The sequence below is a fragment of the Pediococcus parvulus genome, from assembly GCF_964063155.1.
Classification (GTDB): domain Bacteria; phylum Bacillota; class Bacilli; order Lactobacillales; family Lactobacillaceae; genus Pediococcus; species Pediococcus parvulus.
Map to the genome: position 1 here is coordinate 749731 of NZ_OZ061292.1, position 57671 is coordinate 807401.

Genomic DNA, 57671 nt, shown 5'->3' on the forward strand with positions numbered 1-57671 from the left:
AATATCGTCGACATGATGATCGCTAATTAAAATGGTCGCGTCTTCTGGTTTCCACTGAAGAATGCTGGCTATGATTTTTTTACGACTCATACTGTCAATGCCGTCAAAAGGTTCATCTAGTAAATATAATTTAACTTGGCGTGATAAGGTAATTGCTATGATAAACTTCATTTGATTTCCTTTGGACAAATCGTTTAAGTGTCACGACAAATCAAGATTTAGAAACTCAGATAAACGCTGGAATTTATTTGTTGAGAAATCAGGGTAGACAGCTTCATAAAAATGCGCGATTTTTTCTAAGCGATCAGATCTATTAACATCATCTACTTGGTGACTAAAGCTTACCAACTGCTTGCGATCACTGGGGCTTGTTTCTGAGGAGACTTTAATTTCACCACGATAGTGATTTGCGGCTCCACTAATCAAGCGCATCAAAGTCGTTTTGCCGGCGCCATTTTCTCCTAAAAGCCCCACAATGCTGCCAGTTGGTAAGGAACAATTTAGTTGATTCAAAATGTTGGTTAAATTTCTTTTATAGGATAGATTTTTAATAGTTAAAATGTCAGTCATGATTTGCTTCCTTTCGCGAATTAATATAATTTTCTAAATAAGTCAACATTTTATCTGGCGAAATCCGCAAAGCCGTCAGATTATCATATAGATTGCTGACTTGTTCTTCTACAGTGCGTTTTTTTAAATTTTTCAAGACCTCTGTGTCTTCGGTCACAAAATTTCCTTTACCGCGTTTTGAAACGAGAACGTCTTCATCAATAAGCTCACTCAAGGCGCGTTGGATGGTATTGACGTTAACAGTCAAAGTAACTGCAAGTTGACGAACGGCAGGTATTTGTTGGCCTGGTTTGAGATGTTCAATAATGATTTCACGATATATATATTGCTTAATCTGATAGTAAATAGGAACCTTATCATCAAACTTCATATTGTTCCTCCGTAATAGTGTAATAGTTATCTAGTACACTGTAAGTCACAAAACTAAATATTACAAGCCTTTAGCGTTAAATCTTTCGTTTTAGAACGGATAGGGATGTAATTTTAAGTAAAAGTTCTGTATTCTAAAGGATAGATAATATAAAAATATTTATTTCAAGGAGAAACAGATGCGAAGGAGTTTTAGATTGCTTTTAAAAATGATAGTTATCCTCTTTTTATTAGGCGTCGTTGTCCACTACGTAATTAATAGAAATGAAATAGCGGATATTCAGAGGGTCGTTCAGGTTTATGATCAGAACATGCAGTCACAAAATTTTGTGGACATTTTATCACATGATGGGACTAAAAATATGACGTTGGAAGAAACGGCACAAAAATATTTTCAGATTTTTAATGCCATGGGAGCAAAAGATATTCATTTAAAGAATTTACAGCTTGACCGAGTTCAAAATCATTATCAATTTTCATATCAACTGGCTATGAAATCAAAAATTGGCAAAATTAGATTTAATCGAGTAACTGGAGAGATATGGAAGTTACATGGCAAATGGAAAATTTTAAATTCTGAAAAAATGATAATTCCTAACGTGACTGTTAAACATACTATTCTTCAAGTTAAAATCAATTATGCAACACGTGGGGAAATAAGATCGGTAGCGGGAAATGTGTTAGCTAAGGATGTTGTACATAAAATGGTCGGTATAGCTCCGGAAAAATTGAATGATTCGCCAAACAAAGAAGAGAATATTCACAAAATCGCTTCTCAGTTTAACTTATCAGAGAATGCCTTACGGACAAGACTAAATCAATTTATATTAGTTAATGAAGATAGTTTCTTGCCTTTAAAAGCAGCTGATAAGATTAAACAACCTGAAGTTCCAGGTTTGGTTGATCGATATGTAACCGACAGACAACATGGTCAAAATAGAAAAATAGGAACGGTAGGAATGGTAAGTGATGGGGAGATAAATGCAGATCCAACACTTAACGAACATGATCGGGTTGGGAGAACAGGCTGGGAAAGAAAATATAATTCAAAACTGCAAGGAAAGGATGGTGGAAAGTTCGTTTTTACTTCTTTAAATAAAAAAATTGTGTTGAGCATTCAAAATAAGGCTAAAAGTGGTCAGGTGGTTAAACTTCGGTAATTCTTAATGAGTGATAACAACAGTTATCAACTGACACAGGGTTTAAAATTCGATATAATCAAACTAAATATACGGAGGAACTGTCATGACCAATAAAGAAAGAATGTTAAGTAGTAAACTGTATGTCGCAAATGATCCGGAACTTCGAAAAGATTTCAAACATAGTCGGATTTTAACGCGCTTGTTTAACAATACCACAGAAGAACAGATGGATTATCGCAAAGAATTACTTGGTAAACTGTTCGGCAGTGTGGGGGACCACGTTTATATGGAGCCACCGTTTCATACAGATTATGGAATTAACACGACAATTGGCAAAAATTTCTATGCCAATTATGACTGTATTTTTATTGATGTTGGTCGCATAACAATCGGTGATAACGTAATGTTTGGTCCGCGGGTCGGGTTGTATACAGCTGGGCATCCGATTGACCCTACGGTACGGATCGAAGGCTATGAATATGGGTATCCCATCACAATTGGTGATAATGTCTGGATTGGCGGCAACGCTGTTATAAATCCAGGTGTCACAATCGGGAATAATGTGGTGATTGGATCTGGGTCAATCGTGACACATGATATTCCAGATAACGTGGTGGCGGTGGGAAATCCGTGTCACGTGTTACGAGAAATTAACGATGATGACAAACAAAAGTGGGAAGCCCAAAAGCAAGCTTACATCGCTGAAATGACTTCTAATTAAAAAAAGTTGCAATGACAATCGGATTTAAAAAGAAAAGAGGTAACGCAAATAAAATCGAAATCGCTTATTAATACAATGAAGGGCTTCCTGATTGGAATTGCCTTAGTAATTCCTGGGCTGTCTGGGAGCATGTTTGCTGTCGTGGTGGGGCTATATGAAAGAATGGTTGAGGCAATCTCATCTTTTCGAAAACAACCACTTAAAAATATCAAATTTTTACTACCCATCATGCTTGGGGCTGTGATCGGAATTCTAGCATCTACAAAGCTAGTGCTGTGGCTTTGCGAACAGTTTCCAGTAATGAGTTACGGATTCTTTATTGGCCTTGTAATTGGTGTTTTGCCATTTGTTTATAAAAAAGTGAGTTTTCAAAGGTTCAAATTGTTTGATGGTCTTTTAGCTATCTTAGGATTTGCATTCATCATGTTAGTTAGCCATCAAGGAAACGAAGGGATGAGTGATTTTGTAGCAATGAGTCACCTACAAAACTTAAATGATTGGGCAGTCATTGCGTTTGCGGGATTCTTTGCGATTTCTATGATGATGATTCCGGGGATTTCCGGTGCAGTTATGCTAATGATGGTGAACCAGTACGGTACCATTTATAACTCAGTTGCAAAACTTTTAGATACGGTGATGTTTATGCTGGTTGGAAAATTTGATCAAGCTCAGCAAGCTTTTTCATCGGTAGTGATCTTATTGCCCTTTATGATTGGTGCGTTTTTAGGTGTGATCCTCATGGCAAAGGTTTTAAACTTCCTATTACACAAGTATGCTCATCAGGTGTATTGCGCCGTGTTTGGTATCGTAGTAGCTGGTATTTGGATTCTGATGGAATTGGCGCTCAAAGGTGCTGTAGTAAGTGTGCAAGGTGGCGGATCGTGGTTTATGTTGATCGTGGCGTTAGTTGTTTTTATCATTATCGGCGTATTAGCCACAATATTTTTGGATAAACAAGACCCCACGGACACCTAATAGCAAAAAAAGCCGTTAGACATATGCTAACAGCTTTTTATTAAACAAGTTTTGTAAGCGCTTGCCAAAAAGTACAAAGCATGTTACTATATTCATGGATTTAAATATTTAAATGTATGGATAGAGGTGAGCCTATGGAAGAGGTAACCATGGAGCCGAAACAAAAGGCAGCTTTAGATGAGTTTATAAATGATTTAGATATTTTAAACGCACTAGCTGATAAGCATCGGCAGCAAATTATTATTTTATTGGGGTCGCGGTTGAAACAAGGCATGACGGTTGGTGATATCACGACCCAGTTAGATATTTCCCAACCTGCAGTTTCACATCATTTGAAGATTTTGCGATCAGTCAATATTGTAGATTCGACGCGAAACGGATTGGAAAATACTTATTATTTAACGTTGGACGACACATTAGAGCGTTTGGAGCGAATTGTGAAATTAATTCGGGAGTCAAATGCGTAAGTTATGAATAGTGTGTTTCGAAAAAATAAATTTTAACAATGAGGGGCGGATATAATGGCAAAAGCATATATGATCGGATCAGGAATTGGTAATCTGGCAGCTGGCATTTATTTAATACGTGACGGTGGCTGGAGTGGTGATCAAATTACCATGTTTGGTCTTGAAAAACACGGTGCCAATGATGGTGCTAAGGTAGCTGATTATGAGTCCGAATACGGTAACCCAGAATTAAGTAACAATAAAGGATTCTTGGCGAAGGGTGGCCGAATGCTGAACGAAGAAACTTATGAAAACTTATGGGATGTTTTACGTTCAGTACCATCGCTGGATAATCCAGGACAATCAGTTACGGACGATATTTTGAACTTTGACCATGCACATCCTACACATGATGTTGCGCGATTAATGGATCGGACGGATGGCATTCGTAATAAGGGTGATCAAAAAGATTATAATCATATGCAATTTAATAATCAGGATCGCTTCCTATTAACCAAGTTAATGATGATGCCTGAATCTAAGGAACCACAATTAAATGATGTCAGCATTGAACAGTGGTTTGCTAAGAGTCCTCATATTTTCACAACTAATTTCTGGTACATGTGGCAAACAACTTTCGCGTTTAAGAAAGAAAGCTCTGCAATGGAGCTACGGCGTTACATGAATCGAATGATCTTAGAATTCAGTCGAATCAATACTTTGGCCGGCGTGACGCGAACACCATATAATCAGTATGAAAGCATCATTTTACCAATGCGTAAATATTTGACGGATCATGGTGTGAACTTTGTAAATAATCGTAAAATCACTGAATTTGTATTTAAAGATACACCGTTACGCGATGACATCATTGTAACAGGCTTGAAGTATGAAGAAGTGGATAACGATAACAAACCCGGTGAGATTGAAATTGGCGAAAATGATTTTGTCTTTGATACGAACGGTGCAATTACGGATAGTTCTTCCATTGGCGATTTAAACACCCCAATTAAAGAAAACATGGAGTATGCGCCAAGTGCAGCTCTTTGGAAACAGGCAACGGAACACTTCTACAATTTGGGTAATCCAGACAAATTCTTTGCCGATCGTAAACAAAGTGAGTGGTTAAGTTTCACTGTGACAACCAATAATCATTTCTTATTAAATGAGATTTCTCGGATTACACAACAGGAGCCAGGAAATGCGCTGAATACTTGGGTTGACAGTAACAATTTGATGTCAATCGTTGTCCATCACCAACCTCATTTTCACGTTCAAAAGGAAAATGAAACTGTTTTCTGGGGCTACGTCATGTATCCACGTCGCAAAGGAGATTATGTTGACAAACCATTTATCGAAATGACTGGTAAAGAGATGTTAGAGGAGCTGTTAGGCCATCTAGCGGCTGTGGATCCAGCGCGTGACAACATTGCTGATCATACCGAAGAGATTATGGACAGCATTGTAAACGTCATTCCAGCCTACATGCCGTATGCTAGCGCGTTGTTTAATCGTCGTGCTGTGGGGGACCGTCCAGCTGTTGTGCCAAAGAACTCTAAGAATTTGGCTTTTATCAGTCAGTTTGCCGAAATGCCATTTGACATGGTCTTCACGGAACAATATTCATTTAGATGTGCCCAAGTGGCTGTATATCACTTCATGGGAATTCCTGATAGTGAGTTAACACCACTCCATCATTATGAAAAACAACCTAAAGTTTTGGCAAGAGCAACAAAGACAATGTTTAGATAATTAATGAAAGCACATTTTATCATGACTGCGAGCATGATTGGTGAATTTGCGTGATAAGGCAAAAAACGAGAGTGATGGTCTGTGGGTAAATCAGATCGTCACTCTCGTTTTATATTAGTCAATTTGTTTACCGTTTACGATTAACACATCGACGTGTTTTTCTTTTTGATCTCGTTCTGGGGGAAGCGTCATATAATCGTCGTACATGCGAGTTAGAATGCGATCGTAAGCTTCTGGAATCTTAACCTGAATATCTTCGAACGGATGGGTGATCAACTCAGAGATTTCGGCTTGATTTAAAACTTCTTTATCATAGGCATACTGAGACGCATAATTTTTGTAATGGTGAAATGGTTCCTTATTATAAAGACGCATAATATTTTCGCGTTTTTCTTTTAGTTTGGCAACTGACATATAGTGATTAAGGTCGTTAGTTTCCGGATCCTTACGAAACGGGGTTTTGATGATATTATAGCCTAAGCGTAAAAGGATTCGTGTATCAAAATAACGAAAACGACTGTAAACAGCTCGCCTAATTTCAGGTTGTCGTGGTACTTTATCAAACGGAAAAATATCAACGAAAACGCCTTTGCGCGCGTCATTGACATTATTTCGTTCTTCAATATAAGTGTCAGTATCAATCATTTTCATGTAGCTAAATGCAAAATTAGGATCTGTGTCCGCGGTTTGAATGAAGTAGTGTTCATTTTGCAAAAGGGCAGGGGCAATAGAAGAAAAACGATCATATTCATCACGTCGCATACCAATGTCCACATCGTCATCCCATGGAATAAAGCCGTTATGGCGAATTGCACCAAGCAGTGAACCACCAATTAGAAAGTATTTGATGTGATGTTTTTCGCAAATGTTAACGAACTTTTTTAAAGTGTTTAATTCAATTCGATGCAACTCGCTGATTTGCGACATAGAACAATGCTCCTCCGTTTTTTATTACCCTAAGTGTACCTGATTTTAGTTAAGATTTAAACATGTGCCACAGATTGATGGTGGCTTCCAGCAACATTCCGATTGCCATCATATACATCGCAATCATGTTTTGATGAACAAAAACAAAGTAAGTTAAAATCAAATAGAAAACGAAAAATAAAATTGCGGTTACTTTTGAATTACCAGTCATTAGGATACCTCCCAAGTTATCAATTTACCTTCATTTTAGTTTAAAATGATTCTAATTTCCACAATTTATTGAAAACGATGTCATTATATTTTTAGTTTTTAGTAAAATTGGAAAATAATTGGGGGTTTTACGGTTGACAATTATGATGGGAACCATTATTATTGGTACCTAAGATTAGGTTTTAAATGCGAAGAGTCACGGAGGATTGTACAATGAGAAAAACCAAAAATGCGTTGTTAGAATATTTATTAAAGAATGTCCAGAATGCGGATCTTGTCAACAAACTGTTGGTTACAATGGTTTCTCGCGGACAAATTGCCTTGATTCCTGCAACTAATTCTGGTTCACAGCAGCATAAGTAAGCGAGTTAATTGCTTTTGTAACTGGCTGTGATATAGTAATACTGTTGTTATGGGGTCGTTATGGATTCGACAGGTATAGGTTGAGCCCGGATTGCGTTTCGTAGTTTACGTCTACGTTAAAAACGTTCAGTTTAATTATAACTGCAAAAAATAATAACAATTCTTACGCTTTAGCTGCTTAATAACAGCTTAACGTAGATCTGCCTAGCATCGTCCATGTGTTGGATACAGGTCTTAAATTAAGTGGACTTACGCAAGTTGCTCACATCTGAAGTAGCTTGAAGAGACTAATCAGATTAGCTGATCAAGAGAACCCTGACATACGGTGTTTTGGTTAGTGAAATTTAAGTAGTATGCCTATGAACGTAGATATCTGGGTGGCAATATGCTTGGACGCGGGTTCGATCCCCGCCGACTCCATTTTATAGTTTCAGTACAGGTTAATAGTCTTCAGAATGCCGGTTTTATGCGGTTTATTCTGAAGACTATTTTCATTTCTATGCTGTACTTTTCAAGTCTCATTCAAATTGTATTGATAGAGATTTTTAACGGCACATTCACTACGGTAAATGTGCTTTTTTTGGTGCACCCGGCATTGACGTCAACTAGGCGGTGAAAGTACGCTATGGGACGTAGTAGACGGAACCATGAGTTGAGGGGAAGGGTGTCCGTAAATCTGAAGGAAGCCTAAAACAAAGTACCACACTGGCGAATAAAAGTGACTATACTGCATAAGGTTGGCACAAACATTTTACTCGAAGTCACAACAGTAAAGCCAACAGCGACACGGTATAAAAGCTGACGTACTTACTCGGGAAGACCTGTATGACAAGTTGCCGACAGGAAGAACGAAACGTTCCACAGGAAAAAGCATGTCAGTGATGGGATGTTGAGTCATACAGGATATTTAGGATTAGTTTCTAGAAATGGTATATAAAATTTTTTATTGGAATTAAACATATTTTATTCTTCTTATTCTTAAAATTAAAATGCTATTGCGATTTAATGAATAAAAAACTAAAATAGCATTATAGAACAATGAGAGAAGACGAATAAATGAATAAAATTGTCATTGATTGTAAGAATGTGTCTTTCAAATATAAAACTTACAAAAAGAGTCTAGGATTTAAAGGAGAATTTCTCGATTTTTTTAAACGTGAGACGGAATATGTACCGGCTTTAAAGAGTTTTGATCTAAGAATAGCGAAAGGGGAAATCGTAGGATTACTGGGTGCGAATGGAGCCGGAAAAACAACTTTGATAAAAATTCTATCTGGTGTAATTCCATCTAATTCCGGTAGTGTTATGGTGTTAGGATATAATCCTTATGAAAAAAAAGCACGATTTTTACACAAAATCGGTGTTTTATTTGGACAAAAGAGTCAATTGATATGGGATCTTCCTGCTGTTGATACGTTTTCTATGTTAAAAGAAATCTACCAGATTCCTACCACTGAGTTCCATGAACGCTTAAATTATTTAGCAACTGAGTTTGATATATCTGAAGTTATAAATAGACCTGTTAGAAATTTATCTTTAGGACAGCGCACAAAATGCGAATTAGTATGTTCGTTAATTACAAAACCCGAAATAGTATTTTTAGATGAACCCACTTTGGGAATTGATATAATTAGCCAAATGAAAATATATGCATTGCTAAAAAAATTTAATGAAACAAGTAACATGACTATTTTATTGACTAGTCACAATACTAAAGATATTGAAACTCTTGCGAAAAGAGTAGTGATCATTAATAAAGGAATCAAGGGATTCGATGACAGTTTAAAAAAATTGATGACCAATTTCTCGAACCGGTATTTTTTAGAAGTGACAACTGATAAAGAAATAGATAATGAAATTCTTGAAGGCATTACAAAACTAGGGCAAATGGATTATTTAGTGGATGCAAAAAAATTTCCTACACTACCGTTTGATACTAAACATATTCTAAAAGTTCAACGGAAAGACAGTAGTCTGGATCAAATTTTAGAAAGAATTTTTTTGAACAAGGAAAGTGATTGAACATGAAATATATTAGTAGTGGATTAATAGCTTTTTATACGAAATTATCTTATAGAGGAAATTTTGTTATAGCTCTGGTTACTAAGGGAATGCAACTGGCCCTGTCATCTTTCATGTGGATTGCTATTTATCACTATGGCGCAAATGAATCTATTAGAGGCTTTACTGTTGCACAAATGTTGGTGTACTTAGGTGTTATAAACTTGTTATCACTAGTGTTTGATTTTTCTCCGATTTTTCGTTTAGGAAATTTGCTCCTATGTCAATAAATGGCACATCTTTTTCTAAACACTTGTTCTAATTCTGTCGGAATTAAACCAACTGATGTAATTTGAGGTTCGGATTACCAAGTCCTCAAAATTGGAAAAAGTTGTTTGAAAGGCAAACTCTCTCTTCAACAATGAGTGAAAAGCTTCAATTGGCCCATTATCATAAGGATAACCTTGTTTTGAGTATGAGTGGCTAATCTGATGCCGTTCAAGTAAAGTTTCAACTTCGTTGCTGGTGTACTGTGAACCCATGTCAGAGTGAAAATATTGTGGCTTTTGATGACATTCAAGCGCCTGATTAATCGTTTCTACAACTAACGTCGCCTCCATCTGACGACCAATCTTGAAAGCAAGAACTTGATGAACCTTTGGTTCGTAAATAGAACTGAGATAAACCCAGGTTCCTGGACGTAATTCCAAATAAGTAATGTCAGCACGCCATATTCTTGCATTGGGCTGGTGCTTGATTAAATTGGGGCGTTGTGAATGATCCACATGAGTGCCAGGTTTTTTAAATCGCCGATTCATTAAAGAGTGAATCTCCATTTCCCTCATTAATCGTAAAATTCGTTTTGACCCAACACAGATGCCTGACTTGCGAAGCACCATCGTTATTCGTGGATAACCATAGGCACGATAATTATTTTCCCAAATCAATTTAATTTTTTCTTTGAGCTGATTATCAACACGTTCGTGTTGACTAGGTTGATATCTTTTCCAATGGTAATAGGTGCTGCGCGGTAATTTCAGTGCCGAAAGAATAATTGATAAGCGGTGTCGCAATAACTGATCTTCTATGAAGACAAGGCAATTAATTCGTCCTAATGCTTTCCCAGTAACACCGCCGCAGCTTTTAAAATTTCAAGTTCCTCCTTTAATCGCTGATTTTCCTTTTGAAGTTGTTTGAATTCTTTGGACGTTACTTCAGTACCGTCTTCTAGCTCAACTGATTTAGCGCCTTTAACCCAGTTATGAATTGCGGCTGGAGAAACACCGTATTCCTCGGAAAGCGAGCGAATAGATCTTTTCTCTTCACGATGCATCTTCACAATGCTGGCTTTAAAATCATCTTGATATCGTTTCATTGGAATGCTCCTATCTTGTTTTATTAATTATGGCACAACTGTTCAGAAATTTATGTACAAAATACTAGGATAGGAGCAATTTGATACATAATGGGCAGTTGACTACCTATCTAATCAGACCAATAAACATTTTTATTCAAGGACTTTTTCAATACATAGGAAATGAAGCGTTTTATATATTCGCGTTTTTGTGTATTAGCTTTTATTTTGTCAAAAGTGAATACAGTTCTTGGGCAAGTATTATATTGATTTTTATTTTTATAGTTTGTACCTATCTAATGTTTTACACTTGCATCAGTTGCATTGCGTTAACTAGTTTCTGGTTAGTACAAGTTTGGCCATTGAGACCTGTATTAACCGCGCTTTTCCTGTTACTAGGCGGACAATATTTTCCGTTAAAAGTGCTGCCCCTTGAATTATACAATGTAGTTCGTTGGAGTCCGTTTTCGTTGGCTGGTAATACACTGTCTACTATTTTACTTGGACATGTTGATGGAGTGGGAATCCTTGAAAACATTTTGGTCTCTTGGGGTTGGTTATTGTTTTTCATGATTGTTTATAAATTTGGATGGAAGTGTGGATTGAATAAATATATGGGGGTTGGCATCTAATGACTTGGAATTTGTACAAGTGTCTAATAAAACAAAGCTTAAAAGAAGTGTTTGCCTTTCGCATGACAACAGTGCTCATTGTTGTTTTTGGTGCCCTTTTTTATCTGATTGAAATTTTGACGGGTTTTGTTTATTTCAATTTCACACAAAATATAGCAGGATGGAGATTACTGGATTATTTTAATCTTATTACATCCGCAAATATCATTTCGTATGGTTATCAATTTCTATTTGTTTCAGCTCACGAGGAGTTAAGTGATCAAATAATTGAAGGACAGTTAGACTACACTTTGATCAGACCGGTTAACAGTTATCTTTATTACGCATTGAAGAGATTGGACTTTCCTTCCTTAATTAATTTCTGGTTGTCAATTTTTGTTGAAATATATATACAAATTCAGTACGGATTTTTAGGAGTTAGTACTTATATTTTGTATGTGGTTTCGGTGTTTGGCGGAATTTTCTTTGTTTTTTTGATTAATCAAATTATTGTAACTTTGAGTTTTTGGATAAATAATTTATCCGCATTAAATGGGGTCCCAGAATACTTAATGGATGCATCGAACAGACCTTATCAGATTTATCCAAAAATTTTTCAAATCTTCTTCATGTGGATAATCCCTTCATTATCTGCTACAAATTTGCCAGTTCTTTTAATGAAAGGGGGAGTGAAAGCTAGTTGGATGTTGGAAAACATACTTATATTAATAGTGTTGTCGTTATTTTCATACGTAGAGTGGAATTTAGGGTTAAAACACTATGTATCAGCTAATTAGTTTTTGAAAGGAGATCTTCTATTTGGGATCATGTCAAACAGGAATTCAAAATCACAAACTCTAGATTTTGCCTGTGAGACAAGAGTAAGGAAAATTTTATTCAATCATTGTCTCAGGCTAAAGAAAGATTGCAGAAGGCGATTCTTCAATCACTAAATAACATATTGGGTAGTCTAGTTATAGAGCTGTCTGGTAACGATAAGATCCCAAATTGGAAACCATATGAATTTATAGAAAAAGTTTAGGAAGGTGGTTTTTATGGAAAAAGCTTTAAATGATTTGATAAAAATTTCAAAAAAATATAAAAAGCAAAAAGATTTAGAACATCTTGAAGTTGAATATTTGTCGGTTTTTTACGAAGGTAAGGATTTTGGGAATTATTTGTATAAACATTTATCTCCATATTTTGTTTCAAACGGTTCAAGTATGGGAGAAAAAAATAAAGTTTATTGTTTTGTTTTGGAAAGTGTGGACGACTATGAAAAATATTTTGTTCATGCAAAAAAGATAAAACACTATTCTCCAAGCGAAAATCAAGTATTTCAAAAAGCAAAATATATCATTTCTACGGATGAAGACTTTGTTTATGATTCTCAAAATCATTGTATTATTTATACTAATCGAGATGAAACAATTATTTTTTCAAATCGGTTACATTACAATCAAGCCTGTAAAAGAGTGATCCGTGATGAACTGATTTATGGACTGGTACAATCCCAAGCTACACCATCCATAATGTTACATTCATCCTGTGCGTTAGATAATACTGGGAAAGCTATTTTAATTTGTGGAGATAAGGGAGCTGGCAAAACGACTACCTTAGTAAATCTTCTTGATCTTGGTTACGATTTGCTTAGTAATGATCTTACTTTTGTTAAGCAAGTTGATGGAAAAATATGGGTTAAGGGTACTCCAGAAAGCATAAATATTGGGTTAGGTACTGCTTCCAAATTTGAACAGTTACAGGATATTATACCTGAAAACATGAGAGAGTTGAGCGATCATGATCTGTGGAGTACGCATTTAAAACCAGAATTAAATTGGCAAAGTTTTGCTAACAAGTTTAACGTAAAATTAATCTCAGAGTGGACGGAATTAAGTACCATATTGTTCCCAAAAATAGGTGAAGGTTTAGTGCCTGAATGTAATAAAATTGAAAAAATACAACTAAAAAAGAACTTACAAAATAGTTTCCGCGGAATCAATGTTGGCCATAATATACCATGGTCAACATTAATTGAAAAACGGCACAAAGAAGTGCAGAGTAGCGAAATTAGTAAATTACTGGATGGATTACTAAATAAGTCGGCATATAAAATTCGGTATTCAGGTAAAAAAGATGAATTAAGTAGTCTAATTTATGAAAGTATTACAAAAAAGCTTTCGTAGTAAACTTGTTTTCTAAGGCGTTGAAAGTGGGTGTCAAAAATGACTAAGAAGTACCATCGAGCGTTTGGGGTATACGGAATTATTTTTATCGACGGAAAGTTAGTTGTTATTAAGAAAAATGGGGGACCATACATAAATCGGTTTGATTTACCTGGCGGCAGTTTAGAGGACGGTGAATCTTTGGATAAGGCAATTGTCCGCGAAATTGCGGAGGAAACTGGCCTTCAACCGTTGAAAATTAGGCAATTGGGGATAACGAGCTTTAAATATCCTTGGCACTACAAGAAATGGGAATATAACCAACACATCTGTGTATTTTATGATATTCAGCAGTGGCAGGGCGTTGCGGTCGATCATGTTGCTCAATTTATTGGACAAGATTCGCTGGGTGCAAAATTGGTGTCATTGGCAGATTTAAACGAAAAAAACACTTCTCCTTTAGTTTTAAAGGCAAAAGCGTTTTTGAAAAATAATGACAGGTTTGACTCTGCAGATCAAACATTTACAACTTGGAATGTTTTAAAAAAGCCAGTTTATTAGGAGATGTCTTGCCAATATTCTGGCTTTTTTGGCAACTCGTCATAAGTTTGAAATATATTTGGTTTGACATTTGTGTGTTTTAACTCAGAAAGAGATCGCCAAACTAGTGACCGTCCTTTATTTGTTTGTCAGTGACATTTAAGTAAATTCCTAACCCAACAATTCCTACCACGGCAATCCACAAAATCACCCACCAAAAAGTTAAAAATAGTGACATGACGGTGGCTAACAGTATCAACGGGGCCAGAAATTTTGTGAGGCCATATAATAGTTTTAACATGAAGAAAAACATCAGCATTATTAGTAATACCAGCATATTCTACCACGACCTTTCTTACTGGATATTATAGTACACGAAATCGGATTGAGGTACTCTAGATATAAGAAACGAGTGATTAATCATGAGTAACTAAAAGAGCCTACCGTGTATCATTTTGCGGCAGGCTCTGTATTTAAACTTATTTGTGGTCTAATTTTTCACTAAGATAGTCTCCATCTTCATGAACACTATCTTGTGACTCATCATAAAGTAAGTGATCCAAATGGTTTTCTTCTAAGTCGTTGTTTTCATTGGGATTAGGGATAGAATCCGGCGTTTGCTTTGGTGATTTTTCACCAGGTTCCATAGGATTATCGTTTTGTTCATCATAACTCATATTACTGTCAGGGGCGCCATTGCGCTTCTTATCCTGTTTAAAAGTTTCTTTAATATGTTCATCATCCATATTGGCCACTTCCTTAGCTAATTTTTGGGGACAACTTCGCTATATAAGTTTGAAAATAATGTGAGCGAGTTGTACTAAACGACTTGTTTTTGTCGTTTTAACTCGCTATACGGAATAATAAAGCTGGTTTCAGCAACATCTGTCAGGAAAACTTGCCAAGTACTTTCTTCATCTAGTAAACGAGTATCTACTTTTTTGACATAAGCGATTTGATTCTCATTTACATACAGAACTTCATCATCGGTGGTTTGAACTCTGAGTAACATTAAATATCTCCTCTCAAATAACCTTGACTGTCAACTATACGCAAAGTTTAACATGTCTTGAGGGAGTTTATAATTTTCGTGCTTATTGAAAAACTTTTATTTACGATTAATCTAAAAATGGTATGCTAGTTTGAAAATTAGGCAAAACACTTCTATGTTTAAATGAACGTTTGAATTATACTAGGATCATGGAGAAATTTGTAAAGAGGGGTACGTATGAAAATTTTAATGATTGAAGACAACAAATCGGTGTCCGAAATGATGGGCATGTTTTTTAAAAAAGAACAGTGGGATGCATCTTTTGCATATGATGGTAACGAAGCGGTTGAGATGTTTAAGAGTGCACCAAATGATTGGGACATGATTACACTTGATTTAAACTTACCTGGAAAAGACGGCATGGAAGTTAGTTCGGAGATTCGACAAATTTCAAAAACTGTGCCGATCATTATGCTGACGGCAAGGGATTCGGAAAGTGATCAAGTTCTTGGCCTTGAGATGGGCGCTGACGATTATGTCACTAAGCCGTTCAGTTCAATTACCTTAATTGCCAGAATCAAAGCTTTGCATCGGCGTGCACAAATGGGCACAACGAGCAGCACAGAAGAAACGGACAATCAACAAACCAATTACGATGTTGAGACAGGAAGCTTTAAGTTAAGTTCTTCAACTAGAGAGGCTTATTTAGATGATAAATTAATTCCTGATTTAACACCCAAAGAATTTGATTTGTTGAAAACCTTAGCGCAAAAGCCAAAACAAGTTTTTTCCCGGGAACAATTACTCCAATTAGTTTGGTATTATGAGTTTTATGGGGATGAAAGAACTGTTGATGCGCATATTAAAAAGTTACGGCAGAAAATTGAAAAAGTAGGACCACAGGTGATCCAAACAGTTTGGGGAGTCGGATATAAGTTCGATGATAGCAAAGCGGGGGATTAAACATGCGTTTGAAACTGCTATATCAACAGATGTTAGCTTTTTTTGCGGTAATTTTTACAACCGTAATTATATTTGGGTTGGCATTTATTCAGTTTTCCAATCGAATGGTTTATCAAGATACTTGGAAGCAGCTTGAAAGTTATGCCGATAGTGTTTTTCAACAATCAGTTGTGGTGAATTCTAGTGGCGAATTTGAAGGAATCCAACTGGGCGGCTTACAAAATAGTGAACGGTTGCTGGCAAACCAAGCAATTCATTTTTCAATTTATATCAAGAAAAATACGATTGCTTATCCGAAAAATGGTTTTTCCCCAGTTATCAATAAAAGCCAGTGGAAAAAGCTGAAAAGTGGTGAAACACTGACAACAAAATCTGCCCGGCGCTTTAATCGTACTGGAAAAAGCAAAACGCAATCGATGACGGACATCATCAAACCGTACAGAAATGAAAACGGTGAATTGATTGCGGTCGTTTTAGTGGGTTCGCCGGTTGCTAATATTCAGTCCAATATGCGAAAAATCCAACATAATTTATTAATAGCTTTTCTTATTTCTGGACTGGCAGCAATTTTTATTGCCTACGGGCTGGCCAAATATTCGGTTTCGCGGATTGACCGTATCCGAAAGGCGGCTCACAAAATTGGCGAAGGTAATTTTGATATTACGGTGCCAACAAAAGGTAATGATGAAATCGATGGTTTAGCATCAGACTTTAATCATATGACGAAATCACTTAAGGCGTCGAACGAAGAAATCAAGCGTCAGGAACAGCGACGGCGAGAATTTCTTGCGGACGCTGCGCATGAAATGCGAACCCCTCTGACGACAATTAATGGTCTTTTGGAAGGGTTAACCTATGATGCCATTCCAGAAGAAAGTCGTGAAGAGAGTCTACAATTGATGAGCAATGAAACCAAGCGCTTAATTCGATTGGTCAACGATAATTTGGATTACGAAAAAATTCGGACAAATCAAATCATTTTAAACCGTCATGAGATTCGGGTCCATGAGGTTGTGAATAATTTAGTTGAACAGTTACAAAAAAAGGCCCATGAGGCAAAAGATCAGTTTGTCACCCAGGTTGCTGACAATGTCACGGTTTATGCGGACTATGATAGATTTGTGCAAATAATGTTCAACATCATGCAAAACTCGATTCAGTTTACGAATGGCGGTATAATAACGATTACGGCTCATAATGATAAAGATAAAAATTGTGTCATTTCGATTAGCGATACGGGCATTGGCATGTCGGATGATCAAATGAAGAACATTTGGGAACGATATTACAAGGCTGATGCCTCTAGGAAAAACACCAAGTATGGGCAATCTGGTTTGGGCATGGCAATTGTGCATCAACTTGTTAAGGCTCATAAAGGGACAATCAATGTTTCTAGTGAATTAGGCAAAGGGACCACATTTACGCTTCAATTACCTTGTGAAGATAAAAAAACAGAAAGCTAAGAGGCTTAACTTTCTGTGACAAGCAATAAAAAAAGCAGGAATTCAATTGAATTCCTGCTTTTATATTAGCTAGATTATTTAGCAGCTGGAGTACCGAACCATTCGATACGGCTCTCAACTGTGTCTTTAATAGCTTTTGTACCAGGTGCAAGTAACTTACGAGGGTCATAACCTTTAATATCATTTTGGTCATGTCCTTCTTCAATATACTTACGAGTTGCAGCTGCGAAAGCCATCTGGCATTCAGTGTTAACGTTAACCTTTGCAACACCCATTGAAATAGCTTTTTGGATTTGTTCCTTAGGAATTCCTGAACCACCATGTAAAACAAGTGGAGTAGAAATTACGTCAGCTAATTCTTGGAGACGTTCGAATTTCAAGCCCTTCCAGTTTTCTGGATATTGGCCATGAATATTACCAATTCCACAAGCAAGGTAGTCAACACCAGTTGCGGCGATTTGTTTAGCTTCTTCAACATCAGCTAATTCACCTTCACCAATGATACCGTCTTCTTCTCCACCGATTGAACCAACTTCAGCTTCAACGGACATACCTTTAGCATGTGCCAACTTAACGATTTCCTTAGTTTTTTCTAAGTTTTCTGCAAATGGTAAATCATGGCCATCAAACATAACTGAGTTGTAACCAACTTCGATACATTCTTTAGCAGCTTCGTAGTTACCATGGTCTAAATGCATGATAACTGGAACTGTGATGTTCATTGATTTAATGGTTTGTTGAACTAAGTTTAAACAAAGTTCGTAACCACCCATGTACTTTGCAGCTCCCATAGAAGTTTGGATCAAAACTGGAGTGCCTTTTTCTTGAGCAGCGCCAAGAATTGCACGTGTCCATTCCAAGTTGTTAGTGTTAAAAGCACCAACAGCGTAGTGACCTTTGCGAGCTTCAGCAAAGATTTCGTTACCATTAACTAATGACATAAATAAAATCCTCCCAAAATATATTACAACGATGTGTAAAAAGGTTGCATTAAACGTACACATTTATTTTAACACATTTGATTATTAAAATGCAGACCAATTTTCAAGCGTTATTTATGGGAGAAACAGAAATGAAATAACGGTGATAATTACGAATAAAAGATAAACGAATAGACAAAATTGGCTAAATTGGGAGCATTTTTGGCCTATGCCAATATTTTAATGAACAAAAAATAAGTGCGTTGAAACCTGGTCGTATCAGCTGTTTATATATATTTAAACTGGTATATCAATTAAATTTAATAATTTATCACTTGTAAAAACGGTTACTTTCCTGTTAAAATGTTTCTTTGTCTTGGTATAGGCTTTAATTTAAAGAGAATAAGGAGAATTTATAATGGGTATCATAATTGCACTGATCCCAGCAATAGCTTGGGGTAGTATTGGACTAGTGTCAGGTCGTCTTGGCGGATCGGCACCTCAACAAACTTTAGGAATGACAATGGGTGCTGTGGTTTTTGCGGTATTTACTTGGTTTTTATACCAACCAACATTATCAGCTAAAGTTTGGATTGCAGGAATTATTTCCGGTTTATTCTGGGCAGTTGGACAAGGGATGCAGTTTACCTCAATGAAAAAAATTGGGGTTTCTAAAACTGTGCCTCTTTCAACTGGGTTGCAATTGGCCGGTAACGCTTTAGCAGGAGTGTTAATTTGGCACGAGTGGACTACTGGAAAAATGATTACCATGGGAACCGTTGCTGTGATCGCATTGATTGCAGGTGCCACGTTTACTTCTTTACGAGATAAAAGCGATCCAGAACATAATAAGGATGAAGATATGGCTGCTGGTATTCGGGCATTGGTGATTTCCACAATTGGTTACATTGGCTATACTGTGGTTGTACGCTTTGCTGATGTGAATGCCAAAGCAGTTATTTTGCCACAAGCGATCGGAATGCTTGCCGGAGCCGTTGTTTTTGTATTTGTTTCAAAAGCAGCCGTTACGGCATTCAAAGATAGTCATACTTGGAAAAATGTCATCACTGGTTTAGTTTGGGGAATTGGGAACATTTTCATGTTCTTAGCAATTCCAAGTGTCGGTTTGGCAATTAGTTATTCACTTGCTCAAGCCGGAATCGTTATTTCAACATTCGGTAGCATCTGGTTCTTAGGTGAACACAAAACGCATCGTGAAATGCAGTATGTTATTTTTGGATCAGTTTTGATTATTGTGGGGTCAACCTTGTTGGCAATTATGAAGTAAATTGATTAATGGTAAAAACAGTAGAAATACTGCTTTTTTTATACATTTTTTAGAAAGTAGCAATTTTGAGTTGAACAATTTTGGTCACGCTTCAAATTTTAGTAATCGGGTGTATAATAAATTGATGGAACATTAAAAATACAAAGTGAGGTAAGTAAACAATGGCACATATTTCGTTTGACGGTTCAGCTGTTTCAAAGTTTGTTCATTATAATGAACTTGCTGAAATGCAACCCCTAGTTACTGCAGCAGATAAAGAATTACGTGAAGGTACTGGTGCTGGAAATGATTTCCGTGGATTCATTGATTTACCAGTTGATTATGATAAAAATGAATTTGCACGTATCAAGGCAGCAGCAAAAAAAATTCAGAATAATTCTGAGGTTTTTGTTGCTATCGGTATTGGTGGCTCATATTTAGGTGCACGTGCAGCAATTGATTTTCTTGGAAATACTTTCTACAACTTGCTCCCTAAGGAACAACGTAACGGCATTCCCCAAGTATTCTTTGCTGGAAACTCAATTAGTTCAACTTACTTAACAGATTTAGTAAACTTGATTGGCGATCGTGACTTTTCGATCAATGTTATTTCAAAATCAGGTACAACTACTGAACCTTCAATTGCTTTCCGTGTACTGAAGGACAAGTTAATTGCTAAATACGGTAAAGATGGTGCTAAGGAACGAATCTTTGCGACAACTGATAAAGCTAAGGGTGCTTTGAAGACGGAATCTGATGCAGAAGGTTATGAAGAGTACGTTGTACCTGATGATATTGGTGGACGGTTCTCAGTTCTTTCTGCTGTCGGTTTATTACCAATTGCTGTTGCTGGTGGTGACATTGATCAATTAATGAAGGGTGCTGCTGACGCTCGCGACGCATATAAAGATCCCGACGTTACAAAGAATGACGCTTACAAGTATGCTGCATTACGTAACATCTTGTATCGTAAGGGTTACACAACTGAATTGTTAGAAAACTTCGAACCAACATTGCAATACTTTGGCGAGTGGTGGAAACAATTGATGGGTGAGTCAGAAGGAAAAGACCAAAAGGGTATCTATCCTTCATCAGCTAACTTCTCAACTGATTTACATTCACTTGGTCAGTATATTCAAGAAGGCCGTCGTAACCTTATGGAAACCGTTGTGAATGTTGACAAGCCTAACCATGATTTAAACATTCCTAAGGAAGATAAGAATCTTGACGGGCTTAAGTATCTTGAAGGTCGAACAATGGATGAAGTTAATAAGAAGGCTCATCAAGGTGTTACCTTAGCTCATAATGATGGTGGCGTTCCTGTTATGAATGTTAATATTCCTCAACAGGATGCTTACACATTGGGCTACTTGATCTACTTCTTTGAAGCAGCTGTTGGTATTTCTGGGTACTTGAATGGAATTAATCCATTCAACCAACCCGGTGTTGAAGCCTATAAAAATAATATGTTTGCTTTACTTGGCCGTCCCGGCTATGAAGCACAAACAAAAGAACTCAACGAACGCCTTGGTAAATAAGACTTTCTAGTAGTTTAACAAAATAAGTTCTGCAGAATTGATATGAGTTTCATGGGTCTCTGTCAAATCGTATTGGTGGAGATTTTGAACGGCACATTCACTTCGGTGAATGTGCTTTTTGTTTACTCATGAATTAAACTAATCCGGATAAAGAAGTTGTCAATATTTCGAAAACCAAAACAGTTACGCTTTAATGCCTTGATTTTACGATTAAGTCCTTCAATTGGACCGTTGGAAAATGGATAACGACAACTGTTTAGAAGGGCTGAACCATTTTTGATAAACGTGTTGATCGTTATGTCCATTTGATTACTAGTGGGTTGGTAGTTAGTAAGTAAGGATTGGAACGCATTAGCATCCTTTTGGTGTATGGCACTTAAGATACCTTGATAGGTTTGATACACAGATCTAAATCTGGGAAAAGCGTCTAGAGCTAAATCAATGGCGTTTTGTTGCGTCATATACTCGTTAATTCCGCGTAAATAAACAGCCTTAGAATCATTAACTTTTATTTCATCAAGATGAAATAAACGCCATTGAGATTTTAAAATATGATAAATTCGTGAATGCTTATCTTGGATAGTACGAATGGTCTGCGTGCGTTCATTATCTAAGGCACGCCCAGCCAGTTGAATAATATGGAAACGATCGATAATCGTGGCCGCATTGGGAAATAAGCGATGAATGAAGCTGCCATATTCAGCATTCATGTCAATCGTCACTGATTGAACTTGGGCACGTTCTTGAACCGAAAAACGAGCTTCAAAGTAGTCAATGATATCTTTACTTAGCCGATCTTTTAAAGTAACAATTCGGCGATGACTAACGGCATCGCAACAATTAAAGGACATCCAGTGATTACAGGAACGAAATTCATCAAAGCAAAGATTCTCTGGGAGATGTTTAACACGATAGGCTAAGTGAATATTGGCATTTAGGATTCGTTGAACACTGCTTGGCGAAATTCCACAAAGTTTAGCAATTTCTTTACTCGTCAACATATCGCGTGCCAAAACGATCACTTGATGTTTGATATTATGTGTGAAAGTTTCGTTACGATTAACCAACTTAGTTTTAGCACCACAGGTTTTTGAACAATCTTTACATTGGTATCTTTGACGTTTTAAATGCATTTCGTAACGACCACCGGATAAGGTTCCTAAACGCAGGTGACTCATGTGAGTTCCGTTTTTAATTAAGCTTTTATGGCCACAATGTGGGCACTTTAAAAGTTGATAAGACAAAGTTGCATGGACGACATGAATACGTTGGTTTGTGGAACACCGTTCTTTAGAAATACCAGTGACAATTAAGTTTGGGTCTGTTATTTCGAATAAGCATAAGATAGAATTAGTTAGGGACATCTGAATTTCCTCTTTTCGATTTGTTTTGGCGATTAAATCGTAGCACAAAGAGGACAGATGTCCTTCTTTATTTTTCTGATTTTCAAAACAGACAAAAAACCGGTATTAGTTATTCACCAATACCAGAAAGTGTAGACCCAGTTTCATGACTTGTCATTTTGCAGAGCTTTTTTATGATTTCAAACTAAAACTATTTTTGGTAATTTTTAATTGACTTTCGGAAGAAAAATCTTTACTATTATGGTGATATCAAGCTGATATTAAGTGAGGTGACCGGGATTGGCGAATGACCAAAAAGATAAGCGGTTTTTATTACGTTTGGATCAGTCTCTTTATGATCGGTTAGCAGAAGAAGCCAATCGAGCTAATCAAAGTGTGAATATGTATATTGTAAGTTTGTTGTCAGAAAATCACGGTACAAAAAGTTTTGAAAATCGCCAGATAATTGGCAAGACTGTTTCTGGTTCGGATGTCAATATGGAAAACGGTCTGGTTCTGGTAACGGGAATTTATTATCGTTATTTAATTAACGATAATTCTGATGTTGATGATAAGGCTAAATATGCTGTGATTGAGGCAAATGGAAATATCTTAACGTTACAAAAAATTTAGCCATTTGGGGGAGATAAGGAATGGCAAATCAACAAAAAAAGCCGTTTGGTGCACTGGGAGAAATTATGACCGCTGCGATGAACGGTGATTACTCAGCGCAATACAATAAGGTACAACAGGCTGCTATAAAACGTAGACAACGTTCGACACAAAAACTCGCTAAGGAAGATGAACGTCATACGCAAAATAAGCCTGAGAGAACAGTTCATGCACGAATACCAAAAAATCGGAGGAGCTTTACTATGCCATTTGGACTTAGAATTGTACCACAAAATAATCGAGGATTAGTTGAAACATTAGGGAAATACAAACGCAGTGTTGATCCAGGATTCCATTTTTACTTTCCATTTTTCCAAAAGATCAGAAATGTGAGTTTGGCAATGGAACCCCTCGCACTGCCTAACTATTCTATTATCACAAAAGATAATGCAGACGTTTCAGCAAGCTTGACGCTAAATTTCCATATCACAGATCCGGTGAAATATCAGTATGAAAATACGGATTCTGTTGAATCAATGGCGCAATTAGTTCGGGGACATTTACGAGATATTATTGGCCGAATGGATTTGAATGAAGCATTAGGGTCAACTGCTAAAATCAACCAGGAGTTGACATTGGCAATTGGCGATTTGACCAATACGTACGGAATTAATGTGGATCGAATTAATATTGACGAATTGACACCTTCACGTGCAATCCAAGAAGCGATGGACAAACAATTGACGGCTGATCGTGAACGGGTTGCCACAATTGCAAAGGCCGAAGGAGAAGCCAAATCAATTGAGTTAACTACCAAGGCTAAGAATGATGCGTTGATGGCAACTGCTAAAGCCGAAGCGGATGCAACAAAAACGCGAGCTAATGCGGAGCGTTATCGAATTGATACAGTTCAGGCTGGATTGGCAGAGGCGACAGACAAGTATTTCCAAAACCAGTCAATCAATGCCTTTTCTGATTTGGCGAAATCAAATACCAATATGGTTGTGGTGCCTTCGGATAGTTCTGATGAATTTGGTAAAATTCCAGTTATTGGTAAACTATTAGGAACTAAAGATGACCAACCACATAATTTATAAATTTAAATATTAATTCATAAAGCTACTACGAGTTTGTTCGGGTGGCTTTTTGTACATATGAAAAAACGAATAGGGTGTGAGAATGTGCGAACACAAACAAAGATCAATTTTGTAGAAGGCCTGACCGGCGCTGTTTTATTAATTTTACTGTATATGCGAATTAATAATTATTATCAACTCACACATAGATGGGTTACGACGTATACCTCGCAGCTGCGTTTTTACATTCTTTCTTTGTGGATTCTGGTTGGATTGATGGTTATTTTTATGGTAATTTTCTTCGTCTATTCTGACCGTTCACAGCCTCAAAAAAATTGGGGATTAGCAGTGGCGCTGCTAATTGTGGGTGCCGGGGTTGTGTTTCAATTCTTGAATCAGCCAGATTATACGAAGCAGCATGTGACACCAATTCCACTTTCAGTTAATCAGGTTATGAAAAAGGTATATGCAAAAAAATATAGTTCCTATGAAGATGGGTTTTACTTTTATAATCCGGATAGCAAATATTATAAGCAAACTAGAAAAGAAGTTCGAAGATACTCTTTAAGTAGTCAGACAGATTTATATTGTGCGAATTTAAAATCTTTACGGCGCAAGCTTGGTTCAAAACGTTATCAAGCGTTAATCACCAAATTAAAGATTAAGAGTGGTAATGCGATTGTCTTTACCTATCGAGAGGACGGCAAGAATAAGGTTAAAGTATTTAACAGATTACAGGACCGACAAGTTTTATTGCGTTTTGTCCACTACTTAAATGGTGATGAAACCGTAAATTTCTTCGGATAAAAAAAGGCCTCAAGGCATTGAAAAACAACGCTTTGAGGTCTATTAATATTGGGCATACTGGGATCGAACCAGTAAATTACGGATTCAGAGTCCGTGGCCTTACCATTTGGCGAATGCCCACTAAATTTACCTATATAAGTTTACCGTTTTTCTGTAAAACTGTCAACATATGTTTACAACCATTCTTTATAAACTGACAAGCACTCAGCTTTTTGCTACAATAAGACTGTTATGAGGTGAAAATATGGCTACAAATTCTGATTCGATTTATAATGTTTTATCACAAATTCGTGAGTATCCAGAACGTGCTGAAGTGAATACCTTAGGATATACAAATGTTGTGCAATTAAAAATCAGTGATAGCATCCCAGTTGCTAATCCAGAAATATACTTTCCTGACGAAACTTTGCTAGTTGACCGACTTTCGGATGAGTTTGTTGATAAATATAACGTTTTGATGGACTACTTTAATGGTTTAACGAAGAAGCCAATGAAAAGCTATCATGAGGTTTGGGTAACGACTGCACACGTTGTTGGAAAGAAAGCATATATGCTTGAGCTGACCTATGAGTAACCGTGAGCTTAAGGTTACTTTGGCAGATACAAAAGAAAAGTTAGTTATCTGGGCAGTCATTGCAATTTTGTGTGTGGTCAGTGAAAATCTGCTGAACTTTGCTTTTATCCCGTATATTCTGATCGCGATATTTATATACTGGATCTATCTTTTTGTTACTTTTGTTTATTTGACCATTTTAAAAATGAAAGGAAGCTAAGGTATTGACTTTGTGGCTCAAATAAGATAAATTAGAACAGTACTATTTTTGCCCGCTGGTCAAATTGGTTTAAGACGTCGCCCTCTCAAGGCGGAGCTACGGGTTCGAACCCCGTGCGGGCTATTATAAAACTGGAAAAGGGCTTCAAACCATTGCAATATCAGTGGTTTGAAGCCCTTTTTTATAGCTCTGTGTACTTTTTTTTGAAATGCAGGTCTAACTAATTTTTAAGAAGTTACCATATCTTGTCACTATTCAAAGGAGATCGTACATAACCAGAAAGAATACCCAAATTCCGTCTTGTTTGAAGATCTAATTTAGTTGCATCAGCATCGTCTGCGACAAAATCATAGATAGTTTTAAGAATTGTCGCGACTTTGTGCTGTGTTAAATAGAGATTTGTAATGCCCAGCGAAAGCTCAACTGCAATTTTTGTGTAATCTTCATGATTATGAAGTTGAGTTGCGGCGGTTGTGATAGTATTTTGAATTTTTGGATCAGATTTAAATTCTGGTTCAAAAAATGCTTTACCAATTAGTTCGGAAAGTTGCTGATATTTTTCGTTCATTGTAAATTCCCCCATAAGTGTATTTTGTCTTTTACAAATACATCTCTATGGTACACCATTTAGTGTGGCTATGCCAAAACTAAAATGATAACATGGCATTGTATCGCGGATTATGAAAGTTGTTATGTTGGTTACCACACCAATTGGCAGTATAGTATTTGTTAAATACACAAAATATATAATGCGAGGAATGAACGCCCATGTTAAAAAAGCCTCAAGTCTTAACCCCGAATAGTAAAATTGCGATTGTCAGTTTGTCTAGTGGAACGCTTGGCGAAAGCTTTGCCACCCATCAATTGCAATTAGGAATTAAACGGTTAAAAGAAATGCAATTGCAGCCAGTTTTTATGCCCAACGCACTGAAAGGAATCCAGTATTTAGCTGATCATCCGCAGGCGCGCGCTGATGATTTAAAAACTGCTTTTGCCGATCCAGAAATTAAGGGCATCGTTTGTGCAATTGGTGGCGACGATACTTATCGGCTATTACCTTATCTCTTAGAGGATGAAACATTTGTTCATAATGTCCATTCCCATCCTAAGTTGTTTACTGGCTTTTCAGATACAACAATTAATCATTTGATGTTCTATCAATTAGGAATGCAGAGTTTTTACGGTCCAAATTTTCTGAATGATTTGGCAGAGTTGGATCAAGAAATGCTCCCTTACACCAAACATACCTTTATGAATTATTTTAGAAATGAGGCGACAACCTCAGTTACGTCTAGTGCTGTGTGGTATGAGGAACGCGAAGATTTTTCATCTGCAGCTGTCGGAACGCATCGGAAACAGCATATGGAACAAAAAGGGTATGAGGTGTTGAGAGGATCAGGACAAATTACGGGCCGACTATTGGGTGGTTGTCTCGATAGTTTGTATGATATTTTGTCAGGAACTCGCTATCCTGATGAAAAAGAAGTTACAGAAAAGTATCACTTATTTCCTAGCTTAAACGAGTGGCAAGACAAAATTATGTTTATTGAAACTAGTGAGGAAAAACCCAATCCAGAACTTTATCGAAAAATGTTACTAGCATTAGACGATGACGGTATTTTTTCAGCTATTTCAGCAATCCTTGTCGGCAAACCGCAGGCAGAAGCCTTTTATGACGAATATAAGCAGATTTTACTGGAAATCACCGATTCATATCAGTTACCTATTTTAGCAAATGTCAATTTTGGCCATGCCTATCCAAGGACGGCGCTCCCCTATGGTGGTGAGACACAAGTTGATTTTGACCGGAAAGCCATCACGCTTTTGGAGCCGATGTTTGCATAAAAGGATACTGAACAGTTAAATATTTGATGACAAAAAGTTGCTAGCTAACGATAAAATGTTACTAGCAGCTTTTTATTTAGTTAGTCAAATTTTGTTGCAACTTTTTGGCCCGAACTAACCACTAATAAGTGAAAGGGGGTAAGTCACGTGAATAAAGTAAAAATCAGAACAGTCAAACGGGCTATTCGGGGGGATCAGCAAGCATTTTCCCAACTTGTTTTAGGCCAGGCCGATTATTTAACGCGAACTGGACATCTTTATCTGTCACGCGATGTTGATGTTCAAGATGCTATTAGCGAGACGACACTGATCGCATTGCATTCAATCAGTCAACTGCAGAAACCCGCGCTATTTCGAACTTGGTTAACGCGAATCTTGATTCGTCAGTGTTACCGCAGATATTCAGAACAAGCCCATGAAGTTTGTGATTTGGCAGACCTTCCCGAAATGCCAACGAATTTAGCAAACGTTTCGGTTGATGAAAAATTAGATCTCTTGGGGGGGATTAAAACGTTTAAATGACGGCTATCGGCAAGTATTATTAATGTTTTATTATAATGGATTATCCATTCACGAAATTAGCGATCTTATTGGGATGCCAGAAAACACTGTTAAATCGCATTTGAAGCGTGGTAAATCTCAACTGAAGACGTGGTTAGGAGGGGACTATTTTGAAAAATGAAAAATTTTCGCAATTGGTTGAGCAACTTAGTCAGGCACAAACTGTGAACCCAAAAGAAACCAAGACAACGATTACGCAAGCGTTATTAAAATCAGGTGTTAGACTAAAACGGCGCCATCACCATGTATTATGGGGATTTGTGACCCTTGCAGTCGCAATTTGCCTGCTAACGCTTAGCGGAATGTACGTAACACCGGTTAATCATGTGATGGCACAAACACCAATTATTGGGAATTTCTTTGCGAAATTTGATGATGATCTGGGAACGATTGTTGAAACTAATGGAAAAACGCAGAATTTGAATCAGACACGAACTTCCAACGGTATGAAGATGACACTAAAAACTGCATATGTACAGGGAAAGACAGTTGCAATTACTGGAACCATCAGTGGAGTTAACGGTGCATGGGATGATTGGTTTGACTTTTACATTGGCCGCGGTGGGGTGAAATTTTCTCAAAGTAGCGCGGATCTTCGGAAGATATCAACAGGACATTATTGTTTTTGGCTAGACGGGACCATTAAAGGCAAAATTTCAAAAAGTACGATTAAGTTTCCAATTGTTTTCACCAGGTTCAAGGGTCATGCTGGGCGTTGGGCATTTAATTTACGGTTAGCACCAAGTAAGGTAAGCACACAAAAGCTTACTGGAAACATTACTTTGGCAAACGGGGACGTCAAATTGAAATTACTTGGAATTGATGAGTATTCTGGAGGAACTGGTTTGTTAAAGGTACAGGAAACACAACGAGTTTCTAAAGATGACTTTCAGTTATTTAAAATTTTCGTTAATGGAAGTCACAAAGATTATATGCTCGCCAATCAAGATCCCATGGTTCTGAGCAAGAAAGGAAAACAACGCATAGTAGGTTATCGAGTAAAAGAGTTGCCAAAACGAATTACAAAAATAACTGTAGAACCAACATTATCCACATGGGAGGTTTCCGCACGAACGGCATTAAGTTCGTTACCAACGACGATCAAAGCAAAACGAACGACGGAAGTTTTCAGATTTAAAAAGCCAACGTTAAGAAATGGTAAATTGACTTTGCGTTATTATTTAACAGGATCCGGATTATCGTCTGATAGAGAACTTATGTGGGACAAAGGAAATCAGCTTAATGGTGCGCTTGCTATCATGGCCAAAACATATCACGATGATGGGAACGCTAGTGTTTATGGAAAAGATTACTTGTATGAAGGCCGTCAAAAATTGATTAATGGCAAAACCAATGAATTTGAAGCCACCTATAATTTAACAAAGAAATCAGGTTTGAAAAATCTCAATCTTAACCAGTTACAATTACAGATTGATTATGATGGTTTGCACAGTACACCAAGGATGAAAGAACAGACAATTTCGGTTAAACAAAATTAAAAGGTTCTGATTTTAAAAATTTGCGCGTTTGATTTAAATAAAAAATGATTTAAAGAATTTAAGTCAAATCAAACTTTAACTGCTGGATTTTGAAAGGAAGCACACGACAACTAAATTAGACAAAAAAGATATAAGAATTACGCAGTGATTATATTTTTAATCGTCTTTAAAAAAAATTTGAGTTAAGGGTTCGTTTTTATATTTATCGATAATTTCTATAAAATTATGGAAAAATAAGTTGTTTTTTTAATGAAAGCGCTTTACAATTAAAACGTGATAGTAACCTTTCTCAATAAATAGGGAGTGCTGCCTATGAAAGAAAATAAAGACTATTTTTGAAGTGGCGTAGTAAAATTGCAGTTGCATACGAGGAATCTAAGGAGAGATGTATTATGAAAACGAAAAAATTACGTCTGCCTTGTTTGTTGCATGTTTAAGTTTTGGTTTTATTACTACTTCGGCTTTGGCTGGTAATGATGAACATGGTTATAGTATGCGTGTTTATGGTTTCAAGCAAAAGAGTCACTCGGCTGGTTGGTACAGACAAACAACTAATTATAAAAATAATTGGAAGGTTAAACTAACAAAATCCGGTGAAGGCCCGCATACCATTTCGATTTTTTGGTTGGAAAAAGCAGGCGGTGCAAATGTTAGCCCGATTATCAAAAGATAGCGGGGAATCCTGAAGCGTACCAAAGGGTCAATCCTTCTTTCCATGGGAAGAAAACCGTGATGCTGACGGCTCAGAATAATAATATTTCAGGTAACGAGTATAATATTTCAGGCTATTGGGATGAAGAGACTGGGAAAATTCAATAATTAAGTTTTATGGTGGTCATCTAATGCAAATTATGTAGATGACCATTATTCTTATTGGTAGGAGGGGTTCTGATGTTTAACTTTGAAATTAGTAAACTTTTAAAAAATTGGCGATTTATTTTCTTTGCTACCTTAATCATACTTGTTCCAGAAATAGATTTGTTAATTCAGCTCAAAAGTCAGATTGAGGCTGGATTTGACACAGCAAAGTTTATATTAAATCCAGCAGAAGTTAGTTTTTTGGCTTCTAATTCTATTGGCCATTATGGGCAAATGGTCCTTATTTGGTTGCTGCCTCTAATTTTATTGAATTTATATACGGATCACCAAGTGTCGGAAGTGAAAAATGGTTATCTTAATGCTACCCTGATTAGGAACAGCAGAAAAAAATTTTATCAAACTAAACTGGCTTTATCGGCCATCATTCCGGCTTTTTTAGTGCTGCTTTCATTAGTGATTAATTTTCTTATAGCGCTGCTTATTTGGCATGGAGGAAAAGATTTTTCTGGCATGGAGGATGAATTGCAACAACTTAAGGTTATTAAACCTTTCCAATTATTAGTATTACAAATGGAACATCCGTACAGTACTGTGGTGATCTATATTTTTATTTTTACGTTATCGGTTGCCATTTTTGGTATGGTTACGCAGGCCATTGTGTTTATGTTCCCCAATTATTACATTGCATATCCCTTTGCATTTCTGTTATGGATTATACAAGTTATGTCACCGTACAGCTCCACTTATTTTATGCAACCCTTCATTGAATACGGATTGAGGTCCATTATTCCGGCTGCAATTGTTTACTTATCTTCTAGTTTGATAGTAATTGGTATTGGGTACTTCAGGCAGGTGAGAGCTGATGTTCTTTGAGAGCAAGAAAAGACTTGGCGTAATTTATTTTTTCCTAATAGGGTTTCTTGGAATTTATTGGTTATCACTAAATAGATATGCACCGAGAATAATAACAAATTTTCGAGATTTTTACACAATTGAAGATACTGTTGCAAATTATCATTATGACGTAGGACAAGCTACCATTTTTTCGCTTATTTTTGCTACAATCATTTTAAAAAGTTATTTGAACATTTATATGAGTGAATTAATACGATCCGATACGCAAAAGTATTATTGGGCTTTTTTTAAATCTGTTTGTATCCAAGCAATTATCTTCACGATTGTTTTTGAAGGTGTGGATTTGATTATGCTATTCATTAGAGTGCAGCATACGTTTTTATTTGAACCCATAATACTGTTAGCATTAGGGGTCCGTTATCTTATTTTTCTGGGTTACTATATAATTCAAGGCTCATTATTATTTTTGGTCATGCAATATACAAAAAATGCTTTAGTAACGATCTTTATTGTTCCGTTTATTAATGTTATTACCCTTGAGTTTTGTCGAACCTTTGAGTTTACCCATCCTATTTCCAGTATGAATACAATTGATTGGCTATGGAAAGGACAATTTGGCTGGCTTACGATTCTAACAGCTTTGTTACAGGTCGTGATTATTATCACCTTGCTAGCTATTTGGAATATTCAAAAATTGAGGAGGGAGGATTTACTTGAAATCACAAAATAAATTATCATTTTTAACTGTTGGCTTGTTAATTTTCTATTTAATACTGGCTAAAAATTATTTATTTGGTAAATTCACTATCCAAAATATCCTTCGTGGTGTTGATTTTAGTGCCACTACTATGCAAACTTTGGTGTTTATCTTCTTCTTTTTTACTATTGCGACACTGAATTTTGCACTTCTTCAATCTTGGTTTTCTGATTGGTTAGTTTTACAACTTATTCGTTACCAAAAAATGAGCTATGTCTTTAAAAACTTGAATATAACTATCTGTAAACTTAATATTTTGTTTCACATTATGTTTGTAGTTGTATTTTTTGTTTTTTCGGGATTATTCCATATTCTTTCGTCGGTTTCTTTTTCACTTTTATCAATGTTACTGACCAGCTTTTTAATCTGTAACTTATATATGTTAACTCAATTCTTATTAAATCTATATTTTTCAGATCGAGTGGGATATTTTCTTATACTTGTTTATGCAGGTCTTTCTTTAATGGTTGGCAAGAGTCTGTTTGTGAATGGCGGCTCAATAATTTTTCAGATACTGGTCTGGCCACAATTTATATGTCAACAACGATTAAGTATACTTCATGTGGATTTACTAATGTGGTATGTAATATTACTGATTTTTTTTGTGTTGATTGAAGGATTAATTTATTGGCGGCTAAGGCAAATTGATTGGTTACGGAGGGATTAAAATGAAAATTGAATTACGTCATTTTTCTAAAACTTTAAAAAAACGTTCTGTATTAACTGACGTTAACTATACTTTTAACGGGGGATCAATATACGGACTATACGGAATTAATGGGTCAGGTAAAACAATGTTATTAAGAGCGATGGCTGGTTTCATTCATGCAACTAGTGGTGAGGTATTGGTGAATGATAAAATTCTGCATAAAGACGTTGACTTTTCACCAGAAACGGGTATTCTTATCGAAAATATGAGTTTATTACCTCAATATTCAGCCTTTGAAAATTTGAAAATTTTAGGTAAAATTCAGCATGTCGCAAACGATGAAGATATTGAGAATGCTTTAAAGGCAGTTGGTTTAGAAGAGAACATTCACAAACCAATTGTGAAAGATTTTTCACTAGGAATGAGGCAAAAATTAAATATTGCACAAGCAGTTTTTGAAGATCAAAAAATTATTCTTTTAGATGAACCAACAAACGGCCTAGATACGGAGAGTGTTAGTAAATGTATTAAGTTGTTACGCAAACTGAGAGATGAAGGAAAACTTATTGTGGTTGCAACGCACGTGGCTGAAGATATGAAAAAACTTGCGGACACGCAGTTACACATTGTTGAAGGAAGGATTGAGTCAACTGAGCAAGTAACCGTTAAGTAAATTTATTTATAGAATTTTGTTTTTTATACAGAAAGACGCTACTAAGTATTTTTTAGTGGTGTTTTTTAATTTTGTGATTGAAAAGGTTAGGTTTTTGACAAAGAAATGACAAAAAAGTGAAAAATCGAGTCAATAAATTCGTCTTGCAAATGCATAGATTAAGCGTATAATCATCAATTATGACAGTGTGTCATTTTGAGGAGGAAGAAATGCCAAAAGCCACATTTTTTAATTTAAATGAAGCCAAAAGGGCTCGATTGATGCGGGCCGCGCAACATGAATTTTCACGTGCACCGTTACCTGAAGTATCGGTCAGTGCCATTGTTGCCGATGCCCAAATTCCACGCGGTAGCTTCTATCAGTACTTTGAAGATAAGGAAGATTTGTATTTCTATTATCTGGGTACATTAGTGAATAATATGGAACAGCATTTATTGAGCTTAATCAAAGAAACTAAGGGTGATCTGTTTGTTTCAATGACTCATTTCTTTGATTATGCGGTTGAAGAGGTTGTTGAAGGACCTAACGCTGATATTTTTAAAAACGATGTGGCAACCAATTTTCAACATGCACAGAACTCTAACCGGTTTGGTAAAGATCGGGCCAATTATCCATTTTTCAAAGCAATGCGGGATACGGAGGATGAAATTAGCCGCTCCGTTGATCGAACCAGTTTGAAGGTTACTAGTGATGCAGATTTAAAGGCATTACAAAGGCTTATTTTTATGGTGTTGGTACATACAATTGGGCATTACTTTCACTCTCAAAAGACAAATTCACCAGAAAGTCTTGAGGATATCAAAGCAGAATTTTCAATGACATTGAACTGGATTGCAAACGGCGCACTAAAATCAAAAAAGGAGCTTGGTTAAATGTTTAAATTATCACGACGATACTTAGCCTGGTGGGCAGTTGGTATTGGTACCTTATTCTTAATCGTACAGGTGATGTGTGATTTATGGTTACCAAATATTACATCAGACATCATTAATAACGGAGTTGCCAAAAGTGATATTTCGTATATCTGGAATTCAGGATACAAAATGTTGGCAATTTCTTTACTTGGCGTGCTGGCGTCAGGCGTAAATGTGTATTTTGCTGCTACGCAATCTCAACGCATGGGGAGTAAAATCCGTGATGCACTTTTCAAAAAGGTTTCTTTTTTGTCTAATTATGAATTTGAACAGTTCGGGGATGCATCATTAATTACTCGAACTACTAATGACGTGATCCAAATCCAAAATGTGATGGTTATGATTTTACGGATGATGCTGCAATCACCAATTATGTTGATTGGCGCTGGTTTTATGGCTTATAGCAAACAACCAGAATTAACGGTTGTCTTTTTGGTTTCCTTGCCAGTTTTGGCAGTTTTTGTTGGGATCATTATGTTTTTTGCAGTCCCACTCTTTCAAGGAATGCAGAAAAAAATTGACCGAATTAACCTGGTTTTCCGAGAAGGATTAACCGGTGTGCGGGTTATTCGGGCGTTTAATCGGGATAAATTTGAACAGGATCGTTTTAGAGGGGCCAACAAAGATTACACGCAAACAGCGATTAAAGTTTTCACGATTGTTTCTTTTATGTTTCCAATTATGACTTTAATCATGAGTGGAACCAACATGGGAATCATCTGGTATGGTGCAAAATTGATTGCCAACCAAACGATGCAAGTTGGTAATTTGGTTGCCTTTATGACGTATGCTGCTCAGATCTTGATGAGTTTTATGATGCTTTCAATGGTTTTTGTTTTCATTCCTCGGGCTTCTGCTTCTGCAAAACGAATCAATGAAGTTATTGAAATGAAAAACAGCGTTAAAGATCCTGCTGAACCAGTTTCAGTTGATGCGACTGAAAAAACAGCTTCTTTAAAATTTGATCATGTCGATTTCCGTTATAAAGGGGCTGAAAAACTGGCTATTGATGGTGCAAATTTTGAAGCCCACGCTGGCCAGACAGTTGCCATTATTGGGGGAACTGGTTCAGGAAAGTCAACGTTGATTAGCTTAATTCCCCGGTTCTTTGATCCTGAAAAAGGAAAAGTTTTGATAAACGGAATTGATGTAAAAACCATGAGCCAAAAAGACGTGCATGCGCAGGTTTCACTTGCACAACAAAAATCAGTTTTGTTCCGGGGCACAATTCGTGAGAATATGAAATTTGGCAATCCGGACGCAACTGATGATCAAATTTGGCGTGCAATGGAAATTGCGCAAGCAACTGAATTTATTCATAAAGATGAAGATGGGTTAGACGCTTGGGTAGAACAAGGTGGGGACAACTTTTCAGGTGGTCAAAAACAACGATTAACCATTGCCCGAACTTTGGTCAAACAAGCACCAGTTTACGTTTTTGATGATTCATTTTCTGCACTAGATTTCAAAACGGATGCTGAATTACGGCATGCCTTACGTGAAGATGAACAAGTTCAAAAGAGTGTGGTTGTCATTGTGGCGCAACGAATTGCCACTGTTGCTGATGCCGATCTAATTTTAGTTATCGATGATGGCAAGCTTGTTGGTCAAGGTACGCATCAAGAATTAAAGGCCAATAATGAGACTTATCGGGAAATCATTGACTCACAAATCAAGAAGGGAGATCAAGTAAATGGCTAAAAATAGTGAAAAGCGACCACAACGAACTGGCGGTCATAGTGGTCATGGCATGGGTATGGGAATGCCTACTGAAAAGCCACAACATTTTTGGAAAACAACTTGGCGGTTATTACGATATCTCTCTCCTTGGATGGTGCTGGTTGTCCTGGTACTGATTTTAGCGGCGGTTTCGGTGATCTTACAAATCAGAGCACCTAAAATCTTAGGTGAAGCGACAACTCAAATTTTCGCTGGGGTAATGAAGGGTTCTGCGCAAATGAAAGCCGGTATCGGCCTTCATACGTTACCAATTAACTTCACAAAAATTGTGCATATTTTAACGACCGTCGGAATTTTGTATGGTTTGTCAGCTCTATTTAGTTTCGCGCAACAAGCCATCATGACTCAGGTTTCACAACGAGCCGTGTTCCAGATGCGAAAAGATTTCAAAGAAAAAATGCAACGGGTACCAGTTTCCTATTATGATACGCACTCAAACGGTGATGTTATGAGTCGGATGTCCAATGATATGGATAATATTTCTGGAACCTTACAACAAAGTTTGACGCAATTAGTGACTAGTGTCTTGCAGTTTGTTGGTGTTTTATACATGATGCTTACTATTAGTTGGAAACTAACTTTGATTGCTGTGTTGACCGTTCCTTTGAGCTTGATTGTGGTGGCGTTTGTTGCCCCAAAATCACAGAAGTTTTTTGCCGGTCAACAAAAACATTTAGGTTTATTGAATGATCAGATTGAAGAAACGTATTCGGGACATACAGTCATTAAGAGTTTTAATCATGAAGATAAAGCCATTCAAGATTTTAAAAAGGAAAATGACAAGTATTTAGGTTATGCATGGAAAGCCCAATTTGTATCAGGCTTGATTATGCCGTTGATGAACTTTATCAAAAACTTGGGTTATGTCTTTGTGGCTGTTGTGGGTGGAATTGAAGTTGCCCATGGTCAAATTACTTTAGGTAACGTTCAGGCATTCCTTCAATATACTCAGCAATTTTCACAACCGATTACCCAAATTGCCAACTTGACGAACACAATTCAAATGACGATTGCCTCTGCCGAGCGGGTTTTCGCTGTTTTAGATGAACCTGAAATGGGAGAAACACATGTAGAAATTCCAGATGTGAAGAATCCAGCAGCAGAAGTTATGTTTGATCATGTGGACTTCCGTTATGTTGAAGACACACCATTAATTCAAGACTTCAATTTGAATGTTAATTCTGGTGAAATGGTCGCAATTGTTGGTCCTACTGGTGCCGGGAAAACCACGATCATTAACTTACTTGAACGTTTTTATGATATTAAAGATGGTTCCATTAAATTAGATGGGGTTGATACCCGTAATTTAAGTCGAGCAGAGTTACGTTCACAGTTTGCAATGGTGCTTCAGGATACTTGGCTGTTTACCGGAACCATCCGCGAGAACATCAAGTATGGTCGTGAAGATGCCACAGATGAAGATATGGTTGAAGCCGCTAAGGCAGCCCATGCAGATACCTTTGTTCGTCAGCTTCCTCAAGGTTATGACACAATTTTGAATGAATCTGCAAGTAATATTTCGCAAGGTCAACGACAGTTGTTAACCATTGCCCGGGCCTTCTTGGCAGATCCCAAAGTATTGATTTTGGATGAAGCGACAAGTTCTGTTGATACCCGGACCGAAGTTCTGATTCAACATGCGATGAATAAATTGTTGAAGAACCGAACTAGTTTTGTGGTTGCTCATCGACTTTCTACGATTCGCAATGCACAAAATATTGTGGTGGTCAACCACGGTCAAATCGTTGAAACTGGGAACCATGATAGCTTGATGGAACAAAATGGGTTTTACGCTGATTTGTATAATAGCCAATTCTCTGGCAATGAAGTTATTTAAACCTTAAATTTAAAGATAAAAATACCATTATTCGTAGTTCGTCTCAGTCTAAAAGTGAGACAATTATTGAATGATGGTATTTTTAGATTAATGACTGGAGATTTCAAAAATGAGCGAACCCTACCAAAATACAGAAAAACAAATTAAAAAATTAGTTTCACAAAGGATCGTGCCTGGGATTTCCTATGCCATTATTGATCATGAACAAGTTATCAAAAAGGTAATGGGGGATTCAGAAGTTAAACCGAAACATTTTCAGCTGCAAGATGGGATGACCTACGATGTGGCATCGTTAACTAAGATTGTTGGCACAGAAATTTTGATTAGTCAACTAGTTGAAGAAGGGCAACTTTCATATGATCAGCAAGTGGTCAAAATTCTGCCCAATTTCTTTGACGCCCACGTTACCATTCGGCACTTATTGACACACACTTCTGGGATCACGGGTTATATTCCACATCGCAATGAATTAAGCACAAGAGAGCTATTACAAGCGTTATTTACACTTGAAATTGGGCCGGATTTTAATCAGAAGGTGGTTTATTCTGACTTAAATTATATTTTTCTCGGGTTGATTATTGAACATGTTTTGCATACGCCTGTCCAAGTGGCGATTACTGAGCGGGTATTGACGCCGTTGAAATTAACGCATTCTACATTTGCGCCGGATCCGTTAATTTGTGTGCCCACAGAATGGACAGCCAAAACGGGTTTGATTCGAGGCACAGTTCATGATCCTAAAGCGCAAATTTTAGGTGCTCATTGTGGATCGGCAGGTCTTTTTTCAACGCTGGGTGATTTAACAAAGTATGTTACCTGGCTCCTTCATCCGGAAACTAACCCTTCAGTTTTGAAGAAGCAAACGGTAAACCAGTTATTTGAAAATCAAACCGCTAATCCTGATTTAATCCGTTCTTTTGGCTGGGGATTAATTAAGCAAACTGATAACGGTGAGGATCATTGGGTGTTAAAGCATAGTGGTTTTACAGGAACCATGTTATTAGTTGATACGACTCGGCAACAAGCGCTAGTTTTTCTCTCTAATCGGGTCCATCCTACCGCTGACAATCAAATTTACTTTACTTACCGACAGGCTGTGATTGAGGCGTTTTTGAAGGATGGTCAGGGTAGTGTAAAAGGTTAGTTAAACCGTGAGCTTGATTGGAAATGGACACAATTGAAAATTTGTATATACATTTCCAAAACATTACTGAAAGCGCTTCGGTTTTATGGTAAACTATTCTCTGTAGTAGCGAAAGGAGAGATCGTTTTGAGTGAACCATTATTTTTGGCTCCAGTATTTCATGAAAAAATCTGGGGTGGCAATAAATTAGCAACTGAATTTGGATATAAAATTCCTAGTGATCAAACTGGTGAGTGTTGGGCAATTTCGGCTCATCCACATGGTCCGGCAGAAGTGATTAATGGACCATACAAAGGCTTAACTTTGGATCAGGTTTGGGCACAACATCGTGAAGCGTTTGGCAATGCAAAGGGTGACGTTTTTCCTTTACTGACTAAAATCTTGGATGCTAACGATAATCTGTCCGTCCAAGTTCATCCAAATGATGCCTATGCAGCAGAACATGAACATGAATTGGGCAAAACAGAATGCTGGTACGTCATTTCTGCAGAACCTGGTGCCGAATTGTATTATGGGCATAATGCGAAGAATCATGAAGAATTAGCAGACTGGATTAATCATGGCGAATGGGATAAATTATTCCGCCGGGTTCCAGTTAAAGCAGGCGATTTCTATTATGTTCCAAGTGGCATGATTCATGCGTTAGGCAAGGGCATTATGGTACTTGAAACCCAACAGAGTAGTGATACCACTTATCGTTTGTACGATTTTGATCGTGTGGATAAAAAGACTGGCAAAAAGCGTGAACTACATTTGAAACAGTCAATTGACGTGATAACGGTCCCTCATGAAGATCCAAAACTCAACGTTGAAAAAACAACGGTTGGTGATGCAGAAGTTACAACTTATGTAAAGCCACCTGTTTCACCACATTTTTCTGTTTATCAATGGTTGCTAAAGAATGGTACCGCAACGTTTAAACGAGGAGCCGCTCCTTACACATTGGTTTCTGTTTTAAAAGGTGAAGGTCACATTGAAGTTGACGGAAAGAGTTATGATATCAAGAAGGGTGTTCATTTTATCTTGCCATATCAGGTTAAAGAGTGGACTTTAACTGGTGACTTACAGATCATTGCAAGCGAACCGGGCGAAGCATAAAACTAACTAAATAACGGCCAGCCATGAATTGTAAGAATTCGTGGTTGACCGTTATTTTGTTTAAAAAGTTTCTGGAATTTTTAAGGCTTTTTGTTGGCTTAAATCGGCATCTGGATATTTTCGTTCAAGGGCAGTGATTAACAGGTGTTTTGCTAAAGATCCGTTTCGCGTCAAGATTGGGCCATGGAAATAAGAACCATAGACGTTTTTGTAAATGACGCCTTCAGTTTTGTCTTTCCCATTATTTCCGTGACCACTTTCAACAACACCTAGTGGTTTTTCACCTTTTCCCAAGAAGGTCATGCCATTATGGTTTTCAAAACCATGATATTCTTCTTGCGTCTGTTTGTTTTTAATTAAAATGTTGCCAATGAAGCGGTTGTGATCCTGACTAAGGGTGTAATGATCTAAAGCCCCAATACCCGGAATCTTTTCGCCGTCCGCACCAATATAGTAATGGCCAAGGAGCTGATAACCGCCACAGATAGCTAACATTGGTCCACCATCGTTGATATATTTGGTTAGTTCTTCTTTTTTTGAAGGAATGTCTTTTGAAACGATTAATTGTTCGTAATCTTGACCGCCACCGAAAAAGACTAAATCAAAATTGGCTGCCTTAAAGTCGTCATCTAAACTGATGACTTTAACGGTTAGATCCGTGTCCATTTGTTTGGCGTAATATTTGAGTGCTAGTAAATTGCCATTATCACCATAGGTATTGAGGAGATTACCGTATAAGTGAGCAACGTTTAAGGAATATTTCAATTAAATTCCCTCCTTAATATAGCCATCGTCAGCTAGCTGTTTGCGTAATTGAAGCATAGCAGTGTAGGTTGCAAAAACATAAACCCGTTTTGTTGGCAAATCTTTTAATCGGTCGACCGCATCATGAAGATTAGGTTCAATCCATAAGTTATCGTCCGTTACACCGGCCACTTTCAAACGGAAGGTGATATCTTTGTACCGCTCGCCACCTGTCATGAATTGTTTAATATTCATCTTAGGAAGCTTTTCAAACTCGCCATCCCAAATCCAACTTGTGTCAATTCCGTCCGCATAATTGGCATTTAGTAACCCAACTAACGAAAAAGGTTGTGTTTCAGTGCCTACCATGTCGATCACTTGGTTTAACCCAACTGGATTTTTGACCAAGACGATGGTAATTTCTTTGTCGCCAACCTGAATTTGTTCTTGACGCCCAAAAACGCGTTCGTCTGGATCGTTTAATGCGGTGGCAATTTCATCATCTGTGACGCCCATGAATTTACCAACAGAATACGCAGCTAGTGCGTTATACACGTTGTAAAGGCCACCAATGTGTAAATTAAACGAAGTGCCATCGATAGTAAATGCTGAAGTTGCAGGGGTCAATTGATCAACACTAGTTGATTCGTATTTCAATGCGGGGCGTTTAAAGCCACAATTAGGACAGAAATATTTTCCTAAATTACTGTAAACGATAAAGTTATAGTGCAAGACATGCTGGCACACAGGGCACAAAATGCCGTCCGTATTTACATCAGCAGTAACGTCGTGGTCACTTTGATTGTTGAATCCATAATACTGAATGGGATTGGGCAGTTCTTTTGAATTAAAAATAGAAGCGTCGCCATTAGCAATGATCGTTGCTTCAGGTACCAGAGCAATGCCATCTAGAATTTTTTTATAAGTCGTGTAAATTTCACCGTAGCGATCCATCTGGTCACGGAAAATATTGGTCAACACAAACGCTACGGGCTTGATATACTTGGTCACCATAATGACGTTGGCTTCGTCAACCTCCAAAACGGCAATTTGACGGCCGTTTTTAGATCTTTTAGCGGTTAAAAATGTGGTCACAATGCCTTGTTCCATGTTGGAGCCACTTGGATTCGTTAAAACATGATCAAATTTTTGATTTAAAACTTTTACAGTAAGTGCCGTTGTTAAAGTTTTACCGTTAGTTCCGGTAATCACAATGACGTCGTAATTTTGTCCCAACACTTTTAAAATATCGGGATCAATTTTAGTTGTTAGTTTTCCGGGAAGCGAGCTTCCTCCGTTTCGAAATTTATGCAAAAACCAATAGGCTGATTTTCCAGTCGTAATGGCAAGTGAGCTTTTGAGTGACATAAGACTCCTCCATCAAATTGTTAAAAGGGTGTATTACCCTAAATCCTAAATGTTAATTTTAAGCCCTAGCGCGCAAAAAAGAAAGTTATCCGGAAAAAGAACCTTTCAAAGTGATTCTGGCTTATGATCAAAGATGAAATTTTTCTGGTTATCGGCTATACTAAATAGGAAGTAAATACAAAGGGAGAAACTACTTTGGCACAGTTATTCTTTCACTATGGCGCAATGAATAGTGGTAAATCGATTGAAATATTGAAGGTTGCTCATAATTATGAAGAGCAACATAAATCTGTTGTTTTGATGACCAGTGGAATTGATACACGAGAAAATGTTGGTGAAATTGCCAGCCGCATAGGTTTGCACCGCACTGCGGAACCAATTTTTGATGATACCGATGTTTATAAACGCGTTTTGGAGCTCAATCCAAACGCGGCTTGCGTATTAATTGACGAGGCTCAATTTTTAAAGAAGCATCACATTATTGAGCTTGCAAAAATCGTTGATGATTTAAATATCCCTGTAATGACATTTGGGCTTAAAAATGATTTTCGTAATGAATTATTTGAAGGTTCAAAATACTTATTAATTTATGCGGATAAAATCGAAGAGATGAAAACCATTTGTTGGTTCTGCAAACATAAAGCAATTATGAATTTACGTTTTGCAAACGGCAAACCAGTATATGAAGGAGAACAAGTTCAGATCGGTGGCAACGAGGCCTACTATCCAGTTTGCCGACGTCACTATGTGAACCCTCCTTTGGATGAAATGAGGAAAGATAGTTAATGAATGATTTTATTGATAAACTTCAGGCAGTTGAGGATCGCTATGATGAGTTAAATGAACTTTTAGCGGATCCCGATGTAATTTCTGATTCTCAGAAATTTACTGAGTTGTCTAAGGAAGAAGCAAGTATTCGCGAAACAGTCGCAAAGTTCCGAGAGTATAAAAAAGTGATTGCTCAAATTGCTGATGATGAAGAAATGCAACGTGAAAAACTAGATCCAGAAATGGATGAGTTAGTTAAATCTGAATTAAGTAGTTTGAGAAGTCAACGCGATGATATTGAAGAACAAATTAAAGTACTGATGTTACCAACGGACCCTAATGATGACAAAAATATCATTATGGAAATTCATGGTGCTGCTGGTGGGGATGAAGCTAGTTTATTTGCGGCGGATCTTTTCAACATGTATTCACGATACGCTGAAAATCAAGGATGGAAAGTTCAAATTGTGGACGAGAACGCGACTGAAGTTGGTGGCTTTAAAGAAATTGTGTTGATGATTTCCGGTGATCGGGTCTATTCCAAACTCAAGTATGAAAATGGTGCTCATCGTGTCCAACGGGTGCCGGTGACAGAATCGGCGGGTCGAGTCCATACTTCAACTGCTACAGTGGGTGTTATGCCAGAAGCTGAAGATGTTGACATTGATATTGATCCAAAAGATATTCGAACCGATGTCTATCGGTCATCTGGTGCTGGTGGTCAGCATATTAACAAAACTTCATCAGCTGTGCGAATGACCCATTTACCAACTGGGATTGTGGTTGCCATGCAAGATGAACGTTCTCAGCAACAAAACCGAGTTAAAGCGATGCAAATTTTGAAAGCGCGGGTTTACGATTACTATCAAACGCGTGAACAAGATGCTTATGATGCTGAACGAAAGAGCGCGGTCGGAACGGGTGATCGTTCGGAACGAATTCGAACTTATAACTATCCACAAAACCGGGTCACAGATCACCGAATTGGGTTGAGTTTAAACAAACTGGATCGGATTATGAACGGTGAGTTAGATGAAATAATTGGTGCTTTGATTTTAGATGATCAAGCAAAGAAGATGGAGCAACTTCGAAATGAGTAACCCCACCTATTTAGAGGCCCTTAAATGGGCTTTTTTGTATATCAAGCCCACTACTCAGGCTGGCATTGATGAAAGTGGGGCAAAGTTGCTCTTAGCCAACATGATGCATTGGAACAATACACAGTTAGTTTTACATTATCGAAATGTGATGACGCCGTCGACTTGGACTGCTTATCAAAAAAATGTGCGCCAGTATGCTGATGGAATTCCTGTTCAGTATCTGACGCAGCAAGCTACTTTTTACGGAAATAACTTATTTGTGGATTCTCGCGTCTTGATTCCCCGGTTTGAAACTGAAGAATTGGTTGAATGGGTATTAAATGACAATGATGAAACAAGGCATACGATTTTGGATATCGGCACCGGTTCAGGAGCCATTGCAATTGCACTAAAAAAACAGCGACCAAATTGGCAAGTGACGGGTTCTGATATTTCAGCGGATGCCATACAGGTGGCTCAGAAAAATGTAACCTTACAAAAGGTGGAAATCCCACTTATCCAAAGTGACTTGTTTGAAAATTTTGGTAACAAACGTTTTGACATCATTGTCTCTAATCCGCCGTATATTGCAGAGTCAGAAAAAAAGGCTATGGACCAAAGTGTGATTCAATACGAACCGCATCAAGCTTTGTTTGCAAAAGAACAGGGACTGGCCATTTACCGACAATTCAGTCAACAAGTCAGCGATCATCTAAATGAGAATGGCCGTTTATATTGCGAATTTGGATACCAACAAAAAGAAGAATTAGCGAATTTATTTACAGCGGCGGATCATAAGTATCAAGTGAATTTTAAAAAAGACGTTACAGGTCATGATCGAATGATGTGCGTAACGCTTGATGGTGAAGGGAAGTCATAATTTGGAAACGAAAATATATCATGCAGATACAATCAAGGAAGCAGCGAAAGAAATTCAGGCTGGGCAATTGGTGTCTTTTCCAACTGAAACCGTTTATGGCTTGGGGGCTGATGCGACGAATGAAGCAGCAGTCAAACAGGTGTATGTGGCAAAAGGACGACCGAGTGATAACCCGCTTATTGTTCATGTGGCGGATATTACGACCGTTGAAAAGTATGCGCAACCCTTGTCTGAAAAAACCCGTTTATTAATGAAGACATTTTGGCCAGGACCGTTGACCATTATTTTGAAACTCAAACCAGATGCGCTCTCAAAGAGTGTGACAGGCGGGTTGGAAACCGCGGCCTTCCGGAACCCACATAACGAAGCAACGCTCGACTTAATTCGTCAGGCTGGGGTGCCAATTGTGGGGCCTTCTGCAAATACTTCAGGAAAACCTAGTCCAACAGAGGCTAAACATGTGTATCATGATTTGCATGGCAAAATTGCGGGAATTCTGGATGATGGACCAACCCAAATTGGGGTGGAATCAACCGTTATTGATATGTCTGGTGAGGTGCCAAGTATTTTAAGACCTGGCGCGGTTAGTGAAGCGCAGTTAGCTAAAGTTATCGGTACTGTTCAATCTGATCATCATAAGGTCGGTAAAAATGAAGTTCCTAAAGCTCCAGGGATGAAATATAAACATTATGCGCCCAACGCACAAGTTTTGATTGTGGCTGATGACCAGTGGCCAGCCGCCATGAACTGGGCAGCCCAGCAAAATAGTCCGGTTGGGGTAATGACTACCGAACAGGTAAAAAAAGAGAATCTCATTCCAACAAATGCAGAATGGTTTTCATTAGGTGAAGATGTCCATTCAGCTAGTCACAATTTATTTGCTGGATTACGGCATTTTGATTTAGAAAGTTCGGTGACGTATATTTTGGCTCAAGAATTTGATAGAATAGGGCTAGGCGAGGCCTACATGAATCGTCTAGGAAAATCGGCAGGACAACAATACTTTCAAACACCTAATAAATAGGAGGCGTTTTAATGGATTACAAAAAAGAAGACCCTGAACTATGGGATGCAATTGCGGGTGAGCAAAATCGCCAACAGCATAATATTGAATTAATTGCATCTGAAAATATTGTATCGAAAGCAGTTCGTGAAGCACAGGGGACTGTTTTGACCAATAAGTACGCAGAAGGTTATCCGGGAAAACGTTACTATGGCGGTTGCCAATATATCGACCAAGTAGAGCAATTAGCAATTGATCGAGCCAAAAAATTATTCGGCGCTGAATATGCAAATGTGCAGCCGCACTCTGGTTCGCAGGCCAATGCGGCAGCGTATGCCGCATTTATCAAACCGGGAGACAAAATTCTGGGTATGGACTTAAACGCTGGTGGTCATTTGACTCACGGTGCGAAAGTTAGTTTTAGTGGAAAGTTTTATAAATCAGCTAGTTATGGTATTGATTTAAAAACAGAACGACTGAACTACGAAGACATTCGCAAGATTGCAATTGCCGAAAAACCACAGATTATTGTGGCGGGCGCTTCAGCGTATAGTCGTATTATTGATTGGCAAGCGTTTAGAGAAATTGCTGATGAAGTTGGTGCCTATTTAATGGTTGATATGGCACATATTGCCGGACTGGTGGCAACTGGCTTGCACCCATCACCAGTGGGCATTGCGGACGTGGTCACGACCACCACGCATAAAACGTTACGAGGCCCTCGTGGAGGAATGATTTTATCCCAAGAAAAGTATGCCAAAAAAATTAATTCTGCCGTCTTTCCAATGACACAGGGCGGCCCATTAGAGCACGTGATCGCCGCTAAAGCAGTTGCCTTTGGCGAGGATTTACAACCAGAATTCAAAACGTACATGCAACAGGTCAAGGATAATGCCAATAAGATGGCAGAAACCTTTAACGAATCCGATTTGGTGCGCGTAGTTTCGGGTGGAACTGACAATCATTTGCTGACTCTTGATTTAACAAAAACCGAATTAAATGGTCAAGAAGTGCAAGATTTATTGGATTCCATTTTTATTACAACTAATAAGGAAGCAATTCCAAATGAAAAGCGAAGTCCGTTTAAAACGAGTGGGTTAAGAATTGGAACACCAGCAATTACGACTCGTGGATTCAGTGAAGATGATTGTGAACAAGTTGCTAAAATTATTTTATCAGCACTAGAAAATCATAATTCTGTTGAAAAATTAGCTGATTTAAAACAACAAGTCTTTGCATTAACAGCAAAACATCCAATTGATGTAAATTAATTGAATTACCCCTAGTTTTTTTGCGTCAAGTTAGCTACAATTGATAGAGATATTGAAGGGAGAGTGTGATTTATGGGTAAGTTCCAAGTTCTTGACCATCCGTTGATTCAGCACAAATTAACAATTATTAGAGATAAGAATTGTGGTACAAAGGTATTTAGAGAAGTTGTTAATGAAATCTCTGAGCTCATGGCTTACGAAGTTTCACGCGATATGCCATTAGAGGATGTTAAAGTTGAGACGCCAATTGGTTGGACAACCAAAAAAACACTTTCGGGTAAAAAAGTAGCTATCGTTCCGATTCTTCGGGCTGGATTAGGTATGGTTGATGGAATGCTTGAATTAATTCCTGCAGCTAAGGTTGGTCATATCGGTATGTACCGAGATGAAAAGACTTTAAAGCCAGTTGAATATTTTGTTAAATTACCAAGTGATATTAGCGAACGACAAATTTTTGTTGTCGATCCAATGTTAGCAACTGGTGGTTCAGCAATTATGGCAATGGATGCCTTGAAAAAGCGCGGCGCAAAAGATCTGCGATTAGTGTGTTTGGTAGCAGCTCCAGAGGGTGTAAAAGCCTTACAAGAAGCTCATCCTGATGTTGATATCTATACAGCAGCTTTGGATGAATCATTGAATGAAGATGGCTATATTGTTCCTGGACTAGGGGATGCTGGCGATCGTTTGTTTGGTACAAAGTAACTTGTAGGTTTAGCTAAATAGTTTTTCAAAAGAAGAGCAAAAAATGGGCATGTTGTTTTTATAAAACGGATGTCGATTTTTTTGCTTCTTTTTTAATATCTCCGATTATTTTTAAAAAGTGAAGGAGAACTGTTTAGGACTACCTAAACGGTAAGCGCTTTATTGAAAATGTTGATTTCACGGGCATGATGACTCCTTTTTAAAAGTGAAAAATATCCTCCTTTTTTTGTGTTTTTCCCAAATTGGTGGTATTATTTCATTTGTATTTTGAATAGGCATTACGCTCTATTTTTATATAATTGTTGACGTTTTAGGGTAGTTAACCTGCAAATCTTCAATAATTCACTAAGGCTATGAAAAGAGGTGATCTTCTGTGAGTGGAGACTCTGTTTCTACTTTCCAATTTTTGGGGCTTACTTTTAATACGACCAATATTATTTCAGGATTGCTTGCGGCAATTATCGTAGTTGTAATAGTTTTCGCGTTTTCAAGAAATCTAAAATTAAAACCAACTGGAAAACAAAATGTTTTAGAGTGGTTAATTGATTTTACGAATAATATTGTTCGAGGCTCAGTGACAAATGGTGATGCACCGAACTTTGGTTTATATGCATTTACTTTGTTCTTATTCATTTTTGTATCTAACCAACTTGGGTTATTCCTACAGATTGGTTGGAATGGTGTAACGTATGTGCGGAGTCCAACTTCAGATCCAATTGTGACGCTGACATTCTCGTTGATGACGTTGATGTTGGCACATTTTTCTGGAGTCAAAAAGCTCGGATTCAAAAAGTACTTTAAGGAATCATATTTGACGCCGTTTAAGTTCTGGCTACCAATTAGTGTTTTTACCGAATTGATTGACTTCCTTACGTTAGGTTTACGTATTTACGGGGTTATCTTTTCAGGAGAAATGTTGCTGAAAATTATCGGAGAAATGGCCTTTTCTGGTGGTGTTGGTATGACAATTGTTGCCGTACCAATTGCATTTATTTGGCAAGGATTTTCATTATTCTTAGGTAGTATTCAAGCGTATGTTTTCGTCACTTTGACTTCAGTTTACATTTCTCAACAGATTCAGACTGAGGAATAATTAATATTTTAGGAGGATTTAAAACTATGGGAGCTATTGCAGCAGGAATTATTATGTTCGGAGCCGCTATCGGTGGTGGTATCGGTGATGCCCTTGTTATTTCAAAAACACTTGAAGGAATGGCACGCCAACCAGAATTATCTGGTCAATTAAGAACAACTATGTTTATTGGTGTTGGTCTTGTTGAAGCTATGCCTATTATCGCTTTCGTTGTGGCATTGTTAGTCATGAACAAGTAGTTTATTGTCACACAAGCAAACAAATAATAGGGTAGAAGGAGGTGTCAATAGATGCTCTCACATTTAATGTTGGGTGCTTCAAATTCGCTGTATCTTGGTGATATGTTGTTCTATGCCATCGTCTTTGTTATTCTCATGTGGGTAATTAAAGTTGTCGCATGGGGACCAGTTACTAAGATGATGAAGGAACGGGCAGATCGAATTTCTAACGATATCGATTCTGCAAAGAAATCACGCACAGATGCCGAAAAGTTAGCTGAACAACGAGAAGAAGCGTTGAAGAATTCTCATGCCGAAGCCTCCACGATTGTAAGCAACGCGAAGGATAATGGGACAAAACAGCGTGAACAAATCGTTGCAAGTGCCCAACAAGAAGCACAAACACTCAAGCAAAATGCTCAAAAGGACATTGAACAAGAGCGAAAAGATGCACTGAAGGGTGCTCAGAATGATGTGGCTAGTTTATCTATTGAAATTGCTTCTAAGATCATTCAAAAAGAATTGAACGCGCAGGATCAAAAACAGTTAATTGATTCTTACATTGAAGGGTTGGGGAAGCAAAATGAGTCTAGATAAGATGACAATTGCCAAACGATATTCAAAAGCCCTTTTTGATTTAGCTGTTGAAAAGAACCAACTTGAACCAGTTTATGAGGATTTACAACAGATTAAGCAAGTTTTTAGTGAAGTTTCGGATTTAGACCAAATTTTAGATGATGTTCGTTTAACTGATGAGCAAAAATCAACAATTATTGTGGATCTAAAGAAGGATGCGACTGTTTACGTCAAAAACTTGATTCAAATGGTTTATGATTATGGTCGGATAAGTAATATGGTGGACATTGTGGATCAGTTTACTGTTCTTTACAATGCTTACAACCACATTACTTATGCGGAATTGTCGACTGCGTTTGAAATCGATTCGGATCAAAAGAAACGATTAGCAGATGGATTTGCTAAAAGAATCGGAGCACAAAAAGTGATCATAAATAGCCGGCTTGATCCAAGTATTATTGGTGGGGCTGTGTTGAAATCAAATGGTTTAGTTTATGATGGCAGTATTAGTTCTAAAATGGCTAAGATCAAGCAAATGTTACTTAAATGAGATTTTGTAAAGAGGTGAAACTTTTATGAGCATTAAATCTGAGGAAATCAGTGCTCTAATTAAACAACAATTAGAAGGCTATCAAGACGAGCTTAATGTCGAAGAAACAGGTACCGTTACATATGTCGGTGATGGTATCGCCCGTGCTCATGGCTTAGATAATGCTCTTGCTGGTGAACTTCTAGAATTCTCTAACGGTGTTTACGGAATGGTTCAAAACCTTGAATCAAACGATGTCGGAATTGTTATTCTTGGTAACTATGATGATATTCGTGAAGGTGACACAGTTAAGAGAACTGGACGAATCATGGAAGTTCCAGTTGGAGAAGCCTTAATCGGACGGGTTGTCAATACACTTGGTCAACCAATCGATGGTAAAGGCGAAATTAAAACAGATCATACACGTCCAGTTGAACGTAAAGCTCCTGGCGTTATGGAACGACAATCAGTTAGCGAACCCCTTCAAACAGGGATTAAGGCGATTGATTCGTTGGTTCCAATTGGTCGTGGTCAACGTGAGTTAATCATTGGTGACCGTAAAACAGGTAAAACATCTTTAGCAATTGATACAATTTTGAATCAAAAGAATCAAAATATTATCTGTATCTATGTTGCAATTGGTCAAAAGGAATCAACTGTGCGTACCCAGGTTGATACGCTCGAAAAGTTTGGTGCAATGGACTACACAATTGTTTTGAGTGCCGGTCCATCAGAACCAGCTCCAATGCTCTACTTGGCACCATATGCTGGTGCAGCAATGGGTGAGGAATTTATGTTCAATGGTAAGCATGTTTTGATCGTGTATGATGATCTTTCAAAACAAGCTGATGCTTATCGTGAACTTTCCTTGATTTTGAGACGTCCGCCTGGTCGTGAAGCTTATCCTGGTGATATCTTCTACACACATTCACGTTTACTAGAACGAGCAGCAAAATTGAATGACAAACTGGGTGCAGGTTCAATGACGGCTTTGCCATTCGTTGAAACTAAAGCGGGCGATATTGCCGCTTATATTCCAACCAATGTTATTTCAATTACTGATGGTCAAGTTTTCTTGGATAGTGACCTATTCTATTCTGGTACTCGTCCTGCAATTGATGCGGGTTCTTCTGTATCCCGTGTTGGTGGAGATGCACAGATCAAAGCTATGAAACGGGTAGCCGGGACATTGCGTTTGGACTTAGCATCTTATCGTGAATTGGAATCATTTGCGCAATTTGGTTCTGATTTGGATGATGCCACTAAGGCGAAGTTAGCACGTGGAAGTCGAACTGTTGAAGTTTTGAAACAACCATTGCACAAACCGCTTGCTGTTGAGCATCAAGTTTTAATTTTGTATGCGTTGACTCATGGTTTCTTAGATAAAATTGCTATTGATGATATTTTGCGTTTCCAAGATGAATTAATCGAATATATCGATGGTTCACACGACGATTTGTTAGATGTTATCCGCAAAACGGGCGATTTACCAGATACCGACAAAATGGATGCTGCAATTCAAGAATTTGCAGATCAATTTCAACCAACAAAAGTAGAAGACGCAAGTGCTTCTAAATAAAACAATGCTTTAATTGACAGAAAGTGGTGAGAAAAAATGGCAGCTTCAGAACAAGACGTTCTCAGACGAATTGACTCCACTAAGAAGACCAGTCAAATTACCACTGCGATGCAAATGGTTTCGACCGCAAAACTGAATCAAATTCAAAAACATACTTTTGGGTATCGCGTTTATGCTGAAAAAGTTGAAAGTATTGTGGCTCACCTTGCAAAATCACATTTAATTAGTGAAAATGCAGCTGGAAGTGAAAAAAGCGATGACACTACGAAAAGTACCATTTCAGCAACAGATTTGCTAAAACAACGACCAGTCAAAAAAGTTGGGTTCTTGGTTATTACATCTGATCGTGGGTTAGTTGGTAGCTATAATAGCTCGGTCCTCAAACAAACTGAGGATTTCATTCAATCCACAGGTCATTCGGCCGAAGACAGTGTTATTTTGGCTGTCGGAGGAACTGGCGCAGACTTTTATAAAGCACGTGATATGAACGTGGCTTATGAATTTCGTGGTGTGAGTGATGTTCCTACTTTTAACGAAGTACGTGAAATCGTTCAAACTGCAACGTCAATGTACTCTAATCAAGTTTTTGATGAACTTTATGTTTGTTACAACCATTTTGTAAATCGCTTAACAAATAGATTTCATTCAATTAAAATGTTGCCAATTAGTGATGCTTTAGTGAAAAGTCAAGATGAGAAAAAAGAGCAGGGAAAAAAAGAATTAATGCCAGAATATGAGACAGAGCCTTCAGAAGCTGCGTTACTACAGGCTATTTTACCTCAGTATGCAGAAAGCCTTGTTTATGGTGCAATTCTGGATGCTAAGACCGCTGAGCATGCTTCAAGTTCGACAGCTATGCAAACTGCTTCTGACAATGCTAAAGATTTAATTTCATCGCTTCAATTGCAATATAACCGTGCACGACAAAGTGCGATTACCACTGAAATCACCGAAATTACCGGTGGTCAGGCTGCACAAGAATAAATTTAGATGGGAGGAATTAACTAATAATGAGTACTGGTAAAGTTGTCCAAGTTATCGGACCTGTTGTTGATGTTGAATTTCCTCTGGATGGTAATTTACCTGATATTAATAATGCTTTAAACGTCAAGAAACCAGACGGCAGTATTTTGGTTGCTGAAGTCGCTCTTGAACTTGGAGACGGCGTTGTGCGAACAATTGCTATGGATGGTACTGATGGTTTACAACGTGGATTGGAAGTTGAAGATACTGGTTCTTCAATCACAGTTCCAGTTGGTGATAAAACATTAGGTCGGGTTTTCAACGTCCTTGGAGAAACAATTGATAATGGTGAAAAATTTGGACCCGAAGTAAAACGTAATCCTATTCATCGGGATCCACCTAAGTATGATGACCTAAACCCTAGTATGGAAATTTTGGAAACAGGAATTAAAGTTATTGATTTGCTGGCTCCATATATCCGTGGTGGCAAGGTTGGACTATTCGGTGGTGCCGGTGTTGGTAAAACTGTTTTAATTCAGGAATTAATTCATAATATTGCACAAGAACACAATGGTATTTCTGTATTTACGGGTGTTGGTGAACGTACTCGTGAAGGAAATGACTTGTATTTTGAAATGAAGGCATCGGGTGTTCTTGAAAAGACTGCCATGGTGTATGGTCAGATGAACGAGCCGCCTGGTGCACGTATGCGGGTTGCTTTGACTGGTTTAACATTGGCGGAATATTTCCGTGATGTTGAAGGACAAGATGTGTTATTGTTTATCGATAACATTTTCCGATTCACACAGGCCGGTTCTGAAGTATCCGCATTGCTTGGTCGTATTCCTTCTGCCGTTGGTTATCAACCAACACTGGCCACTGAAATGGGTCAGTTGCAGGAACGAATTACTTCAACCAAGAAGGGATCAATTACTTCGATTCAGGCCGTTTATGTGCCTGCCGATGATTATACTGATCCCGCCCCTGCCACAACCTTCGCCCATTTGGATGCCACAACTAACTTGGAACGTAGCTTAACGCAACAAGGAATTTATCCCGCTGTTGATCCGTTGGCTTCTACTTCAAGTGCGTTGGATCCATCTGTCGTTGGTGAGGAACATTACAAAGTGGCAACAGATGTTCAGCATGTGTTGCAACGCTATCGTGAGTTGCAAGATATCATTTCTATTTTAGGAATGGATGAATTATCTGACGAAGAAAAAACGATTGTCGCTCGTGCTCGTCGAATCCAATTCTTCCTATCACAAAACTTCTCAGTTGCGGAACAGTTTACTGGTCAACCAGGTTCTTATGTTCCTGTTGAAGAAACAGTAAAAGGTTTCAAAGAAATTCTTGAAGGTAAGTACGATGATTTACCTGAAGATGCTTTCCGTCAGGTCGGGAATATTGATGAAGTTGTTGAAAAGGCGAAGAAGTTAACTAGTGCTGCAAGTAAATAAGGGGGAATTCTAATTGGCTGATAAATCAGTATTAACCGTTAGTATCGTGACTCCTGATGGTCAAGTTTATGATGGAACTTCCAGCATGCTGGTAGTAAAGACACAAGCTGGCCAGCTTGGAATTATGCCTAACCATGTCCCTATTATTGCGTCACTATCGATTGATGAAGTGCGAATCAAACATGATGATTCTGGTAAAAGAGAAGATGCAGTTGCGGTCAATGGTGGCTTTGTAGAGTTTTCGGATAATACAGCCACAATCGTTGCTGATACTGCAGAAAATGAATCTGATATTGATGTAAATCGTGCTGAAAATGCGCGTCAACGAGCTCAAGAAACTATTCGAAAAGCTCAAGATGCTCATGACAACTCTGAGTTACGTCGTGCACAGATTTCATTACGTCGTGCAATTAATCGAATTAATGTTGCAAAACATTAATTCACATTTAAAGAGTTTCATAACCGTTTGGTTGTGGAGCTCTTTTTTTATGATTATTAATTTATTAAAATGAGAGTTAAACGCGTATTTTTAGTATGGATATGATACTATTGTAATAAATAATAGATTGAAGAGGATTTTATGAATTTATTGGGAATTCAAGCTTTATTAACGTTAATTTGTTACTTCTTTTTTATTTTCATTTCTTTTTGGGCGATTCAAGGTATCCATCTGGAGCGTATTTTACATGTTTCTGATCCAAACCAATTTAAAACATTGATTGTTTTACTGTCAATTGGTCTAGGGTACATGGGTGGCTCATTCTTTCTCGAATTAATTAATAATATTAGAAATTTAAGTTACTTACTAAAATAGTGGAGGTTTCGCTCGTGGATAAGATTATTGTTAAGGGCGGCAATCGACTCAAAGGTGTAGTCAAGATTGAAGGCGCCAAAAATGCTGTTCTGCCGATTTTGGCAGCAGGAATTTTAGCTAGTGAAGGTCAAGTTGAGTTAAGTAATGTACCAATTTTATCTGATGTTTATACGATGAATAACGTGTTGCGTTTTTTGAATGTCGATGTTGAGTTTGATGAAGCCCAACATGAGATTCGGATGGACGCAACTAAGAAAGTCTCTACCGAAGCCCCATTTGAGTATGTGTCTAAAATGAGAGCTTCAATCGTTGTAATGGGTCCGTTACTAGCAAGAACTGGACATGCCAAGGTGGCAATGCCTGGTGGTTGTGCAATCGGTTCTCGACCAGTTGATTTACATTTAAAAGGACTGGCAGCACTGGGAGCTCATATTACGCAGCATGATGGATACATAGAAGCTAGTGCAAGAAAATTAATCGGGACTAACATCTATTTAGACTTTCCAAGTGTAGGCGCAACTCAAAATATTATGATGGCGGCAACATTGGCGCATGGAAACACAATCATTGAAAATGCCGCTTGCGAGCCAGAAATTGTTGACTTGGCCATGATCTTAAATAAAATGGGCGCCCATGTCACTGGAGCAGGAACGGAAACAATCCGAATTATTGGTGTGCATCAATTGCACGGAACAAGCCATGCTGTTGTTCAGGATCGGATTGAAGCCGGTACTTTCATGGTGGCGGCGGCTGCTACCCAGGGGGATGTCTTAATTCAAGATGCAATTTCAGAACACAACAAACCATTAATTTCTAAAATGCGTGAAATGGGTGTCCATATCTTTGAAAAAGATGAGGGGATTCGTATCGTTGGGCCTAAAAAACTATTGCCGGTTTCGATTAAAACATTACCGCATCCTGGGTTCCCGACGGATATGCAACCCCAAATGTCGGTATTGCAGTTATTGGCACAAGGCACAAGTACACTAACTGAAACTGTGTTTGAAAATCGGTTTATGCATTTAGAGGAATTACGTCGAATGAATGCCCAGTATAGAGTGGAAGGTTCTTCCGTCATTATGAATGGCCCAACTGATTTTAATGGTGCTGAAGTGGCTGCTACGGATTTGAGAGCTGGTGCGGCCTTGGTTATTGCAGGTTTAGTGGCAAAGGGGTATACACAGGTCACTAATTTGAAGTATTTAGATCGAGGTTACTACAACTTTCATGGTAAGTTGAGTGCTTTAGGTGCTCAAATTAAACGTGTCTCTGGTACGAATACAACTTTAACGGTCAAAAATTAATTTTTTGATAAAAAATAAAAAATCAATGACGGTCGATTAATAACGTGAGGTGGAAGGCGTTACTTAGTTGACCGTCGTTTCTATTCATTTTACAGGTTAATATCAGCTAGATTCGGGCTTTAGAGAGAATTTAGGGTGTGCTATAATAGGCTGTTAGATTGGATATTTTTGAGAGGTGGACACAATTGAAAAAATTCTTTTTGATGCTAGTACGTGGATATCAAAAGTTTATATCACCACTTTTTCCACCAAGTTGTCGGTATTATCCGACATGCTCTAATTATATGTTGGGAGCCCTTAAGAAGCACGGGGCACTGAAAGGTACCTTAATGGGGACTGCGCGTATTTTACGCTGTAATCCGTTTGTTAAGGGTGGTTATGATCCGGTGCCGGATTATTTTACTTTGAAACGTAATCCGCATCCTGATGAAAAAATATTAAATTAACCTGTATGGAGGAAATTATGTCTAAGAAACAGCAAAGTGTTAAGGTACAAATTGAAGAAAAAGAAGTTGGTGGGCAAACGATTCAACAACTTTTTATTGCTAAAAATTTAATCGGCGAAATCACACCACAGGATAAAGAATTTGCGACTCATCTAATTGGGGGCGGAGACTTTACAGCTAAATCCACGGATGATGCTGTTGAATGGCTTTTGCAAGAATACAATCTTCATCAATAAAGCGCAGTTTTAAGTTAAGGAAGGATCTTTAGTTTGAATAACGATTCACGAGTTAGAAGACGGGAAGGCGATTCTCGCATTGATTATGGAATAATTTTTTCGGTGTTAATGTTAGCCTTAATTGGACTTGTCTCGATTTATGTTGCTGCGGCACATGATACGGGCAGTGTAAGCGTGATCCATCAAGTAGCTTCGCAGTTAGTGTGGTATGTATTAGGGGTTGCTGCGGTTGTTGTCATCATGCAGTTTGATTCCGAACAACTTTGGAAGATAGCGCCGTATGCTTACTGGTTTGGTATTTTTTTACTAGTTGCAGTTTTGATATTTTACAGCAGAAGTTATGCAGCA

Annotated in this window: 66 protein-coding genes, 2 tRNA genes, 1 other RNA gene and 1 pseudogene (2 of these 70 only partly in view); 57 read left to right on the forward strand and 13 right to left on the reverse strand. The window is 37.7% G+C overall.

Annotated features, from left to right (window positions below; genetic code table 11):
- Together AB3217_RS03555 and AB3217_RS03560 are read right to left on the reverse strand one after the other, a co-directional pair.
- Positions 1–570, reverse strand: a pseudogene (locus AB3217_RS03555) (ATP-binding cassette domain-containing protein) (it extends 144 nt beyond the left edge of the window).
- Positions 563–940 (reverse strand): GntR family transcriptional regulator, encoded by a 378-nt coding sequence (locus tag AB3217_RS03560; protein WP_057784960.1) that lies wholly within the window; start codon positions 938–940, stop codon positions 563–565. The pseudogene AB3217_RS03555 and the gene AB3217_RS03560 overlap by 8 nt, the downstream one beginning before the upstream one ends.
- Before the next feature lie 196 nt (positions 941–1136).
- Between AB3217_RS03560 and AB3217_RS03565 the strand changes: the two genes are divergently transcribed.
- The 5 genes from AB3217_RS03565 (at position 1137) to AB3217_RS03585 (ending at position 5975) form a co-directional block, all read left to right on the forward strand.
- Entirely contained in the window at positions 1137–2099 is a 963-nt protein-coding gene (locus AB3217_RS03565) for an NTF2-like N-terminal transpeptidase domain-containing protein (RefSeq protein WP_367365685.1), read from the forward strand.
- Positions 2100–2184: 85 nt separating this feature from the next.
- Complete coding sequence (locus tag AB3217_RS03570) at positions 2185–2802, forward strand: sugar O-acetyltransferase (RefSeq protein ID WP_057784962.1); 618 nt, start codon at positions 2185–2187, stop codon at positions 2800–2802.
- A gap of 48 nt (positions 2803–2850) precedes the next feature.
- Positions 2851–3777: a DUF368 domain-containing protein gene (locus AB3217_RS03575; RefSeq protein WP_260280975.1), complete on the forward strand. Its 927-nt coding sequence runs from the start codon at positions 2851–2853 to the stop codon at positions 3775–3777.
- 134 nt (positions 3778–3911) lie between these two features.
- Positions 3912–4244, forward strand: coding sequence for a helix-turn-helix transcriptional regulator (locus AB3217_RS03580; protein ID WP_260267977.1), 333 nt, complete (start codon positions 3912–3914; stop codon positions 4242–4244).
- 54 nt (positions 4245–4298) lie between these two features.
- Positions 4299–5975: an oleate hydratase gene (locus AB3217_RS03585; RefSeq protein WP_057784965.1), complete on the forward strand. Its 1677-nt coding sequence runs from the start codon at positions 4299–4301 to the stop codon at positions 5973–5975.
- Between the two features lie 114 nt (positions 5976–6089).
- Here AB3217_RS03585 and AB3217_RS03590 read toward each other — a convergent pair whose 3' ends face one another.
- Both AB3217_RS03590 and AB3217_RS03595 read right to left on the reverse strand, forming a co-directional pair.
- Positions 6090–6902: a phosphorylcholine transferase LicD gene (locus tag AB3217_RS03590; RefSeq protein WP_057784966.1), complete on the reverse strand. Its 813-nt coding sequence runs from the start codon at positions 6900–6902 to the stop codon at positions 6090–6092.
- Positions 6903–6951: 49 nt separating this feature from the next.
- Entirely contained in the window at positions 6952–7113 is a 162-nt protein-coding gene (locus AB3217_RS03595; RefSeq protein WP_186806980.1) for a hypothetical protein, read from the reverse strand.
- A gap of 212 nt (positions 7114–7325) precedes the next feature.
- On the opposite strand from AB3217_RS03595, the gene AB3217_RS03600 reads away from it, so the two are divergent.
- The 4 genes from AB3217_RS03600 (at position 7326) to AB3217_RS03615 (ending at position 9766) form a co-directional block, all read left to right on the forward strand.
- Positions 7326–7475: a hypothetical protein gene (locus AB3217_RS03600; RefSeq protein ID WP_186806981.1), complete on the forward strand. Its 150-nt coding sequence runs from the start codon at positions 7326–7328 to the stop codon at positions 7473–7475.
- Positions 7476–7526: 51 nt separating this feature from the next.
- Positions 7527–7898: a transfer-messenger RNA gene (ssrA, locus tag AB3217_RS03605) on the forward strand.
- Between the two features lie 633 nt (positions 7899–8531).
- Complete coding sequence (locus AB3217_RS03610) at positions 8532–9497, forward strand: ATP-binding cassette domain-containing protein (protein WP_367365686.1); 966 nt, start codon at positions 8532–8534, stop codon at positions 9495–9497.
- A 2-nt stretch (positions 9498–9499) separates the two neighbouring features.
- Positions 9500–9766 (forward strand): hypothetical protein, encoded by a 267-nt coding sequence (locus AB3217_RS03615; protein WP_367365687.1) that lies wholly within the window; start codon positions 9500–9502, stop codon positions 9764–9766.
- A gap of 15 nt (positions 9767–9781) precedes the next feature.
- Here AB3217_RS03615 and AB3217_RS03620 read toward each other — a convergent pair.
- Positions 9782–10851, reverse strand: a protein-coding gene (locus AB3217_RS03620; protein ID WP_100078221.1) for an IS3-like element IS1163 family transposase whose coding sequence is annotated in 2 segments (ribosomal slippage) — positions 9782–10623 and positions 10623–10851 — 1071 coding nt in all. Because the reading frame shifts where the segments join, the coding sequence is not laid out codon by codon here.
- 80 nt (positions 10852–10931) lie between these two features.
- On the opposite strand from AB3217_RS03620, the gene AB3217_RS03625 reads away from it, so the two are divergent.
- The 4 genes from AB3217_RS03625 to AB3217_RS03640 all read left to right on the forward strand — a co-directional run bounded on the left by AB3217_RS03625 (position 10932) and on the right by AB3217_RS03640 (position 14167).
- Entirely contained in the window at positions 10932–11462 is a 531-nt protein-coding gene (locus AB3217_RS03625; protein WP_367365688.1) for an ABC-2 family transporter protein, read from the forward strand.
- Complete coding sequence (locus AB3217_RS03630) at positions 11462–12238, forward strand: ABC transporter permease (protein ID WP_068808154.1); 777 nt, start codon at positions 11462–11464, stop codon at positions 12236–12238. Before AB3217_RS03625 ends, AB3217_RS03630 begins: the two co-directional genes overlap by 1 nt.
- Before the next feature lie 258 nt (positions 12239–12496).
- A complete protein-coding gene (locus tag AB3217_RS03635) occupies positions 12497–13627 on the forward strand; it encodes a hypothetical protein (RefSeq protein ID WP_367365689.1) in 1131 nt (376 codons plus the stop codon).
- A 39-nt stretch (positions 13628–13666) separates the two neighbouring features.
- Positions 13667–14167, forward strand: a complete 501-nt coding sequence (locus tag AB3217_RS03640) for an NUDIX hydrolase (RefSeq protein ID WP_068808149.1) — start codon at positions 13667–13669, stop codon at positions 14165–14167.
- 458 nt (positions 14168–14625) lie between these two features.
- Here AB3217_RS03640 and AB3217_RS03645 read toward each other — a convergent pair whose 3' ends face one another.
- Positions 14626–14892 (reverse strand): hypothetical protein, encoded by a 267-nt coding sequence (locus tag AB3217_RS03645; protein ID WP_068808146.1) that lies wholly within the window; start codon positions 14890–14892, stop codon positions 14626–14628.
- 74 nt (positions 14893–14966) lie between these two features.
- Entirely contained in the window at positions 14967–15158 is a 192-nt protein-coding gene (locus tag AB3217_RS03650) for a hypothetical protein (RefSeq protein WP_057784666.1), read from the reverse strand.
- Between the two features lie 216 nt (positions 15159–15374).
- Here AB3217_RS03650 and AB3217_RS03655 point away from each other — a divergent pair, with 216 nt between their 5' ends.
- Together AB3217_RS03655 and AB3217_RS03660 are read left to right on the forward strand one after the other, a co-directional pair.
- On the forward strand, positions 15375–16100 hold the full coding sequence (locus AB3217_RS03655; protein ID WP_367365690.1) for a winged helix-turn-helix domain-containing protein: 726 nt from the start codon (positions 15375–15377) through the stop codon (positions 16098–16100).
- Positions 16101–16108: 8 nt separating this feature from the next.
- Complete coding sequence (locus tag AB3217_RS03660; protein ID WP_367366115.1) at positions 16109–17563, forward strand: ATP-binding protein; 1455 nt, start codon at positions 16109–16111, stop codon at positions 17561–17563.
- Between the two features lie 74 nt (positions 17564–17637).
- Here the strand turns inward: AB3217_RS03660 and AB3217_RS03665 are convergent, their stop codons facing one another.
- Positions 17638–18504 carry a class II fructose-bisphosphate aldolase gene (locus tag AB3217_RS03665; RefSeq protein WP_057784668.1) on the reverse strand — a complete coding sequence of 289 codons (867 nt, stop codon included), beginning with the start codon at positions 18502–18504 and terminating at the stop codon, positions 17638–17640.
- Between the two features lie 397 nt (positions 18505–18901).
- Between AB3217_RS03665 and AB3217_RS03670 the strand changes: the two genes are divergently transcribed.
- Both AB3217_RS03670 and AB3217_RS03675 read left to right on the forward strand, forming a co-directional pair.
- On the forward strand, positions 18902–19771 hold the full coding sequence (locus tag AB3217_RS03670) for a GRP family sugar transporter (protein WP_057784669.1): 870 nt from the start codon (positions 18902–18904) through the stop codon (positions 19769–19771).
- A gap of 161 nt (positions 19772–19932) precedes the next feature.
- Positions 19933–21288: a glucose-6-phosphate isomerase gene (locus AB3217_RS03675; RefSeq protein ID WP_057784670.1), complete on the forward strand. Its 1356-nt coding sequence runs from the start codon at positions 19933–19935 to the stop codon at positions 21286–21288.
- 122 nt (positions 21289–21410) lie between these two features.
- Here AB3217_RS03675 and AB3217_RS03680 read toward each other — a convergent pair whose 3' ends face one another.
- Positions 21411–22652: an ISL3 family transposase gene (locus AB3217_RS03680; protein WP_063697918.1), complete on the reverse strand. Its 1242-nt coding sequence runs from the start codon at positions 22650–22652 to the stop codon at positions 21411–21413.
- Positions 22653–22931: 279 nt separating this feature from the next.
- Between AB3217_RS03680 and AB3217_RS03685 the strand changes: the two genes are divergently transcribed.
- The 3 genes from AB3217_RS03685 to AB3217_RS03695 all read left to right on the forward strand — a co-directional run bounded on the left by AB3217_RS03685 (position 22932) and on the right by AB3217_RS03695 (position 25126).
- Positions 22932–23264: a toxin-antitoxin system HicB family antitoxin gene (locus AB3217_RS03685; RefSeq protein ID WP_068808144.1), complete on the forward strand. Its 333-nt coding sequence runs from the start codon at positions 22932–22934 to the stop codon at positions 23262–23264.
- A 242-nt stretch (positions 23265–23506) separates the two neighbouring features.
- The gene (locus AB3217_RS03690; RefSeq protein ID WP_057784685.1) at positions 23507–24340 is read left to right on the forward strand and encodes an SPFH domain-containing protein; all 834 of its coding nucleotides are present in this window, start codon (positions 23507–23509) and stop codon (positions 24338–24340) included.
- A gap of 57 nt (positions 24341–24397) precedes the next feature.
- The gene (locus tag AB3217_RS03695) at positions 24398–25126 is read left to right on the forward strand and encodes a hypothetical protein (protein WP_157077616.1); all 729 of its coding nucleotides are present in this window, start codon (positions 24398–24400) and stop codon (positions 25124–25126) included.
- 48 nt (positions 25127–25174) lie between these two features.
- Here AB3217_RS03695 and AB3217_RS03700 read toward each other — a convergent pair.
- A tRNA-Gln gene (locus tag AB3217_RS03700) sits at positions 25175–25246 on the reverse strand.
- Between the two features lie 124 nt (positions 25247–25370).
- Between AB3217_RS03700 and AB3217_RS03705 the strand changes: the two genes are divergently transcribed.
- The 3 genes from AB3217_RS03705 (at position 25371) to AB3217_RS03715 (ending at position 26022) form a co-directional block, all read left to right on the forward strand.
- Positions 25371–25700, forward strand: coding sequence for a hypothetical protein (locus AB3217_RS03705; protein WP_057784673.1), 330 nt, complete (start codon positions 25371–25373; stop codon positions 25698–25700).
- On the forward strand, positions 25693–25899 hold the full coding sequence (locus AB3217_RS03710) for a hypothetical protein (RefSeq protein WP_057784674.1): 207 nt from the start codon (positions 25693–25695) through the stop codon (positions 25897–25899). Before AB3217_RS03705 ends, AB3217_RS03710 begins: the two co-directional genes overlap by 8 nt.
- Before the next feature lie 50 nt (positions 25900–25949).
- A tRNA-Glu gene (locus AB3217_RS03715) sits at positions 25950–26022 on the forward strand.
- A 112-nt stretch (positions 26023–26134) separates the two neighbouring features.
- On the opposite strand, the gene AB3217_RS03720 is transcribed toward AB3217_RS03715, so the two are convergent.
- Positions 26135–26467 carry a bacteriocin immunity protein gene (locus AB3217_RS03720; protein WP_057784675.1) on the reverse strand — a complete coding sequence of 111 codons (333 nt, stop codon included), beginning with the start codon at positions 26465–26467 and terminating at the stop codon, positions 26135–26137.
- A gap of 200 nt (positions 26468–26667) precedes the next feature.
- Here AB3217_RS03720 and AB3217_RS03725 point away from each other — a divergent pair, with 200 nt between their 5' ends.
- From AB3217_RS03725 to manA, 15 genes are all read left to right on the forward strand, one after another.
- Complete coding sequence (locus tag AB3217_RS03725; RefSeq protein ID WP_367365691.1) at positions 26668–27744, forward strand: S66 peptidase family protein; 1077 nt, start codon at positions 26668–26670, stop codon at positions 27742–27744.
- Between the two features lie 147 nt (positions 27745–27891).
- The gene (locus tag AB3217_RS03730; protein WP_367365692.1) at positions 27892–28266 is read left to right on the forward strand and encodes a sigma factor; all 375 of its coding nucleotides are present in this window, start codon (positions 27892–27894) and stop codon (positions 28264–28266) included.
- A 22-nt stretch (positions 28267–28288) separates the two neighbouring features.
- The gene (locus AB3217_RS03735; RefSeq protein ID WP_353744035.1) at positions 28289–28426 is read left to right on the forward strand and encodes a sigma factor-like helix-turn-helix DNA-binding protein; all 138 of its coding nucleotides are present in this window, start codon (positions 28289–28291) and stop codon (positions 28424–28426) included.
- On the forward strand, positions 28416–29804 hold the full coding sequence (locus AB3217_RS03740; protein WP_367365693.1) for a DUF4179 domain-containing protein: 1389 nt from the start codon (positions 28416–28418) through the stop codon (positions 29802–29804). Before AB3217_RS03735 ends, AB3217_RS03740 begins: the two co-directional genes overlap by 11 nt.
- A gap of 385 nt (positions 29805–30189) precedes the next feature.
- Positions 30190–30477 (forward strand): DUF2712 domain-containing protein, encoded by a 288-nt coding sequence (locus tag AB3217_RS03745; protein ID WP_367365694.1) that lies wholly within the window; start codon positions 30190–30192, stop codon positions 30475–30477.
- 56 nt (positions 30478–30533) lie between these two features.
- Complete coding sequence (locus AB3217_RS03750; RefSeq protein WP_367365695.1) at positions 30534–30623, forward strand: DUF2712 domain-containing protein; 90 nt, start codon at positions 30534–30536, stop codon at positions 30621–30623.
- A gap of 72 nt (positions 30624–30695) precedes the next feature.
- Positions 30696–31496 (forward strand): hypothetical protein, encoded by an 801-nt coding sequence (locus tag AB3217_RS03755; RefSeq protein WP_057784681.1) that lies wholly within the window; start codon positions 30696–30698, stop codon positions 31494–31496.
- A complete protein-coding gene (locus tag AB3217_RS03760; RefSeq protein WP_057784682.1) occupies positions 31486–32208 on the forward strand; it encodes a hypothetical protein in 723 nt (240 codons plus the stop codon). The genes AB3217_RS03755 and AB3217_RS03760 overlap by 11 nt, the downstream gene beginning before the upstream one ends.
- Positions 32192–32902, forward strand: a complete 711-nt coding sequence (locus AB3217_RS03765; protein ID WP_367365696.1) for a hypothetical protein — start codon at positions 32192–32194, stop codon at positions 32900–32902. Before AB3217_RS03760 ends, AB3217_RS03765 begins: the two co-directional genes overlap by 17 nt.
- Position 32903: 1 nt before the next feature.
- A complete protein-coding gene (locus tag AB3217_RS03770; protein WP_068808127.1) occupies positions 32904–33557 on the forward strand; it encodes an ATP-binding cassette domain-containing protein in 654 nt (217 codons plus the stop codon).
- Positions 33558–33766: 209 nt separating this feature from the next.
- Positions 33767–34429, forward strand: a complete 663-nt coding sequence (locus tag AB3217_RS03775) for a TetR/AcrR family transcriptional regulator (RefSeq protein ID WP_057783756.1) — start codon at positions 33767–33769, stop codon at positions 34427–34429.
- Entirely contained in the window at positions 34430–36172 is a 1743-nt protein-coding gene (locus tag AB3217_RS03780) for an ABC transporter ATP-binding protein (protein WP_367365697.1), read from the forward strand.
- 49 nt (positions 36173–36221) lie between these two features.
- Positions 36222–38048, forward strand: coding sequence for an ABC transporter ATP-binding protein (locus AB3217_RS03785; protein WP_367366116.1), 1827 nt, complete (start codon positions 36222–36224; stop codon positions 38046–38048).
- 109 nt (positions 38049–38157) lie between these two features.
- On the forward strand, positions 38158–39192 hold the full coding sequence (locus AB3217_RS03790; RefSeq protein ID WP_260266855.1) for a serine hydrolase: 1035 nt from the start codon (positions 38158–38160) through the stop codon (positions 39190–39192).
- A 126-nt stretch (positions 39193–39318) separates the two neighbouring features.
- Positions 39319–40290: a mannose-6-phosphate isomerase, class I gene (gene manA / locus AB3217_RS03795; RefSeq protein ID WP_057783764.1), complete on the forward strand. Its 972-nt coding sequence runs from the start codon at positions 39319–39321 to the stop codon at positions 40288–40290.
- A 60-nt stretch (positions 40291–40350) separates the two neighbouring features.
- On the opposite strand, the gene AB3217_RS03800 is transcribed toward manA, so the two are convergent.
- A complete protein-coding gene (locus AB3217_RS03800; protein WP_057783766.1) occupies positions 40351–41055 on the reverse strand; it encodes a type 1 glutamine amidotransferase in 705 nt (234 codons plus the stop codon).
- A complete protein-coding gene (locus AB3217_RS03805) occupies positions 41056–42402 on the reverse strand; it encodes a MurT ligase domain-containing protein (protein WP_367365698.1) in 1347 nt (448 codons plus the stop codon).
- Between the two features lie 195 nt (positions 42403–42597).
- On the opposite strand from AB3217_RS03805, the gene AB3217_RS03810 reads away from it, so the two are divergent.
- From AB3217_RS03810 to AB3217_RS03900, 19 genes are all read left to right on the forward strand, one after another.
- Complete coding sequence (locus AB3217_RS03810) at positions 42598–43188, forward strand: thymidine kinase (protein WP_057783770.1); 591 nt, start codon at positions 42598–42600, stop codon at positions 43186–43188.
- Positions 43188–44270, forward strand: a complete 1083-nt coding sequence (gene prfA, locus AB3217_RS03815) for a peptide chain release factor 1 (protein WP_367365699.1) — start codon at positions 43188–43190, stop codon at positions 44268–44270. The genes AB3217_RS03810 and prfA overlap by 1 nt, the downstream gene beginning before the upstream one ends.
- On the forward strand, positions 44263–45129 hold the full coding sequence (prmC, locus tag AB3217_RS03820) for a peptide chain release factor N(5)-glutamine methyltransferase (protein WP_057783774.1): 867 nt from the start codon (positions 44263–44265) through the stop codon (positions 45127–45129). The genes prfA and prmC overlap by 8 nt, the downstream gene beginning before the upstream one ends.
- 1 nt (position 45130) lies before the next feature.
- A complete protein-coding gene (locus AB3217_RS03825; protein WP_057783776.1) occupies positions 45131–46153 on the forward strand; it encodes an L-threonylcarbamoyladenylate synthase in 1023 nt (340 codons plus the stop codon).
- An 11-nt stretch (positions 46154–46164) separates the two neighbouring features.
- Positions 46165–47403, forward strand: a complete 1239-nt coding sequence (gene glyA, locus AB3217_RS03830; RefSeq protein ID WP_057783777.1) for a serine hydroxymethyltransferase — start codon at positions 46165–46167, stop codon at positions 47401–47403.
- 72 nt (positions 47404–47475) lie between these two features.
- On the forward strand, positions 47476–48105 hold the full coding sequence (gene upp, locus AB3217_RS03835) for a uracil phosphoribosyltransferase (protein ID WP_057783779.1): 630 nt from the start codon (positions 47476–47478) through the stop codon (positions 48103–48105).
- 373 nt (positions 48106–48478) lie between these two features.
- Positions 48479–49198, forward strand: a complete 720-nt coding sequence (gene atpB, locus AB3217_RS03840; RefSeq protein WP_068808113.1) for a F0F1 ATP synthase subunit A — start codon at positions 48479–48481, stop codon at positions 49196–49198.
- 26 nt (positions 49199–49224) lie between these two features.
- Positions 49225–49437, forward strand: coding sequence for a F0F1 ATP synthase subunit C (gene atpE, locus AB3217_RS03845; RefSeq protein WP_057807270.1), 213 nt, complete (start codon positions 49225–49227; stop codon positions 49435–49437).
- A gap of 51 nt (positions 49438–49488) precedes the next feature.
- Positions 49489–50013 (forward strand): F0F1 ATP synthase subunit B, encoded by a 525-nt coding sequence (atpF, locus tag AB3217_RS03850; RefSeq protein WP_068808110.1) that lies wholly within the window; start codon positions 49489–49491, stop codon positions 50011–50013.
- Positions 50000–50542, forward strand: a complete 543-nt coding sequence (gene atpH, locus AB3217_RS03855) for an ATP synthase F1 subunit delta (protein ID WP_367365700.1) — start codon at positions 50000–50002, stop codon at positions 50540–50542. The genes atpF and atpH overlap by 14 nt, the downstream gene beginning before the upstream one ends.
- Positions 50543–50567: 25 nt before the next feature.
- Positions 50568–52100 carry a F0F1 ATP synthase subunit alpha gene (atpA, locus tag AB3217_RS03860; protein ID WP_068808108.1) on the forward strand — a complete coding sequence of 511 codons (1533 nt, stop codon included), beginning with the start codon at positions 50568–50570 and terminating at the stop codon, positions 52098–52100.
- Between the two features lie 36 nt (positions 52101–52136).
- A complete protein-coding gene (locus AB3217_RS03865) occupies positions 52137–53084 on the forward strand; it encodes a F0F1 ATP synthase subunit gamma (RefSeq protein ID WP_068808103.1) in 948 nt (315 codons plus the stop codon).
- A gap of 26 nt (positions 53085–53110) precedes the next feature.
- Complete coding sequence (gene atpD / locus AB3217_RS03870; RefSeq protein WP_057783826.1) at positions 53111–54523, forward strand: F0F1 ATP synthase subunit beta; 1413 nt, start codon at positions 53111–53113, stop codon at positions 54521–54523.
- Between the two features lie 13 nt (positions 54524–54536).
- A complete protein-coding gene (locus tag AB3217_RS03875) occupies positions 54537–54962 on the forward strand; it encodes a F0F1 ATP synthase subunit epsilon (RefSeq protein WP_057783828.1) in 426 nt (141 codons plus the stop codon).
- A 141-nt stretch (positions 54963–55103) separates the two neighbouring features.
- Complete coding sequence (locus AB3217_RS03880) at positions 55104–55337, forward strand: DUF1146 family protein (RefSeq protein ID WP_068808102.1); 234 nt, start codon at positions 55104–55106, stop codon at positions 55335–55337.
- A 14-nt stretch (positions 55338–55351) separates the two neighbouring features.
- On the forward strand, positions 55352–56641 hold the full coding sequence (gene murA / locus AB3217_RS03885; RefSeq protein ID WP_068808101.1) for a UDP-N-acetylglucosamine 1-carboxyvinyltransferase: 1290 nt from the start codon (positions 55352–55354) through the stop codon (positions 56639–56641).
- A gap of 185 nt (positions 56642–56826) precedes the next feature.
- Positions 56827–57087, forward strand: a complete 261-nt coding sequence (gene yidD, locus AB3217_RS03890) for a membrane protein insertion efficiency factor YidD (RefSeq protein WP_057783834.1) — start codon at positions 56827–56829, stop codon at positions 57085–57087.
- A 17-nt stretch (positions 57088–57104) separates the two neighbouring features.
- The gene (locus AB3217_RS03895) at positions 57105–57323 is read left to right on the forward strand and encodes a DUF2969 domain-containing protein (protein ID WP_068808100.1); all 219 of its coding nucleotides are present in this window, start codon (positions 57105–57107) and stop codon (positions 57321–57323) included.
- 33 nt (positions 57324–57356) lie between these two features.
- A protein-coding gene (locus AB3217_RS03900; protein ID WP_367365701.1) for an FtsW/RodA/SpoVE family cell cycle protein crosses the window boundary here: on the forward strand, positions 57357–57671 show its start. It continues 888 nt past the right edge of the window; 315 of the gene's 1203 nt are visible here — the first part of the coding sequence; its start codon is at positions 57357–57359; the stop codon falls past the right edge of the window.

What these genes read in the sequence shown, in the direction of transcription:
- AB3217_RS03805 (WP_367365698.1), bottom strand. Translation starts at nt 42,402, where the DNA reads ATGTCACTCAAAAGCTCACTTGCCATTACGACTGGAAAATCAGCCTAT.
- AB3217_RS03710 (WP_057784674.1), top strand. Translation starts at nt 25,693, where the DNA reads ATGAGTAACCGTGAGCTTAAGGTTACTTTGGCAGATACAAAAGAAAAG.
- atpE (WP_057807270.1), top strand. Translation starts at nt 49,225, where the DNA reads ATGGGAGCTATTGCAGCAGGAATTATTATGTTCGGAGCCGCTATCGGT.
- AB3217_RS03755 (WP_057784681.1), top strand. Translation starts at nt 30,696, where the DNA reads ATGTTTAACTTTGAAATTAGTAAACTTTTAAAAAATTGGCGATTTATT.
- AB3217_RS03655 (WP_367365690.1), top strand. Translation starts at nt 15,375, where the DNA reads ATGAAAATTTTAATGATTGAAGACAACAAATCGGTGTCCGAAATGATG.
- atpA (WP_068808108.1), top strand. Translation starts at nt 50,568, where the DNA reads ATGAGCATTAAATCTGAGGAAATCAGTGCTCTAATTAAACAACAATTA.
- prfA (WP_367365699.1), top strand. Translation starts at nt 43,188, where the DNA reads ATGAATGATTTTATTGATAAACTTCAGGCAGTTGAGGATCGCTATGAT.
- AB3217_RS03615 (WP_367365687.1), top strand. Translation starts at nt 9,500, where the DNA reads ATGAAATATATTAGTAGTGGATTAATAGCTTTTTATACGAAATTATCT.
- AB3217_RS03600 (WP_186806981.1), top strand. Translation starts at nt 7,326, where the DNA reads ATGAGAAAAACCAAAAATGCGTTGTTAGAATATTTATTAAAGAATGTC.
- atpD (WP_057783826.1), top strand. Translation starts at nt 53,111, where the DNA reads ATGAGTACTGGTAAAGTTGTCCAAGTTATCGGACCTGTTGTTGATGTT.
- AB3217_RS03785 (WP_367366116.1), top strand. Translation starts at nt 36,222, where the DNA reads ATGGGTATGGGAATGCCTACTGAAAAGCCACAACATTTTTGGAAAACA.
- AB3217_RS03735 (WP_353744035.1), top strand. Translation starts at nt 28,289, where the DNA reads ATGTTTTATTATAATGGATTATCCATTCACGAAATTAGCGATCTTATT.
- atpF (WP_068808110.1), top strand. Translation starts at nt 49,489, where the DNA reads ATGCTCTCACATTTAATGTTGGGTGCTTCAAATTCGCTGTATCTTGGT.
- AB3217_RS03790 (WP_260266855.1), top strand. Translation starts at nt 38,158, where the DNA reads ATGAGCGAACCCTACCAAAATACAGAAAAACAAATTAAAAAATTAGTT.
- AB3217_RS03635 (WP_367365689.1), top strand. Translation starts at nt 12,497, where the DNA reads ATGGAAAAAGCTTTAAATGATTTGATAAAAATTTCAAAAAAATATAAA.
- AB3217_RS03560 (WP_057784960.1), bottom strand. Translation starts at nt 940, where the DNA reads ATGAAGTTTGATGATAAGGTTCCTATTTACTATCAGATTAAGCAATAT.
- AB3217_RS03865 (WP_068808103.1), top strand. Translation starts at nt 52,137, where the DNA reads ATGGCAGCTTCAGAACAAGACGTTCTCAGACGAATTGACTCCACTAAG.
- AB3217_RS03650 (WP_057784666.1), bottom strand. Translation starts at nt 15,158, where the DNA reads ATGTTACTCAGAGTTCAAACCACCGATGATGAAGTTCTGTATGTAAAT.
- AB3217_RS03775 (WP_057783756.1), top strand. Translation starts at nt 33,767, where the DNA reads ATGCCAAAAGCCACATTTTTTAATTTAAATGAAGCCAAAAGGGCTCGA.
- AB3217_RS03760 (WP_057784682.1), top strand. Translation starts at nt 31,486, where the DNA reads ATGTTCTTTGAGAGCAAGAAAAGACTTGGCGTAATTTATTTTTTCCTA.
- glyA (WP_057783777.1), top strand. Translation starts at nt 46,165, where the DNA reads ATGGATTACAAAAAAGAAGACCCTGAACTATGGGATGCAATTGCGGGT.
- AB3217_RS03670 (WP_057784669.1), top strand. Translation starts at nt 18,902, where the DNA reads ATGGGTATCATAATTGCACTGATCCCAGCAATAGCTTGGGGTAGTATT.
- atpH (WP_367365700.1), top strand. Translation starts at nt 50,000, where the DNA reads ATGAGTCTAGATAAGATGACAATTGCCAAACGATATTCAAAAGCCCTT.
- AB3217_RS03630 (WP_068808154.1), top strand. Translation starts at nt 11,462, where the DNA reads ATGACTTGGAATTTGTACAAGTGTCTAATAAAACAAAGCTTAAAAGAA.
- AB3217_RS03770 (WP_068808127.1), top strand. Translation starts at nt 32,904, where the DNA reads ATGAAAATTGAATTACGTCATTTTTCTAAAACTTTAAAAAAACGTTCT.
- AB3217_RS03585 (WP_057784965.1), top strand. Translation starts at nt 4,299, where the DNA reads ATGGCAAAAGCATATATGATCGGATCAGGAATTGGTAATCTGGCAGCT.
- AB3217_RS03580 (WP_260267977.1), top strand. Translation starts at nt 3,912, where the DNA reads ATGGAAGAGGTAACCATGGAGCCGAAACAAAAGGCAGCTTTAGATGAG.
- AB3217_RS03895 (WP_068808100.1), top strand. Translation starts at nt 57,105, where the DNA reads ATGTCTAAGAAACAGCAAAGTGTTAAGGTACAAATTGAAGAAAAAGAA.
- AB3217_RS03645 (WP_068808146.1), bottom strand. Translation starts at nt 14,892, where the DNA reads ATGGATGATGAACATATTAAAGAAACTTTTAAACAGGATAAGAAGCGC.
- AB3217_RS03725 (WP_367365691.1), top strand. Translation starts at nt 26,668, where the DNA reads ATGTTAAAAAAGCCTCAAGTCTTAACCCCGAATAGTAAAATTGCGATT.
- AB3217_RS03720 (WP_057784675.1), bottom strand. Translation starts at nt 26,467, where the DNA reads ATGAACGAAAAATATCAGCAACTTTCCGAACTAATTGGTAAAGCATTT.
- AB3217_RS03780 (WP_367365697.1), top strand. Translation starts at nt 34,430, where the DNA reads ATGTTTAAATTATCACGACGATACTTAGCCTGGTGGGCAGTTGGTATT.
- prmC (WP_057783774.1), top strand. Translation starts at nt 44,263, where the DNA reads ATGAGTAACCCCACCTATTTAGAGGCCCTTAAATGGGCTTTTTTGTAT.
- AB3217_RS03690 (WP_057784685.1), top strand. Translation starts at nt 23,507, where the DNA reads ATGCCATTTGGACTTAGAATTGTACCACAAAATAATCGAGGATTAGTT.
- upp (WP_057783779.1), top strand. Translation starts at nt 47,476, where the DNA reads ATGGGTAAGTTCCAAGTTCTTGACCATCCGTTGATTCAGCACAAATTA.
- AB3217_RS03675 (WP_057784670.1), top strand. Translation starts at nt 19,933, where the DNA reads ATGGCACATATTTCGTTTGACGGTTCAGCTGTTTCAAAGTTTGTTCAT.
- AB3217_RS03665 (WP_057784668.1), bottom strand. Translation starts at nt 18,504, where the DNA reads ATGTCATTAGTTAATGGTAACGAAATCTTTGCTGAAGCTCGCAAAGGT.
- AB3217_RS03590 (WP_057784966.1), bottom strand. Translation starts at nt 6,902, where the DNA reads ATGTCGCAAATCAGCGAGTTGCATCGAATTGAATTAAACACTTTAAAA.
- AB3217_RS03610 (WP_367365686.1), top strand. Translation starts at nt 8,532, where the DNA reads ATGAATAAAATTGTCATTGATTGTAAGAATGTGTCTTTCAAATATAAA.
- AB3217_RS03570 (WP_057784962.1), top strand. Translation starts at nt 2,185, where the DNA reads ATGACCAATAAAGAAAGAATGTTAAGTAGTAAACTGTATGTCGCAAAT.
- AB3217_RS03880 (WP_068808102.1), top strand. Translation starts at nt 55,104, where the DNA reads ATGAATTTATTGGGAATTCAAGCTTTATTAACGTTAATTTGTTACTTC.
- AB3217_RS03705 (WP_057784673.1), top strand. Translation starts at nt 25,371, where the DNA reads ATGGCTACAAATTCTGATTCGATTTATAATGTTTTATCACAAATTCGT.
- AB3217_RS03680 (WP_063697918.1), bottom strand. Translation starts at nt 22,652, where the DNA reads ATGTCCCTAACTAATTCTATCTTATGCTTATTCGAAATAACAGACCCA.
- AB3217_RS03595 (WP_186806980.1), bottom strand. Translation starts at nt 7,113, where the DNA reads ATGACTGGTAATTCAAAAGTAACCGCAATTTTATTTTTCGTTTTCTAT.
- AB3217_RS03695 (WP_157077616.1), top strand. Translation starts at nt 24,398, where the DNA reads ATGAAAAAACGAATAGGGTGTGAGAATGTGCGAACACAAACAAAGATC.
- AB3217_RS03745 (WP_367365694.1), top strand. Translation starts at nt 30,190, where the DNA reads ATGTATTATGAAAACGAAAAAATTACGTCTGCCTTGTTTGTTGCATGT.
- AB3217_RS03640 (WP_068808149.1), top strand. Translation starts at nt 13,667, where the DNA reads ATGACTAAGAAGTACCATCGAGCGTTTGGGGTATACGGAATTATTTTT.